Annotated in this window: 49 protein-coding genes and 2 pseudogenes (2 of these 51 running past the window's edge); 27 read left to right on the top strand and 24 right to left on the bottom strand. The window is 63.4% G+C overall.

All coding sequences use genetic code 11. The features are described from left to right. Positions 1-287: pseudogene (locus D1Y84_RS18330) on the bottom strand (NAD(P)/FAD-dependent oxidoreductase); it reaches 1,002 nt to the left of the window's first position. Continuing rightward, positions 284-526: a Rieske 2Fe-2S domain-containing protein gene (locus D1Y84_RS18855; protein WP_370245801.1), complete on the bottom strand. Its 243-nt coding sequence runs from the start codon at positions 524-526 to the stop codon at positions 284-286. Before D1Y84_RS18855 ends, D1Y84_RS18330 begins: the two are co-directional and overlap by 4 nt. 225 nt (positions 527-751) lie before the next feature. Here D1Y84_RS18855 and trpD point away from each other — a divergent pair, with 225 nt between their 5' ends. Beyond that, entirely contained in the window at positions 752-2,020 is a 1,269-nt protein-coding gene (gene trpD / locus D1Y84_RS03950) for an anthranilate phosphoribosyltransferase (RefSeq protein WP_124847366.1), read from the top strand. Positions 2,021-2,430: 410 nt separating this feature from the next. Here trpD and D1Y84_RS03945 read toward each other — a convergent pair whose 3' ends face one another. From D1Y84_RS03945 to D1Y84_RS03930, 4 genes and pseudogenes are all read right to left on the bottom strand, one after another. Then, positions 2,431-3,147 carry a PDZ domain-containing protein gene (locus D1Y84_RS03945; protein WP_124847365.1) on the bottom strand — a complete coding sequence of 239 codons (717 nt, stop codon included), beginning with the start codon at positions 3,145-3,147 and terminating at the stop codon, positions 2,431-2,433. A 59-nt stretch (positions 3,148-3,206) separates the two neighbouring features. Next, a pseudogene (locus D1Y84_RS18850) lies at positions 3,207-3,434 on the bottom strand (retropepsin-like aspartic protease); the annotation flags it as partial. Between the two features lie 372 nt (positions 3,435-3,806). Continuing rightward, entirely contained in the window at positions 3,807-4,391 is a 585-nt protein-coding gene (locus D1Y84_RS03935; protein WP_124847364.1) for a hypothetical protein, read from the bottom strand. Between the two features lie 151 nt (positions 4,392-4,542). Next, positions 4,543-5,037 carry a VOC family protein gene (locus D1Y84_RS03930; protein WP_124847363.1) on the bottom strand — a complete coding sequence of 165 codons (495 nt, stop codon included), beginning with the start codon at positions 5,035-5,037 and terminating at the stop codon, positions 4,543-4,545. 478 nt (positions 5,038-5,515) lie between these two features. Between D1Y84_RS03930 and D1Y84_RS03925 the strand changes: the two genes are divergently transcribed. After that, entirely contained in the window at positions 5,516-6,274 is a 759-nt protein-coding gene (locus D1Y84_RS03925; RefSeq protein WP_233581090.1) for an SIMPL domain-containing protein, read from the top strand. 200 nt (positions 6,275-6,474) lie between these two features. On the opposite strand, the gene D1Y84_RS03920 is transcribed toward D1Y84_RS03925, so the two are convergent. Continuing rightward, positions 6,475-6,873, bottom strand: a complete 399-nt coding sequence (locus tag D1Y84_RS03920) for a hypothetical protein (RefSeq protein WP_124847362.1) — start codon at positions 6,871-6,873, stop codon at positions 6,475-6,477. Between the two features lie 408 nt (positions 6,874-7,281). On the opposite strand from D1Y84_RS03920, the gene D1Y84_RS03915 reads away from it, so the two are divergent. Next, positions 7,282-7,749, top strand: a complete 468-nt coding sequence (locus D1Y84_RS03915) for an NIPSNAP family protein (RefSeq protein WP_158615306.1) — start codon at positions 7,282-7,284, stop codon at positions 7,747-7,749. Between the two features lie 141 nt (positions 7,750-7,890). Here the strand turns inward: D1Y84_RS03915 and D1Y84_RS03910 are convergent, their stop codons facing one another. Both D1Y84_RS03910 and D1Y84_RS03905 read right to left on the bottom strand, forming a co-directional pair. Beyond that, complete coding sequence (locus D1Y84_RS03910; RefSeq protein ID WP_124847360.1) at positions 7,891-8,367, bottom strand: VOC family protein; 477 nt, start codon at positions 8,365-8,367, stop codon at positions 7,891-7,893. Between the two features lie 128 nt (positions 8,368-8,495). Further along, positions 8,496-9,908, bottom strand: coding sequence for a DUF3863 domain-containing protein (locus tag D1Y84_RS03905; RefSeq protein ID WP_233581088.1), 1,413 nt, complete (start codon positions 9,906-9,908; stop codon positions 8,496-8,498). Between the two features lie 229 nt (positions 9,909-10,137). On the opposite strand from D1Y84_RS03905, the gene D1Y84_RS03900 reads away from it, so the two are divergent. The 4 genes from D1Y84_RS03900 (at position 10,138) to D1Y84_RS03885 (ending at position 14,098) form a co-directional block, all read left to right on the top strand. After that, positions 10,138-10,980, top strand: a complete 843-nt coding sequence (locus D1Y84_RS03900) for an acyltransferase (RefSeq protein ID WP_124847359.1) — start codon at positions 10,138-10,140, stop codon at positions 10,978-10,980. A gap of 143 nt (positions 10,981-11,123) precedes the next feature. Then, positions 11,124-11,831, top strand: a complete 708-nt coding sequence (locus tag D1Y84_RS03895) for a site-2 protease family protein (protein ID WP_124847358.1) — start codon at positions 11,124-11,126, stop codon at positions 11,829-11,831. Positions 11,832-11,954: 123 nt separating this feature from the next. Then, on the top strand, positions 11,955-13,037 hold the full coding sequence (gene trpS, locus D1Y84_RS03890) for a tryptophan--tRNA ligase (RefSeq protein WP_255424337.1): 1,083 nt from the start codon (positions 11,955-11,957) through the stop codon (positions 13,035-13,037). 56 nt (positions 13,038-13,093) lie between these two features. Then, on the top strand, positions 13,094-14,098 hold the full coding sequence (locus tag D1Y84_RS03885; RefSeq protein ID WP_233581086.1) for a ScpA family protein: 1,005 nt from the start codon (positions 13,094-13,096) through the stop codon (positions 14,096-14,098). A gap of 23 nt (positions 14,099-14,121) precedes the next feature. Here the strand turns inward: D1Y84_RS03885 and D1Y84_RS03880 are convergent, their stop codons facing one another. After that, entirely contained in the window at positions 14,122-15,405 is a 1,284-nt protein-coding gene (locus tag D1Y84_RS03880) for an SLC13 family permease (protein WP_124847357.1), read from the bottom strand. A 314-nt stretch (positions 15,406-15,719) separates the two neighbouring features. On the opposite strand from D1Y84_RS03880, the gene D1Y84_RS03875 reads away from it, so the two are divergent. From D1Y84_RS03875 to D1Y84_RS18105, 4 genes are all read left to right on the top strand, one after another. Continuing rightward, positions 15,720-17,423: an inorganic phosphate transporter gene (locus tag D1Y84_RS03875; RefSeq protein ID WP_199726355.1), complete on the top strand. Its 1,704-nt coding sequence runs from the start codon at positions 15,720-15,722 to the stop codon at positions 17,421-17,423. A 146-nt stretch (positions 17,424-17,569) separates the two neighbouring features. Then, positions 17,570-18,700: an SMC-Scp complex subunit ScpB gene (gene scpB, locus D1Y84_RS03870; RefSeq protein WP_124847356.1), complete on the top strand. Its 1,131-nt coding sequence runs from the start codon at positions 17,570-17,572 to the stop codon at positions 18,698-18,700. Continuing rightward, positions 18,701-19,621 (top strand): pseudouridine synthase, encoded by a 921-nt coding sequence (locus D1Y84_RS03865; protein WP_124847355.1) that lies wholly within the window; start codon positions 18,701-18,703, stop codon positions 19,619-19,621. It abuts the gene before it with no gap. 369 nt (positions 19,622-19,990) lie between these two features. Next, on the top strand, positions 19,991-20,497 hold the full coding sequence (locus D1Y84_RS18105) for a hypothetical protein (RefSeq protein ID WP_199726354.1): 507 nt from the start codon (positions 19,991-19,993) through the stop codon (positions 20,495-20,497). 482 nt (positions 20,498-20,979) lie between these two features. Here D1Y84_RS18105 and D1Y84_RS03855 read toward each other — a convergent pair whose 3' ends face one another. Beyond that, positions 20,980-21,141 (bottom strand): DUF3309 domain-containing protein, encoded by a 162-nt coding sequence (locus D1Y84_RS03855; protein WP_124847354.1) that lies wholly within the window; start codon positions 21,139-21,141, stop codon positions 20,980-20,982. A 473-nt stretch (positions 21,142-21,614) separates the two neighbouring features. On the opposite strand from D1Y84_RS03855, the gene D1Y84_RS03850 reads away from it, so the two are divergent. Beyond that, the gene (locus D1Y84_RS03850; RefSeq protein WP_124847353.1) at positions 21,615-21,827 is read left to right on the top strand and encodes a hypothetical protein; all 213 of its coding nucleotides are present in this window, start codon (positions 21,615-21,617) and stop codon (positions 21,825-21,827) included. A gap of 166 nt (positions 21,828-21,993) precedes the next feature. Here D1Y84_RS03850 and D1Y84_RS03845 read toward each other — a convergent pair whose 3' ends face one another. After that, entirely contained in the window at positions 21,994-22,839 is an 846-nt protein-coding gene (locus D1Y84_RS03845; RefSeq protein ID WP_158615305.1) for an energy transducer TonB, read from the bottom strand. Between the two features lie 643 nt (positions 22,840-23,482). Between D1Y84_RS03845 and D1Y84_RS03840 the strand changes: the two genes are divergently transcribed. Continuing rightward, positions 23,483-24,469 carry a hypothetical protein gene (locus D1Y84_RS03840; RefSeq protein ID WP_124847351.1) on the top strand — a complete coding sequence of 329 codons (987 nt, stop codon included), beginning with the start codon at positions 23,483-23,485 and terminating at the stop codon, positions 24,467-24,469. Between the two features lie 263 nt (positions 24,470-24,732). Beyond that, positions 24,733-25,791 carry an energy transducer TonB gene (locus tag D1Y84_RS18100; protein ID WP_199726353.1) on the top strand — a complete coding sequence of 353 codons (1,059 nt, stop codon included), beginning with the start codon at positions 24,733-24,735 and terminating at the stop codon, positions 25,789-25,791. Between the two features lie 63 nt (positions 25,792-25,854). Here D1Y84_RS18100 and D1Y84_RS03830 read toward each other — a convergent pair whose 3' ends face one another. From D1Y84_RS03830 to D1Y84_RS03815, 4 genes are all read right to left on the bottom strand, one after another. Then, positions 25,855-28,278, bottom strand: coding sequence for a glycoside hydrolase family 31 protein (locus tag D1Y84_RS03830; protein WP_124847350.1), 2,424 nt, complete (start codon positions 28,276-28,278; stop codon positions 25,855-25,857). A gap of 167 nt (positions 28,279-28,445) precedes the next feature. Next, complete coding sequence (locus D1Y84_RS03825) at positions 28,446-29,060, bottom strand: hypothetical protein (protein WP_124847349.1); 615 nt, start codon at positions 29,058-29,060, stop codon at positions 28,446-28,448. A 416-nt stretch (positions 29,061-29,476) separates the two neighbouring features. Then, positions 29,477-29,860, bottom strand: a complete 384-nt coding sequence (locus tag D1Y84_RS03820; RefSeq protein WP_124847348.1) for a VOC family protein — start codon at positions 29,858-29,860, stop codon at positions 29,477-29,479. A gap of 80 nt (positions 29,861-29,940) precedes the next feature. After that, positions 29,941-30,402, bottom strand: a complete 462-nt coding sequence (locus D1Y84_RS03815) for a hypothetical protein (protein WP_124847347.1) — start codon at positions 30,400-30,402, stop codon at positions 29,941-29,943. Between the two features lie 209 nt (positions 30,403-30,611). Here D1Y84_RS03815 and D1Y84_RS03810 point away from each other — a divergent pair, with 209 nt between their 5' ends. From D1Y84_RS03810 to D1Y84_RS03780, 7 genes are all read left to right on the top strand, one after another. Beyond that, positions 30,612-30,923, top strand: coding sequence for a hypothetical protein (locus D1Y84_RS03810; protein WP_124849911.1), 312 nt, complete (start codon positions 30,612-30,614; stop codon positions 30,921-30,923). A 239-nt stretch (positions 30,924-31,162) separates the two neighbouring features. After that, complete coding sequence (gene glgC / locus D1Y84_RS03805; RefSeq protein ID WP_124847346.1) at positions 31,163-32,416, top strand: glucose-1-phosphate adenylyltransferase; 1,254 nt, start codon at positions 31,163-31,165, stop codon at positions 32,414-32,416. A 179-nt stretch (positions 32,417-32,595) separates the two neighbouring features. Further along, positions 32,596-33,804: a beta-propeller fold lactonase family protein gene (locus tag D1Y84_RS03800; RefSeq protein WP_124847345.1), complete on the top strand. Its 1,209-nt coding sequence runs from the start codon at positions 32,596-32,598 to the stop codon at positions 33,802-33,804. 91 nt (positions 33,805-33,895) lie between these two features. After that, positions 33,896-35,347 carry an SH3 domain-containing protein gene (locus D1Y84_RS03795; RefSeq protein ID WP_124847344.1) on the top strand — a complete coding sequence of 484 codons (1,452 nt, stop codon included), beginning with the start codon at positions 33,896-33,898 and terminating at the stop codon, positions 35,345-35,347. Between the two features lie 454 nt (positions 35,348-35,801). Continuing rightward, positions 35,802-36,101: an RNA chaperone Hfq gene (gene hfq / locus D1Y84_RS03790; protein ID WP_124847343.1), complete on the top strand. Its 300-nt coding sequence runs from the start codon at positions 35,802-35,804 to the stop codon at positions 36,099-36,101. Positions 36,102-36,288: 187 nt separating this feature from the next. Further along, a complete protein-coding gene (hflX, locus tag D1Y84_RS03785) occupies positions 36,289-37,794 on the top strand; it encodes a GTPase HflX (protein WP_124849910.1) in 1,506 nt (501 codons plus the stop codon). A gap of 89 nt (positions 37,795-37,883) precedes the next feature. Further along, positions 37,884-38,819 (top strand): VOC family protein, encoded by a 936-nt coding sequence (locus tag D1Y84_RS03780; RefSeq protein WP_158615304.1) that lies wholly within the window; start codon positions 37,884-37,886, stop codon positions 38,817-38,819. Positions 38,820-39,095: 276 nt separating this feature from the next. Here D1Y84_RS03780 and D1Y84_RS17845 read toward each other — a convergent pair whose 3' ends face one another. Both D1Y84_RS17845 and D1Y84_RS03775 read right to left on the bottom strand, forming a co-directional pair. Further along, a complete protein-coding gene (locus D1Y84_RS17845) occupies positions 39,096-39,236 on the bottom strand; it encodes a hypothetical protein (protein ID WP_158615303.1) in 141 nt (46 codons plus the stop codon). Positions 39,237-39,326: 90 nt separating this feature from the next. Next, positions 39,327-39,905, bottom strand: a complete 579-nt coding sequence (locus tag D1Y84_RS03775; RefSeq protein ID WP_124847341.1) for a sigma-70 family RNA polymerase sigma factor — start codon at positions 39,903-39,905, stop codon at positions 39,327-39,329. A gap of 375 nt (positions 39,906-40,280) precedes the next feature. Between D1Y84_RS03775 and D1Y84_RS03770 the strand changes: the two genes are divergently transcribed. Both D1Y84_RS03770 and D1Y84_RS03765 read left to right on the top strand, forming a co-directional pair. Then, positions 40,281-43,085 carry a serine/threonine-protein kinase gene (locus tag D1Y84_RS03770; RefSeq protein ID WP_158615302.1) on the top strand — a complete coding sequence of 935 codons (2,805 nt, stop codon included), beginning with the start codon at positions 40,281-40,283 and terminating at the stop codon, positions 43,083-43,085. Positions 43,086-43,126: 41 nt separating this feature from the next. Continuing rightward, a complete protein-coding gene (locus tag D1Y84_RS03765) occupies positions 43,127-43,534 on the top strand; it encodes a hypothetical protein (RefSeq protein WP_124847339.1) in 408 nt (135 codons plus the stop codon). Positions 43,535-43,633: 99 nt separating this feature from the next. On the opposite strand, the gene D1Y84_RS03760 is transcribed toward D1Y84_RS03765, so the two are convergent. Continuing rightward, the gene (locus D1Y84_RS03760) at positions 43,634-44,095 is read right to left on the bottom strand and encodes a hypothetical protein (RefSeq protein ID WP_124847338.1); all 462 of its coding nucleotides are present in this window, start codon (positions 44,093-44,095) and stop codon (positions 43,634-43,636) included. Positions 44,096-44,322: 227 nt separating this feature from the next. On the opposite strand from D1Y84_RS03760, the gene poxB reads away from it, so the two are divergent. Further along, complete coding sequence (poxB, locus tag D1Y84_RS03755) at positions 44,323-46,032, top strand: ubiquinone-dependent pyruvate dehydrogenase (protein ID WP_233581084.1); 1,710 nt, start codon at positions 44,323-44,325, stop codon at positions 46,030-46,032. A gap of 206 nt (positions 46,033-46,238) precedes the next feature. After that, the gene (htpG, locus tag D1Y84_RS03750) at positions 46,239-48,104 is read left to right on the top strand and encodes a molecular chaperone HtpG (RefSeq protein WP_124847336.1); all 1,866 of its coding nucleotides are present in this window, start codon (positions 46,239-46,241) and stop codon (positions 48,102-48,104) included. 75 nt (positions 48,105-48,179) lie between these two features. On the opposite strand, the gene D1Y84_RS03745 is transcribed toward htpG, so the two are convergent. The 3 genes from D1Y84_RS03745 to D1Y84_RS03735 all read right to left on the bottom strand — a co-directional run bounded on the left by D1Y84_RS03745 (position 48,180) and on the right by D1Y84_RS03735 (position 51,114). Continuing rightward, positions 48,180-48,503 carry a hypothetical protein gene (locus D1Y84_RS03745; protein ID WP_124847335.1) on the bottom strand — a complete coding sequence of 108 codons (324 nt, stop codon included), beginning with the start codon at positions 48,501-48,503 and terminating at the stop codon, positions 48,180-48,182. 111 nt (positions 48,504-48,614) lie between these two features. Continuing rightward, entirely contained in the window at positions 48,615-50,078 is a 1,464-nt protein-coding gene (locus D1Y84_RS03740) for a hypothetical protein (RefSeq protein ID WP_124847334.1), read from the bottom strand. 412 nt (positions 50,079-50,490) lie between these two features. Continuing rightward, a complete protein-coding gene (locus D1Y84_RS03735) occupies positions 50,491-51,114 on the bottom strand; it encodes an outer membrane beta-barrel protein (protein ID WP_124847333.1) in 624 nt (207 codons plus the stop codon). Between the two features lie 443 nt (positions 51,115-51,557). Here D1Y84_RS03735 and D1Y84_RS18320 point away from each other — a divergent pair, with 443 nt between their 5' ends. Further along, positions 51,558-53,300 carry a TonB-dependent receptor gene (locus D1Y84_RS18320; RefSeq protein WP_233581082.1) on the top strand — a complete coding sequence of 581 codons (1,743 nt, stop codon included), beginning with the start codon at positions 51,558-51,560 and terminating at the stop codon, positions 53,298-53,300. Next, entirely contained in the window at positions 53,261-55,207 is a 1,947-nt protein-coding gene (locus D1Y84_RS18315; protein WP_233581080.1) for a hypothetical protein, read from the top strand. The genes D1Y84_RS18320 and D1Y84_RS18315 overlap by 40 nt, the downstream gene beginning before the upstream one ends. A gap of 75 nt (positions 55,208-55,282) precedes the next feature. On the opposite strand, the gene D1Y84_RS03725 is transcribed toward D1Y84_RS18315, so the two are convergent. Both D1Y84_RS03725 and D1Y84_RS03720 read right to left on the bottom strand, forming a co-directional pair. Then, positions 55,283-56,602, bottom strand: a complete 1,320-nt coding sequence (locus D1Y84_RS03725; protein ID WP_158615301.1) for an amidohydrolase family protein — start codon at positions 56,600-56,602, stop codon at positions 55,283-55,285. 384 nt (positions 56,603-56,986) lie between these two features. Beyond that, a protein-coding gene (locus D1Y84_RS03720; protein WP_124847331.1) for a glycerophosphodiester phosphodiesterase family protein crosses the window boundary here: on the bottom strand, positions 56,987-57,671 show its 3' portion. It continues 560 nt past the right edge of the window; the window shows 685 of its 1,245 coding nt (coding positions 561-1,245); the start codon falls outside the window, past its right edge; its stop codon occupies positions 56,987-56,989.

Here is a 57,671-nt window from a genome sequence, read left to right as displayed (position 1 = left end):
TCGAGACGGTCGACGCGGAGGTTGGCGCGCTCTTCGGGGGACCAGAGAGGCAGGGTGTCGGCGGGCTTCTTGCCGGCGAGCGTCATCTTGGAAAGGTTGGTGCGGTCTACCGGTTCGTTGAGGATGGGATCGATGACGGTGAGGCGGCCGGCGAAACCGCCCTGGCGGAGCGCGGTAACGGCGGCGGCAGCAGCGGCGCCTCCGCCGATGGTGACGATGTGGCGCTCGGGGTGGAGGGCCGGGGCGGGTGCTTCGCTGTTGTAGGCGGCGAGGGTGGGGTGGTTCATGGGGGCGGGGTCGACCAGGATGGAGTCGCCTTCGATCTCGACGCTGTAGTGGCGGAGCGAGCGCAGGGCGGGCGGCTCGAGCAGGGTGCCTTCGGGAGGGCGTCGCCGGCAAGGGCGTAGGTTGCGGTGTGCCAGGGGCAGATCAGGCGGCCGTTGCAGACGGCGCCGTCGACGAGGGGCGCTCCGGCGTGGGGGCACTTGGCTTCAACGGCGTGGAGGGTCTGCTCCGCGGTGTGGATCAGCAGGATCTCGGTGTCACCGATTTGGACGGCCTTTTTGGTGCCGGGGGCAGGTCGGCGACGGGCAGGGCTTTCTGGAACGGCATGGGGATCCTTTCGGGTGCGGCGTGCCTGGGGCAGCGCGGGCGGAGCTCTTCGGTTTGGGATGCGGGAAGCAGGGGCGTGTGCCGCCGGCGAAGGCCGGGATTTGAGGCCGGGATGGGGAACGGACGCTAGGATGTGTGTGTGCAGACTGAAGAGTTTCGTTCGCTGGTGAAGGCAGTTGTGGAGCAGGGGGCAACGCTGGGGCGTGCCGAGGCGCGTGGCTTGCTGGAGACGCTGCTGGCGGAGCCCGAAGGCCAGGCTGGCGTGGTGGTTGGCGGTCTGGCGCGGACGTTGCCGGTCGCGGTGGAGATGGGGCTGGCGACGATGCTGGCGGTGATGACGCGGCGGGGTGAGACGGCGGAGGAGCTGTGCGGGTTTGCCGAGGCCATGCGCGCGGCCGCGACGCGGGTGCCGCTGGAAGAGGCGGAGCGCGCGTTGCTGGTGGATACCTGCGGGACGGGCGGCGACGGGCTGGACACGCTGAACATTTCGACGGCAGCGGGGCTGGTGGCGGCGGGCGCAGGAGCGTGGATCGCCAAGCATGGAAACCGGGCGGTGACTTCGCGGTGCGGCTCGGCCGACGTGCTGGAGGCGCTGGGGGTGCCGATCGCGCTGGCACCGGCGGAGGCGGCGGAGTGCCTGCGGGCGACGCGCTTCATGTTTCTGCTGGCGCCGATGCTGCACCCGGCGATGGCGCGGGTGGCGCCGGTGCGGCGCGCGCTCCCGTTTCGCACGATCTTTAACCTGGCGGGGCCGCTCACCAATCCAGCGGGCGCGGCGGCACAGGTGGTGGGGGTGTATGCGGCGGAACGGATCGCGGTGGTGGCCGAAGCGCTGCGGCTGCTGGGCACGCGGCATAGCTGGGTGGTGCACGGGGAGGTCCGGGTGGACGCAGGGTCAAGCGGGGGCGGCGGCACGCTCCGCGGGCTGGACGAACTGACGGTGACCGGGGCATCGGTGTGGGCGACGGTGCGCGGGGGCGTGGTGGCGCGGGAGCGGATCGAGCCGGAATCCTTGGGGCTGCGCGTGGCCGAGGTAGCCGAGCTGCGCGGCGGAGCCACGGCGCGGGCAAGCGCGGCGTTGATCGAAGCGGTGATCACCGGGCAGGATCGCGGAGCGCGGCGGGAGATCGTGTTGCTGAATGCCGGTGCTGCCCTGGTGGTGGGCGGGGTGGCGGCAACGCTTGCCGAAGCGGCTGGAGCGTGCTGCCGAGGCGGTGGAAAGTGGTGCGGCGGTGCGTGTGCTGGCTGGGTTGCGAGGGAGATCGTGTTGCTGAATGCCGGTGCTGCCCTGGTGGTGGGCGGGGTGGCGGCAACGCTTGCCGAAGGGCTGGAGCGTGCTGCCGAGGCGGTGGAAAGTGGTGCGGCCGTGCGTGTGCTGGCTGGGTTGCGAGCGTTCGGTGGGCGGTGAGGCGTAGCTGAACGAGCAGAGAGCCAAGCCTGAGCGCGTCGGTGGTGCGGCAGGTGGTAGGAGCGAGGCGACACGGTGGCGGAAGGTGCGTCTGCGCGCTGTGATCCCGCCGCAGCTCGACTAAGGTGCTCGACTAAGGTTCTCGACTAAGGTGCTCGGCTGGGTGTCGGCCACATTTTCTTTGGAGTGAACGTTGGAGTTCTGGTCACGAGAGGATTCAAGCGTGCGTTGGTGAAGCGTTGGTATCTCCTCCTGGTTGAGTGAAGGCCGCGGGTTCCACGTTTTAGGCGCGAGAGATGAGACACCCGCAACTTTTCGAAAATGCTGTTTTCCGAGAGTAGCGGAGGTGCTAACGATAAGTGGACGTGTCGCTTCCGACAGCCATTGGCATCAGAGCACATCCCGCAGTTTTACGGCATAGGTGCGCTCGACGCCGTCTCGGCGGATAGACAGGTGCAACACAGTTCCAGCAGGTCGCGTGAAGACTGGATCCTGCCTTCCTCCAGCGGCTTGTTCCCGTTGATAGCCGTAATCAGATCGCCTGGGCGAAGGCCTGCGAGTTGAGCGGGACCGCCGGGTAAGACGGTCTTTATCTCGTCTCCACCGGCTTGCTCGTCATAGATCAGACCTGCTCTGTTGAAGACCTCAGGGGCATCCCACCCTGGAACCTGTTCCAGATACATAAGTCGGTGGGGGCAATCCACGATTACCGTGAAGTGCTTCAAGATGCTCTGGCCGATATTGCCCGCGAGCTTCTGCACGTCATGATCGTCGCCTGTTTGCAGCCTGACCACAGGATCGCGCAGAATGACGCTTCCCAGCTCAAGCCTATGAAGGCGTGTGAACCACGCGTCGGGTGAGTCACCGCCCAAGCCTTTGCCGTTCCAGCCGCGAAGCGTGGCGTGAAGCCTGGTGGGCAAGTGGTACTGGTCGACAAAAGCCGCATTGAGGAAGAAGCCAATTTCGTTTCCGGAGTCGAGTTGAAATCGCCCGGGAATACCGTCCACCTTCGCTTCAAGATAAACGCCGTTGCCGTGTTCATTGAGTATGAGCGGAACAGCAGCGCCTCGGGCATTCCTGAAATGCGAGGGGTCGATGAAGGTGAGCTCGTCGCGTTGAAAATCCATGCGCACAACGAAGGCCAGCAGAAACTCCCAGCCAACAAGAAGCTGGGGGTCCCTTGGTCTGCTGGGATATCGATCACAAAGAAGCTCTGATTATGGACAGTCAGATTGCCGATTGCGAGCTCATCTATATGGGCGGTTCTTGCCTTCACCGATCCTCCGATCGCGCCCATGTCAATCGACTTCTCCTCGACGTTCAAGCCGAGTTGTGTTGCGAGTCTGGCGCTGATGATATTGACTGCGCCTGTATCGAACACGGTCTTATAAGGGCCTTGGCCATTCACCTTCATCTGGAAGGTGAGACCTCCTTCCGCGGGAACTGTGACTTGGCCGGACGGTGGCATTTCGTAGCTCTTCACAGGGGCGAGCGTCTGAGTCTGCGCGATCCCGGACGATCCTATGGCGAAAAGGGCGAGAAGAAGAGCGACAGGTCGCGAAGGAAAAATCATGGGAAGACAGTCCTGGGAAAGGGATGCCATTAAGCATGTGTCCAGCGTAGCTGGCAGGTACGCTGATCTGCGTCATCGCGCTCTCGATCTTCACAACACCCCCGGACTCCGCACGCCGATACAGCACGTCGCTTCTCACACACTGTTTTCAAGGCTAACGCTGTTGAAGCGAGTATGACGGGAGTGCCTTGCTGCTCAGGTCGATTCCGCTTGTCATCGCAGATGCAGTTCGGTGAGATTGCTGGCGGCAGGGGTATCCATGAAGCGTCGCGAAATGCGCATGCAGCCCCACAACCATGCGAAGTAGCCGATTTGAAGCAGAAATCGGTACCAGCCGTGAACGGCCTCCGACAAGGTGATGAAGGCGGACAGCATCAGCAATGCGAGAAGCCATTGCCAGGAACTCTGCTTCGGAGCCATGTCCTGCGGTCTTGCTGGGAATAAACGAAGGCCCACCCGGTAATGCCTGAACGCTTCCTCCTGCTGTGCGGGTGAGGATGCCTCAAAAGGAAGCCCGTATTGATATACGGTCCATTCGTCCAGGCTGCGGACCTGAACGTACTTCCTGCCGTAGCCCAGAAGCCGGCCTGGCTGATGACGGATGTTCAAGGCGTACGCAGATCCTGAGAGGAACGTCGTGATGACGGCGAGCGACAGAGACATCCATGTCGGCTTACCGGAGAGCAGCATGTACCAAACGGTCGCCAGGAGGACCGCTCCAACTCCAGCAAAGAGCAGTGTGATGTTGCGAATCCATCCCGGCCTACGTTGCGTAGAAGTTCCATCAACTTTCGCCATGGCAAATCCCACAAGAGAGACGTTGGAGGGTCTTAGAGGGACTCGATACGACGGGGGCATTTGTACTTTGGCTTAGGTGCAGCATTCCTCCAGGAAAGGTCGATTCTTGGAGATGATTGTGATGAAGTTCCGGAGGGCCGTCTTCCGGCGATCACGCCGGTTTTGTCGAAGTCCCAGGCTGCCACAACTCAATCGCATTGCCTTCCGGGTCATGCGTGTGCGCAAAGCGACCATAGGGGTATGCCGTGGGGTCCAGCTTCACCGTGATGCCCGCTGATTCCAGTTGCGCGACCATCTTGTCGAGGTCGGACACACGAAAGTTGATCATCCACTGTTTCGTCGGATCACTGATGTACTTGGTCTTCTCGGGAAAGGGTGTAAAGCTGGTCGGTCCCGCTTGTTGATTCCAGACAGGCTCGTCGCTCTTCTGCGGCGTCACAAAGACGCCGAGGTGATCCTGATACCACTGCGCCAGGGATTTCGGATCCTGCGCGCGAAAAAACAGGCCACCGATACCGGTCACCTTCTCCTTGGGCAAAGTGTTCGCGATCGATACTGACTCAGCGCCCAGAGGCGATGTAGGCAGGAGTGCTGCCCCTGCCGAGGCAGCAAGTACCCCAAGCACTTCACGGCGTCGCATCTTCATGAGCCTCCCGTCCGGCATCCTTTCTTCCAATCAACCTATTTCCAGGACTGTTCCGATGCAGGCTAATTGAGAATCCGGGTTCTCGGCAATTACAAGGGTTTGAGCCGCACCAACACTGCTCAAGTTGTAGTGCTGGCGCCACAGCTCGTCCCACAATCCTGAAACAGTAAGTCCCTCCGATGCTCGATGGTGCGGGGACCGTCCGATATGTCTTATGGCTGAAGTACAAGTAAGCGTAATGCGCGATCCGAAGAAGACTCGCTGCGCCAGCCCTGGTGTCTGACAACCTCGTCACCCGATGGATGCAGAAGGGTTTGTCGCGCTCCTGCTTGCCGGCGGCCGCGCACAGGTGTGCTTGGCAGATGGGCCGGACCGGGGATGACCGGATAGAAACCAAAGCAGGGTGCGAGGTGTCTGTGTAAAGTGTGCCTGGCGCGTGCGCCGGGCAACGCACATACGAAGCACTCTGGGGCGGGGAATGGCGAAGATCGGGTTGGCGGCGAAGGTGTGTGTGCTTGTTGCGATGGTGTGCGGGGGTGCGGCGCGGTTTGCGGGGGCGCAGCAGATCCAGGTAAGTGGGGCGAACCGGACGATCGCAGTGACGGCGACCGAGGATGCCGGGCGCCGGGCGGATACGGCGGTGGTGCACGTGGGCTACCAGTTGTATGGGGGGACGTCCGAGCAGGTGTCGGTAGCGGCGGGCAGTGCGTCGACGGCGATCGTGAAGGCGCTGCTGGCGCAGGGTGTGGCCAAAGATGCGATTGAAAGTGAGTCGCAGGGCACGGGGCCGGTGCAGGATTTTCAGCCGACCCCACTGAGCGCAGAAGAGAAGATGCAGCACCGCTTCCAGGCGCAGCAGAGCTGGGCGGTGCGGTGCTCGGCGGATGAGGCGGCTAGGGTGCTGGCGGCAGCGGTGGATGCAGGGGCGAACCAGAGCGGGGCGATCGAGTGGTCTGTGGCGGATGAGGCTTCGCTGAGCGCGGAGGCAGCGGGCAAGGCGCTGAAGCATGCGCAGTCGATCGCGACGCAGATGGCGAGTGGGCTGGGGGCAAAGCTGGGGCCGCTGGTGTATGCGAGCAACGAGGCGCCGCAGTTGCGGGTGCTGCCGATGAATGGGCGTGGCGTGGGATTGGCCGCGATGATGGATGGTCCACCGACGATGCGCAAAACGCTGAGCCTTGGGGCACCGATGGTGCACCGCTCGGCGACGGTGGCGGCGGTGTTTTCGCTGGAGTAGGTGCGTGTGTTTTGAGGGTGCCCGGAGGGATGGGCCGGTGTTGGCGCTTGATGTGGGTCGGTAGAGCCGGTGTGAGGAGGCTGCGCGTGGAGCTTGGCGGTGCCCACGTCTCAGAAGCGAGACGTGGGGCGGCGAGGCCGCGTGTGTGGGGGCGGGGCTAGCACCTCGGTAGGTTGAAGGAGCCTCGCCTGGTTACAAGCTCAGCGGTATTCTCGCTGGAGTGGGTGGCGGGCGTCCTGGTGTGCGTGGACGGGGTCAGGAATCGGGCCTGCCATCGAAACTGGAGCTGGAGCGGCATTGGGACTGGGGCTAGGATTCAGTCTGACGTCGAGGCCCGGGTCGCCGGATGCGGCACGGCCTTTGATCCCGGCCTCTGCTTGTGTGGGGTGCTGCAGGGTGGGGTGCGCTGCTCGCGCGTCGGCTGCCTGGGCACGCGGCGTTCGTAGCAGCAACGCCGACAGGGGAACACACACCAGAAACGCCACGAACAGGCATGCGGCGCTTCGCTTCAGGGACTGCGTGAGCAGCGTCTCGTAGCAAGCGAGCGAAGCGATCACCACGAACGACAATGCCAGGGCGGGGACGCGGACGAACTTCATGGCGAGAGATCCTCCAGATGGGGGCGCACCGCGCGAGCCGTTGTGTGCGGCGGCCGCGTGGCCCGTTCTCGTGCTGCTCGTTCGGGTACTCCGGCCGCGGACGGGATAGGTGAATCGGCCTGCGGGGGCCTGCACCATCTCGTCGCGCGCGTCGGGGGCTACCCGTTCTCGTCGCAGGGGAATACCCGTTTGTGATGCTGGGATCTTTGCGGATAGCATACCGCTTTTTTGCGTCCTGCCAAATACGCAGCCCCTGTGCGTCACTCGGTGTGGCTCCTGGCGTGGACTGTCGGGCTTGTTTGCATGCGCCACTACCGCGATGGCAGGTTCAACTGATGCGCGATGCGCAGCCGCGTGGGCTGCTCTAGAATCGTGCGCAGACAGGACGGGCGGGAAAAGGTGCAGCTAATGAAACGAAACGATCGACGCACGGTGATCAAGAGAATGGGCGCGGCGGCGGGACTGCTGCCGCTGGTGGCTGGCGGCGCGGCCAGGGCGCAGGGAGAAGCAGCGGACGGCGGCATTGGTCCGGACACGGTGTACGAGCTGCGCACCTACCATCTGAACCCGGGCACGGAGCCCAAGATCCTGGATCGCTTTCGCACGCGCGAGACGGCGATCTTTAAGCGGTGCGGCATGCAACCGGTGGCGTACTGGACGGCGGTGGACGGGGCGGCGTTGTTGCCGGGCGGCGGCGGGACGCTGATCTACATCCTGCGGCATCGCAGCCGGGAGGCGGCGACGGCGAGCTGGGCGAAGTTCGGGGCGGACCCGGAGTGGGTGGCGCTGCAGGCGGAGACCGAGAAGGATGGAAAGTTTGTGGTGACGCTGGAGCACACGTTTATGAAGCTCACGGACTTTTCGCCGCAGGTATAGCGGCCCGTGCTCTGGATCCGCTCGAGCGACTGTAGCGGATGCGCCTGCCTGAGAGGCTCATGCATGCGCGGCGTTGCCGGTGCCGCGCATGCAGAAGGACTGCCGTGTGGCCGAGCGATGGCCGTTGGATCGAGGTGCGCGTCAGCCTTGTTGCGATGCCACGATGGCGGCGATGTCGATCTTGCGCATGGTCATCATGGTTTCGAACGCGCGCTTTGCCTTGTCGCCACCCGCTCCAATCGCGTCGGAGAGCGCACGGGGCGTGATCTGCCAGGAGATACCCCAGCGGTCGCGGCACCAGCCGCACTGGCTTTCGGCGCCGCCGTTGCCGACGATCGCGTTCCAGTAGCAGTCGGTTTCCGCCTGGTCATCGGTGGCGATCTGGAAGGAAAAGGCTTCTGAGTGCCGGATGTAGCTGCCGCCGTTCAGGGCGAGGCAGGGTATACCGACCACAGTGCAATCCACGGTGAGCACGTCGCCCTCGCGGCCACCCGGGTAGTCGCCGGGAGCCTTGTAGACCGAGTGAACAGCACTGTCGGGAAAGGTCGCTGCGTAGAAGCGGGCGGCCTGCTCGGCTTCCTTGTCGAACCAGAGACAGATGGTGTTTTTAGGTTTCATCTCCATGCTCCAGGTATGAGGCGTCGGGGAGTGAACGAGGCCGGGGGCGCGCGTGCGAGCAAGGATACGCGGCGGAGCGCCGCCCGGCAAAGGGCTGGGCGCAGCCAAGCGACAGGCGCGCGGCGGAGTTACACGTACGGCCGGAGCTGCGGCAGGGTGGCGAGGACAAAGGCGAGGTCGTTGGGGTCGAGTGCGCGGAGGGGGCGTGGGGTGTCCTGCGGGCGGAGCTGTTTCTGGTTGATGCGATTCATGAGGTCCCAGTTCTTGTGGGGGTGCTCGGGCGACGGGTCGGCCGGCTCCTGCGCGGCGAGGTCGTAGCGGGTGAGATCGATGACCTGGCGTGGAGTGTCGGACTGCCAGTCGCGGAGCAGGGCGAGGCGGAAGTTGCGGTTCATGAACCACTCGATCTCGAGATTGTTGTAGGAGTCGCCCAGGCCGGAGCCGCGCTCGAGGAAGGAGTAGTTCCAGTCGTGATTGGAGGGGTAAGCCTCGCGCCAGAGTGTGCCGTACTCGCCAAAGGTGACGAAGCGGGTGTCGGGCCAGCGCTTCTTGGTGTCGGTGACCCACATGCGCATGGCGGAGCAGACGAGGTCGAGGCCGAACTCGTAGACGAGCTGCGCCTCCCAGATGTTGGTGACCCAGCCGTAGCCGTTGCGGGCAAAGCCTTCGTCGAAGTGGAGCGCCTGGGTGTGCATGACTTCGCGGTGGCCGAGATCGAGACCCCAGCCGAGGTAGGTTTCGATGGGGCCGACGCCACGGCGGCTGTTGTAGCCGGTGAGCTTGTGGTCGAGCGCGCCGGAGCGGCGGGCGCAGATGAAGTCCATGGTCCAGCCGTCGAGATTGGCGCAGTCGATGAAGTCGGAGGGGCCCTGCGCGGGCTTACAGAAGTGCTCGGTGGAGGGGTAGAAGGGGTAGGAGGGTGAGCCGTCGGCGCCGCCGCCGTCGATGGCGTGCTGGCTCCAGATGACCGCGTGGGCGACGTGGATGTTTTCCTTCTCGGCGAGGTACTGGAGGTTGTTGGCGGAGAGGAAGCCGCCCATGATGGCCTGCGGGCGATAGCCGTTGCCGACGAAGGCGGTGATGATCTGGAGGGCCTCGGTCATTTCGCGGTTGATGCGTTCGCGCGGCAGGTACATGGCGGGGAAGTAGCCAGGGAAGTACGAGATCTCGTCGCCGAAGCGGTGGTGGCACTCCACGGCATAGGCGCGGATCTGCTGGTAGTTGGTGCGCTTGTCGTCGAGGGAGTTGAGGGTGAAGCCCCAGGTGAGTTTGCCGTCTGGGTTGTCGGTGGCGAAGGCTTCGCGGAGGGCGCGGACGCCTTCGAGGGTGTGCCACGCGGACTCGTCGCGGTCGAGCAGCTTGACGTCGCGTGAAACCTCCCACGGGGTGGTGCGGATCATGATGCAGAGGGTGACGAATCGCTGGCCGCGGACCTTGTTGACGCGTGCGCCGATCTGCGGCAGGGCGGCAAGTGGGTTGCCCATCATGGTGGCTGCTGCTCCTGCGATGAGCGAGCCTTTGACCATTTCTCTTCTGTTCACGCGTTCTCCTCTGGGCGAGTGTAAGCGGAGGGTGTGGCGGGATGCACCTCGGGGTCGTGCTGCGCCTGGGTCGAACGGGTAAGTAGCACCCGCCACGAAGTGGCTGCAAGCCGCGCAGGCGGTTCTGGCCTCAGAGTCTTTCGAGTGTGGCGCGCGTCTTGATCTCAAGGCTTCTGCGACCTTGCGGGGCGCCGTGCATCTGAGCAGAAGACAGAGGAGACCGACCGAAATGCCCCGTTATGGATACCGCGAGCTGGAGCCGACGCGCGAAGCGAAGGAAGTGTACGAGCGCTGGATCGACTTTCTGGATCGTGAGATTGGCAAGAACAAGAAGGCAGCGCTGCGCGAAGAGCTGGTGCTCGACAACCTGCACCAGTTGCTGCTGGGTGCGCCCAAGGGTGGGCGGCTGAACTTCAACCTCAACAGCGAACTGCCCTATAACGTGCTGCAGCTATCGCTGGACCCCAAGAACATTACGCTCGAGGCCGAGTACTACGGGGACGTGGACGAAGAGAAGTACGCGCTGGTGAAGCCGCTGATTTATTTCTGGCAGATGTTTGACCGGTCGCCGATCGCGATCAACCAATGGCTTGGGCTGCGGTTCCGCGCGATGCTGGGGAAACATATTTTCAAACACCTGGGCAAGAACGTGAAGCTGTTTCACGGGATTGAGTTCTCGTTCGGCTACAACCTGACGATTGAAGACGACTGCGTGATTCACCGGTACGTGATCCTCGATGACCGAGGGGAGATTGTGATCAAGAAGGGCACCTCGATCTCGGATTTTGCGGCGATTTACTCGCATGCGCATGACCCGGTGGACGGCTCGATCGTGGAGAATCGCAAGACCGAGATTGGCCCGGGCGCACGCCTGACGTACCACACGGCGGTGATGGCCGGGGTGAGCGTGGGCAAGGATGCGACGATCGGCGCGATGGGCGTGGCGACCAAAGCGGTCGAGGACGAGAGCATCGTGGGCGGGATCCCGGCGAAGGAGATCAAGAAGAAGGGCGACGCGAAGCGGTTTGACGGGGCCGAGGAAGGTGGCGAGGGTAGGGCGCACGGGGCGTAGGGGTTAGCGGCTGACCGAAAACCATTCGCAACACACTGCGAAAGACCAAACCGCCTGCGCGGCTGGCGGTCCCTTCGGGACGTGTGATCGGAAGAGCGAGACGGCTGGACGGGGGTCGCGTGCTACGATCAGCCTGCCGCATTATGTCTCAGCAAGAAATTGTCCTCAAGATTTTCGAGTTTGTGCTGCTGCTGTTTTCGCTGTCGCTGCACGAGGCGGCGCATGCGTGGACGGCCTCGCGGCTGGGGGACCAGACGGCGCGGATGCTGGGGCGGGTGACGCTGAACCCCGTGAAGCATATCGACCCGGTGGGGACGGTGCTGCTGCCGCTGGCGATGCTGTTCCTGGGGCCGTACGGTGGGCGGTTTTTGATTGGCTGGGCGCGGCCGACGCCGGTGAATACGCGTAACTTCAAGCACTACAAGCGGGATGACGTGCTGACGACGCTGGCTGGGCCGGTGAGCAATTTGCTGATCTCGCTGGTGTGCGTGGTGGCGCTGATTGTGCTGGCGAAAACGTCGCCCGTGGCGCAGGAGCTGGTGCGGGGACTTGCGTTTGGAGGGTTTGACCCGAGCCAGATGGAGGCGGCACCGGCCCTGTTTCCGAGCGTGCTGCTGCTGTACATGGCGCTGACGCTGAACCTGTTCTTGGCGTTCTTTAACCTGCTGCCGCTGCCGCCGCTGGATGGCTCACACCTGATCCGGCACCTGTTGCCGACCAACCTGCTGCAGATTTACGACCGGTTGGGGATCATCAGTCTCCTGCTGATGTTTGTGTTTGGCGGCCGTCTGGTGAACCTGTTCGTGGGGCCGGCGCTGGCGTTGGTGAATCGCATCCTGGTTTCTGTTTAAGGCGAACAGGCCAGCCGCCTGCGCGGCTGGCGGTCCCTTCGGGACGTGTGCTCGTTCAAGGCCAAGGCCAGGGAAGCGCTGTTTCGTACAATGGGGCTTCTGATCCCCGCCGTATGAGGTCCTGTGTCCGATTCTGCTTTGCAAGTCAATAATGATCGTCGCGTGCTGAGCGGTATGCGCCCCACGGGCAAGCTGCACCTGGGCAACTACATGGGTGCGCTGCATAACTGGGTGCGTTTGCAGCATGCGTATGCATGTTTCTTCTTCGTGGCGGACGTGCATGCGCTGACGACGGATTATGCCGATCCCTCGAAGGTTCCGAGCTATACGCACGAGGTTGCGCTGGACTGGTTGAGTGCGGGGCTGGACCCGGAGCGGTGCACGATCTTTGTGCAGAGCCACGTCAAGCAGCATTATGAACTGCATACGCTGCTGTCGATGATGACGCCGCTGAGCTGGCTGGAGCGGGTGCCGACGTACAAGGACCAGATCGAAAACCTGCAGGAGAAGGACCTGGCGATGTATGGGTTCCTGGGGTATCCCCTGCTGCAGTCCGCAGATATTTTGCTGTACGGGGTGCCGGGTGGGTCGCTGCATGTGCCGGTGGGCGCGGACCAGGTGGCGCACGTGGAACTGACGCGCGAGGTGGCGCGGAGGTTTAACCACATGTATGCGCCCAAGGCCGATGGGAAAGCCAGGGGTGGGACGGAGCAGAACGCAGAAAACTTACAGCGAGAACTGCTGAACGAGCCGCAGGTGCTGCTGACGCCAACGCCGAAGCTGCCGGGCACGGATGGGCGCAAGATGTCGAAGAGCTACGGCAACTTCATCCTGCTGTCGGACCCGGAAGCGGAGATTCGCAAGAAGCTGAAGCCGATGGTGACGGACCCGGCGCGGGTGCGCAGGACCGACCCAGGGAACCCGGACCGGTGCCCGGTGGGCGACCTGCACAAGGTGTTCTCAACCGCGCAGACGCTGGCGGATGTGTATGCGGGGTGTACGACCGCGGGCATCGGCTGCATTGAGTGCAAGGGCTGGCTGGCGGATGCGGTCGTGCGGGAACTGGCACCCATGCAGGAGCGGCGGGCGAAATACGAGGCGCAGCCGGGGCTGGTGCGCGAAATTCTGGCTGCGGGAAGCCACAGGGCAGGGCTGGTGGCCGAAGCGACCATGCAGCAGGTGCGCGCGGCGATGGGTCTGGCTTGAGCGCGGAGGATCCGCGGGTGGCGACGGGGGATGAGCCTGCCGATATGGAGGCCCGCGTGGCTGCTGCACCCACCGCTGTACACGAAGCAGAAGCGGCGGCTGAGGCGAACGCGAAGGCGGAAGCAGAGGTACCTGGCAGCAGCGGAGCTGCGGCACAGGGCAGCCCTGCGCCAGAGCGCCGCACAGCGGTGAAGGCTTCAACCGAGCCGGCGGCAGCCGCGCGCGCAGACTCTGCACCTGCGGCGACCAGGCGCGGCGCACGCGGCAACGCCAAGGAAGCGGAGAACCTGTTTCCGTTTTCGGTGATGGTAGGCCGGGTGTATGACGGGCCGCTGGATCTGTTGCTGGACCTGATTCGCAAGCAGGATATTGATATCTGGGACATACCGATTGCGCGGATCACGGCGCAGTTCCTGGCCTATGTGGAGCGGTTGAAAGAAACCGATGTGGACAATGCCGGCGAGTTTATCTACACGGCGTCGCTGCTGATCCATATCAAGAGCAGGATGCTGCTGCCGCGTGCGCCGGCCGAAACGCTGGAGGACGCGGAAGATCCGCGCATGGAGCTGGTGGAACGGCTGCTGGAGCATGAGCGGTTCAAGAACGCGGCACAGATGCTGTTACAGAAGCAGCAGATTGAAGCGGCGACGTGGACCAGGCCGCAGCTGCGATCGTTCTTGAACACCGAGGCCATGGACGGCGAGATTGCCGCGGACGTACCGGACCTGGTGCGCGTGATGCGGGATGTGCTGGAGCGGATTCGCACGAAGCCGGTGCTGGATGTGCAGGAAGACTCGGTCACCGTGGGGCAGATGATCGACTATGTGCGCCGGCGGCTGCTGATGGAGGACGGCCCTGTGGCGCTGAGCCGGATGTTGAGCAACACACGCTCGGAGCGGGCGTTGATCTGCATGTTCCTGGCGCTGCTGGAGATGGTGCGGCTGCAGGCGGTGCTGTTGCGGCAGGACCGGAACTTTGCCGAGGTGCTGGTGAAGAAGCAGGATGGCTTTGAGCAGTTGATGGAAGAGCGCATGAAGCACCTGCGGGACGACTGGCAGTAGGCGGACGTTGCAGGGTGTCGCGCCTACCTGCTGCTGGTGAGTGCCTCGACCAGCATGGAGCCGCCGAGCGCGCAGAGCAGGGCGACGGGCATGGCGAGGACGCCGACTTTGAGGAAGTTCCAGAAGCTGACATCGAGCTTCTCTTTGCGCAGGGCGAGCAGCCACAGGATGGTGGCGAGTGAACCGGTCACCGAGAGGTTGGGGCCGAGGTCGACGCCGATCAGCACTGCGTGTGCAAGCAGCCCGTGCACCTGTGCGGACTGCAAAGTGGCCCCGGCGATGAGGCCGAGCGGCAGGTTATTGAGCAGGTTGTTGCCGACGGCCACGGCGAACCCGACGACCAGTGCGGCGATGGGCGCGCCGAGCGTTTGCGCAGACCGGAGCCAGTGCTCCGTCAGGGCAAGTGCGCCGACGCTGCGCACGGCATCGACCAGGATGAACAGGGCGGCAACCAGGATGAGCGTATCCCAGCTAATAGCGCGTGCGAGCCGGAGCGGGTTGCTCCGGGCCCGGATCGAGACCGCTGCGGTGACAACCAGGGCAGCCAGGCAGGTGGGAAGCCCGAGATCCTTGTGCAGGGCGGAAGCCGCGAGCAGCACGGCCACCATGGCGGCGAGGCCAAACAGCACCAGCTTGCCCGCAGGGCGGAGCGAGATGGTGTCGGGCTGCTCCTCGATGGATGTGGCGAGATCGCGGCGGAAACGCAGGCGCAGCACGACGTAGGTAGCGGCGATCGAAAGCAGCGAAGGCACGCCGAACCAGAGCAGCCAGGGGCCAAGGGACGGCATGTCGCCGCCGTGGAAGACCACGAGGTTGGCAGGGTTGGAGATGGGCAGCACGAAGGAAGCGGCGTTGGCGACCAGGGCGCAGGCGAACAGGCAGGGAAGCGGCTGGACCCTGGCCTTGCGCACGGCCGCGAGGATGGCCGGGGTGAGCACCACGGCGGTGGCGTCGTTGGACATGAAGATGGTGACCAGGGTGCCGATGCCGTAGATCAGGGTAAAGAGCCGGGTACTCGAACCGTGCGCGCCGCGGACCGCCGCGGAGGCGACCCATTCGAAGACACCGTGCTCGCGTGCCAGCTCCGACAGCAGCATCATGCCGACCAGGAACAGGTACACGTCACCGCCTTCGAGAACGGCCCTGCCGGCAAGGCTGAGCGGGACGAGCCGCAGGAGCACGAGCAGCGCCGCGCCGGTCCCGACCCAGTACACCTCGGCGATGTTGCGGGGACGCACAAGCATCAGCAGGATGCTGATCGCGGCAATTACGGGGATCAGCGTGTGAGCCAGTGCTGGGGAGATCATGCACCACTTTCCTGGAGCGTTGGCCGGGTGGCCCGTATGAGGGCGGCCATGGTTGGGGCAGGGTTCCATCGTAGAGGAAGCGCCGGGCGCGGTGGGTGAAGGCGTTTGGAGCCGGGTGGCGGCTGGCGCATCCGACGGGTTCAGCCGACTACAGGGATGCGCGGGGTGGCGGCGGGCGAGGCGATGCCGCGGATATGGTGCAGTGGAGCCGGGCGCAAGAGCAATTCACGCGAAATTAACATCCTTGGTACCGTGATTTAGGGCGATTACACAGGCGGTCTTGATAAGTTCGCTGCAACACTGTGAGGATTTCGATGGCCCAGACGTCTGTTTCACTTCCCACCAAGCCCACTGCGTACGATGCTTCCGATCCGCGTGCCCTGCTGAACAGCAAGATGGACAAAGGCCCTGGCAAGGCGGGGATGATCGTGTTCGCGATTGCCCTGATCGGGGGCCTGGGGTATGCGGCAGGACAGATCATCCATGACCTGGCCGGCAACCCGCAAACGACGATCTGGCCCTACCTGCTGCTGGGCCTGGCGCTGCTGATCGCGCTGGGGTTCGAGTTTGTGAACGGATTCCACGACACGGCCAATGCGGTTGCGACCGTGATCTACACGCACACGCTTGAGCCGCATGTGGCGGTGGTGTATTCGGGCATGTGGAACCTGATCGGGGTGCTGACCTCGTCGGGCGGGGTGGCGTACACGATCGTGTCGCTGCTGCCGGTGGAGCTGATTCTGCAGGTGGGTTCAGGCGCGGGCTTCGCGATGATCTTCTCGCTGCTGATCGCGGCGATGATCTGGAACCTGAGCACATGGCTGCTGGGGCTGCCGGTCTCGAGCTCGCACACGCTGATCGGTTCGATCATTGGCGTGGGTGTGTCGAACCAGTTGATCCAGGGCAAAAACGGGCTGAGCGGCGTGGACTGGTCGACAGCGATGGGCGTGTTCAAGGCGCTGATCATTTCGCCGCTGGTGGGTTTTGGATTTGCCGCGCTGATGCTGCTGATCCTCAAGGCCGTGATCAAGAAGCCGGAGCTGTACAAGGCGCCGGAGGGTGACGCGCCGCCACCATTCTGGATCCGCTGCCTGCTGATCCTGACGTGCACGGGCGTGTCGTTCGGACACGGATCGAACGACGGGCAGAAGGGCATGGGCCTGATCATGCTGATCCTGATCGGCACGGTGCCGACGGCGTACGCGTTGAACCACGCTATGGGCTATAGCCAGGTGCAGACCTTCTCGGCAGTGAGCGAACAAGCACAGAGGGTGTTTACGGCGCACGTGGGCAACACGTCGCAGGCGCTGCCGGCCACCTCGGGCGACCCAGCGCCGGCGAGCGCAGGCTCGACGGCGCCGACGCCGATGCAGGAAGCAGACCGCACCGCGCTACTGGACTATGTGCGCGTCAAGCACTTTGTGCCGGCGACCATGGTGGGCATGCAGCAGATGGCGGGGCAGATCGAAAGCGAACTGCTGGCGTACAAGTCACTGGCCAAGGTGCCGACCTCGCAGCAGCGCAACGTGCGCAACGATATGTACCTGGAGAGCGAGGCGCTGCGTATTGCCGCGAAGGACAAGGACGTGCAGTTCTCCGCACAGGAGCAGGCGGTGCTGGTCAATTACAAGAGCCAGCTCGACAAGAGCACCAAGTTCATCCCGACCTGGGTGAAGGTCGCGGTGGCGCTTGCGCTTGGCCTGGGCACGATGGTGGGCTGGAAGCGGATCGTGGTGACGGTGGGCGAGAAGATCGGCAAGACGCACCTGACGTATGCGCAGGGTGCTTCGGCCGAGCTGGTGGCGGCCTGCACGATCATCGCGGCTGACCAGTTCAAGCTGCCGGTGTCGACGACGCACGTGCTTTCGTCGGCGGTGGCAGGCACCATGATGGCGAATGGCAGCGGGCTGCAGATGTCGACGGTGCGGAACATTGCACTGGCGTGGGTGATCACGCTGCCGGCCGCGGCACTGCTGGCGGGCACGCTGTTCTGGGCGATGCGGCTGTTTATCCACTAGAACCCGCGTTGACCCGCGGCAGGCAAAACAGGCACAAGGGAGGGCTGGATCGCTCAGCTTCTCCCGCACAGCAAGGGGCGCTTCGGTACCATACACCGAGGCGCCTCTTGTTTTTTTGTGTGCGCAAGGCCGAGGAACAGGGACTGATGGGAGTACGCGGAAAGCTCGAAGCGGTGATCTACGCAGCCGAGGAGCCGGTGACGCTGCAGCAACTGGCTGTGCTGTTTGGAGCCGAGGCGCTCGAGGAGCGGCCACAGGCAAACGAGCCCGGTGCGGAGCAGTTGCTGCTGGACGCCGTGCTGGAGGAGCCGACGACCACGCCTGAGCCGGGCGACACGCCGGCCGAGGACGCGGCAGAGCCCGAGGCTGCCGCAGAGCCTGGTGCGCTGCCGGAGGGTCCGGCCGTGACGCCGGTTGTGGGCGAGTCGCCTGTTTCAGGCGACCAGGATGCGGACCGGCGGGCAGCGCGGCTGCGAGACCGGGCGGCGCGCGCGGTGATCCGGCAGATGCTGGTGGAGCTGATGGCGGAGTACGACGCGAGCGAGCGCGGCATGGAAATTCGCGAGATTGCCGGTGGCTACCGGGTGGCAACCAAGCCCGAGTACCACGATGCGGTGCGCTCATTCGCCAAGAGCCTGAAGCCGCCGATGAAGCTGACGCTGCAGGCTTTGGAAACGCTGGCGGTGATTGCGTACAAGCAGCCGGTGACGGCACCCGAGGTTTCGGAGATTCGCGGGGTGGACTCGGGCGGCGTGCTGGGCTCGCTGATCAGCCGCAAGCTGGTGACGACGGCGGGCCGCAAGCAGGTGGTGGGCCGGCCGATTCTGTACAAGACCACCAAGGAGTTTTTGCTGCGCTTCGGGTTGAAGGACCTGGCGGAGCTGCCCTCGATGGAAGAGTTTGAAAAGATGGCGGGCGAGCTGCATGCGCTGGATAGTGAGCCGGCCGGCGAGGCAATGGCGGAGCCGGCGGCCCAGACGGAGCAGCAGGCCCTGGAGGAGCGGCAGATGGAGAGTGCCGGGGAAGGGCAGGACGCGCGGGAAGCCCTGGCAGGCAGCGACGGGGGGTTGAACGCGCCTGCGGAGGGTCAGGAGGTCGCGCAGGTTGCGGGAGAACGGCCGCTGCTTGCGCCCTCGGAGATTGTGATTGCAGAGGAAGAGCTGGAGCTGCCAGGGCTCTCGGTGGATGTGGCGGGTGCAGTGCGCACGGATGTGCCTTCGGCAGCAGTGAAGCCGGATGAGAACAGTGGTATGGCGGCAGAGAGAGCAGGCGAGTAAATGGCAGAAGAACGGTTACAGAAAATCATTGCGGCGGCAGGTGTGACCTCGCGTCGCAAGGCAGAAGAGCTGATTACGAGTGGCATGGTGCAGGTAAACGGGCAGATGGTCACGGAGCTTGGCACCAAGGCCGACCTGGAGCGCGACCACATTCGCGTGAATGGCAAGTTGCTGCAGGGTGCGGAAAAGCACCGCTACTACATGTTGAACAAGCCGCGCGGCTATGTCACCACGGTGTCGGATCCGGAGAAGCGGCCGACGGTGATGGAGTTTTTTGCCAAGGTGCGGAATGCCGGGCGCGTGTACCCGGTGGGGCGGCTGGATTACTTGTCGGAAGGGCTGATCCTGATGACGAACGACGGAGCCCTCGCAAACCTGCTGACCAAGGCGGCGACGCAGGTGGAGAAGACCTACCTGGTAAAGGTAAGCGGCAAGCCGCCCGAGGCAGCGCTGGACCAGTTGCGCGCCGGCGTGATGATCGAGAAGGGCCGGTATGGTTCGCGCGAAGGCCGCGTGCGCACCGCGCCGGTGCAGCTGAAGCTGCTGCGTGATGCGGAAAACCCCTGGTACGAGATGGTGCTGATCGAGGGGCGCAACCGCGAGTTGCGCAAGATGTTTGAAGAGGTGGGCCACCACGTGGAGAAGATTCGCCGGGTGGGATTTGGGCCGTTGATCCTGGATGTGCCGCCGGGCGAGATGCGCGAGCTGGACGAGCAGGAGATTGCGGCGCTGGAGCGCGTGACGCGGCGCAAGCCGGTGAAGCGGGTGCCGGAGACGGATGCGGCGGTGGGGGGGAAGCCTGCGGCTGCGCAGGGTGCAACTGCGGGGAAGAGTGCTGGTGGGACGAAGCCTGCGGCCAAGGCGCCCGGCAAGCGTGTGCGGCCGCCGGCCAAGCGGTCGGTGAAGAAGCTGGCGCGGTAGCTGGCAGCTTCTTCGCTGTGGAGTTTGTGACTGTACTAGTTGCAAATTGCCCACGGTACGAACGGCCAACAGGGTGAGCGGCGTAGGCCTCCCGACTTGGAAGCCGCCGGTGCTGTCGCTTTTGTGGCTGACGGGCGAGCGGCGCGGGCTTTCTGGTCGCTCCGCTGCCGGGTGACGCAGGCTCGGCGCCGGACTGAGTGCCGCGCTTGTTTTCTCTCCAAGTTGTGCCACCCCCCGGTGTCAAAAGCCGGGGTTTGGTGCGTCTGAACTGCAGAGCGTTGATGCGGTGGAGCCCTGCGCAGGCGGTGCGTACAACGGTTCGGTGCGTGTGCGAGTCCTAGTGGCATTGCGTGGCACGCACCATACACCGTGCGCGCGTTGAGGGGGAGCAGAATGGCAGGGAAGGCAAATGCAAAAACATCACGCTGCTGGCCGGGGTTTGAGCCGGTTCCAGGCAAGGGTGAGCACGAGCAGGGAAGCTGCAAACCCAAGGCGAAGTCAAAGAACGGCGGCAAGGAAGTAAACCGGGAGACCTCGCGCAAGAAGCAGGTGGCGGCGGGTGGGGAGCGCGGCAAGCAGGCCAAGGCGAAGAGCCCGAGCGCGAGTGAGCGGGCGAGTGTGAGTAAGACGGCGGCGAAACGAACGGCTACGAAAAAGAGCGCGGCGAAGAAGGCTTCGAGTAAGAAGACGGCTGCGAAGAGCTCGGCGGGCACAAAGACCGCGGCGAAGAAGACTGCCGCGAAAAAGGTCCCCGCGAAGAAGACTGCCGCAAAGAAGACTGCAGCGAAAAAGGTGTCGGCGAAGAGGACAGCCGCAAAGAAGGCACCTGCCAGAAAGACTTCGGCACGGAAGAGCAGCGCCGCCGCGTCCCGGTAGTCCAGGCTGTCTGGATCGAGAGGCGCAGATGGAGGCAGGCATAGCCGCTGCGCCTTGCTGATAAGTGGGTCTGTCTCCCTGGCTCAAAGAGCGTCTGCAACCGACTCGAGCGGCGGTGCGAAGGCTGACTTGCATGCAGCGAGCGGCTGTGGTCTTGGTTCAGATACGAGACGTACCCTGCGAAGTGGAAGAAGCCGCCCCCGGGACCGGTGGCGCTGCTGCCGGAATTAGGCGGGAGCAAGCCGCTCAACGTGCGATCTGAAGTCGCTTACGCGGCAGGGATGGTGCGCTCGGGGCCGTTGACGCAATCCGCGGATTAGACGGTTGGGCACCGCTACGACCTGGGCCATGGCAAGCCGCGACCATAGCGGCGTGCAACGCAGGCACGCGGCATCGTCAGTAGAGGGCGTGCTTGGTGCCCGACATAAACGCGAGGGCGGCGGTGTCCTGTTGCAGGCGCGCCGCCCTTGGTGCGTGCGCGGCTAGAGGCTTGAGCGACCGCGGCCGAAGACCAGGTAAAGGATGACGATGAGCAGGACCAGCGAGAGTCCGCCGCCGCCGTAGTAGCCGACTCCGGGGCCCATGTAGTAACCGCCGCCGCCGAAGAGAAGCAAGAGAATAACGAGAATCAGGATAAGTGGCATGGGCGGGAGTGTAGCACGCGGTTTGTTCCTTTTGGCGTGTATGTTGCGTGGGCAGGTGACTGCGGAGAGGATGCGATGCCACGCGGGCTTTGCGGATGCCGGGGTGGGTGGTTGGGTGCGTGGTGCTGGCCGGGTCGTGGGCCGGGTAGGCGCGGCGCAGTTTGCCGAGCAGCCGAAGGTCCCCGCGAGCCAGTGGCATGCCGTGGCGTTGCAGCCGCCGTCGGCCGGGGCGAAGGTTGCGGGCTTAGATCTCTGACGAGTTTGATGATCTGCAGTGGCCGCTGTGCGGGGCGTGGACCCCGGCGCTGATGGCGGCGGCTGCCAAGTATCACGTGGCTTGGGTGCAGTGTGACTTTTTGATCTCCGGGCATAAGTGACGCCGGCAGGCGGAAGTGCATGCACGGTGGTTCGATAGGGGGTCGCCGAAGCTTGGGAGCGACTTTCGCAACGCGGTGTTTGCGCAGCAGAGGGCGTTGTCGACCGAGGGAGATTTGCAGGATTGTACGGCGCGGTTTGCCAAGGAGCATGGGGTGGCGCTGCCGGTCGTGCTGGATCCGCAGCGTAAGCTGATGGATCGGTGGATGCGGCAGCCGGCTGGGGTGGGCGCTGAGGTGCATGAGCCGCCGATAGTGTTTGTGGTGACGGCAGGGGTGCGGGCCGGGGTATGGGTTTGTGCGGGTGCGTGATGTGAATTTGTTGTCGGCGTATCTAAATCAGGCGGGTGGGGCTTTTGGTGGTGCGAAGAGTGGGGTGAGGGTGCGGTAAGGCTGTGGTAATACCCGCATCTCAGAGGCGAGATGTAGGGCACACGACGCGCTTGCTTCGCAGCGACGCGAAGCGGCTGTTCTCGCCTTAGTGGGATGGCTCGTTGAAGTGGTAATCAAGGTTGAGGTTGTAGGGCACGGCCTCGCCGTCCCGCGTCGCGGGCTTGTAGCGGGTCTGTGCGAGCGCTTGCATGAGGGATTCATCGATGCCGGCACCGACGGCGCGGACGACCTGCAAGCCCACTGGCGTGCCATCTTCGCGTATGCGTAGGTGGATGGTTGCGGTGCCGTGCGCAATGGCCTGCTGCGAGGAAAGCTCAAGGTGTAACGGAGCACTGTCGAGAGATTGCGGCGCTTCGCTGCCGACCTCCGATGCTGCAGCGGCATCCTTGGTGTTGGTCGCTGTAACGGCGTCCGTGACAACGCACTGTTTCACCTTGTCTTCGGCATCGGGAGCAATGGTTGCCGGCTTGAAGTAGCTTTCCGCATAGCACTGCCAGTAGACGGGGACGACCGCTGCTAGATCTGTGAGGCCGTTGACAAAGATGTGCGCGATGGCCTGGTCGAAGGTGCCTGCTGCGTCCGGCTGGATCGTCAGTGCGATCACTTCGGGTGCAGAATAGTTGCGATTGTTGCTGCGCCGCATTGAAAACATGATCTGCGTCACGGTGGAGAGCGCCTGTCGATGGAGGCCGGGTTGAGCGTCGCTGTTTTGCACGAGCCCGACGCGGTTGCCGTGGATGACGAGCTTGCCGCTTTTCAACTCGGTGCCGGTGACGTCGATGCCGCTGAGGGTGACGGGGCCGAGGGTTGGTTTGTTGAGAGCGTTGCCGGCGCTGTCGAACTGGAGTTGGTCTGTGAGCCAAAAGCCGCGCAGGTACAGGGGCTGGCCAACCAGTTGCCTGTTCCAGTCATGCGGGGGAGCCTGCGCCAAAGATGGCGATGCGAGGAGACCTGCCAGCAGGGCCGCCTGGAGCAAGGCTCGATACGGGCGAGGAGACGCAATTTTATGAAGGGCAGACATTGCTGTGCGCATTGTCACAGGAACTGCGACTCTGCGCGAGATGACTTCAGCGTTGCCATGCGGGATGGTGGGTACAGTTCATCGGGGTACGCCCTGGGTTGAGCGATGCTTCGATGCGTGGTCGCCAAAGCTGGGGAGTGACTATCGCAACGCGGTGTTTGCGCAGCAGCGGTCGTTGTCGACAGGAGGGGATTTGCAGGATTGCACGACGCGGTTTGCAGGGAGCACGGAGTGGCGCTGCCGTTTGTGCTGGATCCGTAGGGGCAAGCTGATGGGCGCGGTGGATGCGGACTGCCGGTTGGGGTTGGCGCTGGGGGTGCATGAGACGCCAACGGTGTTTGTGGTTTCTTTATCTGGATCAGGCGAGTGGTGATGTTGGTGGCGGGAAGGGGAGCTAAGGTCCTCTAGGGTGGCTGCCCGGCTGTAGTGGGACCCACATCGCGGATGCAAGAGTGGGGCACCCTGGCTTCCTCGTAACCCCACCTGTTACTTGGGTAAGCTTAGTGACTGAAGACCAAAGCTAACTCACTAGTGACCGAGTTAGCTTTTCTCTATGCGGATATGCGAACTGTATGGGCACGAGGGGATTCAGTGTACGGTTGCGTTCGATGGGCAAGAAGTTTCCTTCCTGCCTGCGCCTGGTGAAGACTGCAGCAACCTGATTCGCAATTTACGAGAGACTCCGAATACCCGTGGTGATAACAGCATCGCTTTGTCTGTAGACCCGAAGGGATGGTTTTACGCGCTTCCAGCTCAATACCATGGGAGCGATTTGTGGGCAGCGATGGTGGAGGATGAGGCGGATTGGGTAGATGTCTACTACGAGGGGCTGGAATTCTTTTATCTCGAGCCACAGCACTTGCGAAGCCTGCAGAAGCTTGGACGATGGAAGCACGTAGAAGAGAAGATTCACAGATTAGAGGTCACGCTCAACCACCAGATCAAGCACTACTTCGCCCTGGCGCCTTCTCGCTTTCGCAACCACTTGTTCGAAAGTATCTTCAATCGCGAGTTTGAAGGCCAATTCGGCATGGCTGGTCGGAATTACGATCGAGAATACGATTTGCGGAACGCCACGCAGCCAGACTTCCTGTTTACCACGGCTCACGAGAACGTTGCCGTTGAGATGAAGGTGAAAGCAAAAAGCAGCGTCAGCCAAGTTCTTAAATATGCACTCCTTGCACTGGCAGTAGAGAAGCTATATGGCTACCAGCGCAGGCACTCGTTGATCATACTAGCGCCTTCCACTTTCTCTGAGTTGTGGATAGAAAGGTTCGGCGACGTTGAGTCGCTACGCATTGCCATGCAGGGACAGGCCGTTGAGTTCTTCGATAGAGTGCGGGAACGTTTTTCAGGTCAGGAGGAGCGTTTTCAGGACCTGGTCAACACGATGGAAGTTTCTTTTCTTAACTATCAGCAGTTCGAAGAGTTCACACGAGCACAGACGACCGAGTTTGCGGATGAAGCCGGTCGCGAGATGTATAGCAACATGGTGGATGGGATGACCCAGGAACTAAGGCGGCGTCAACTGATCCCATAGTTGACAGGGATCTTCTCTCAGAGGTCCAGGTAGCATGACAAAGTGACTATGAGCATTGGCAACCTCATACATTGCATGTGAATTGCCGCCTTTCCCGGGTCTTATCATGTAGCCCACGGCATGCAGCCTTGTGAGGCGAATTATTTCGAGGAGCTTTCCTTGGTACTGCGCACGTTGCAAATTCCTGTTTGCAATGTGCGTCTCTGCTGCCAGACTATGCCGGTATGCGCGTATTCTCCCTCCTGTTCCCGGCTGCGGTTTGCATGGGCCTGTCTGCAACAGCGCAAGGCCCGGCGAGCCCCACCAACATGCAGATCGCTCCGGCACCCGCCGCCGGGCCTGTCGTGGCATATGAGTCGGCGGTGCTGCCGAAAGACCGGGAGGCTGCGTGGGCAATGCTGCGAGCGGCGAACGGGCTACATAGTGATGCAGATATGGCTCCCTGGTATCTCCATGTCAAATACCAGACCTACGACGCATCGGGGCAGAAGGGAGTCGCGGGCACCCTGGAGTATGTGTGGGCAGGGAAGGACGCCTGGCACGTGACTTACTCGGAACCGGGCAGGACGTGGACCCGGTGGAGGACTGTGCAGGGGCTCTATGCTCCTGCCGGACAGGAAGATCTCGGCTATCCGGAGCGTCTGCTGATGGAGACCATTCGCGATCCGTTCGCGGCAGTGCAGGCGCCTGCGAATCCACCAGCCTTCTTTGGCAACGAGACGCTTGAGTCGGTAAAGCTTGCATGTTTTACGAGTAGGCCAGCCAGCGCGCCCAGCGGTTTTGTTGCTCCTCCGGCGGCGCGTTTCTGCGCGGAACAAAACCGACCAATTCTGCGATTGGCACAGGCTGAGTACGACCTGTACCTGAACAAAATGATGGCTTTTCAACACCGGATCATTGCACAACAAGACAGGCTGGTGGATGGAGGTTCCCCGGTACTGGACATCGATGTGGATACTCTCCGTTCGCTAACAGGGGAGGAGCTGAAGGCGCTTACGCCGCCAGCAAATGCAGTGCAGGTCGGCGGTGTTGCAGAGGCACCCCGGGTCGGAACGATCATGCTTCATTCCTTGAAGCGGCCGGAGCCAGAGTATCCAAGAGAGTTAAAGATGAGGCGCGTGCAAGGCTCGGTGCGGCTGGCCGTGCAGGTCGAGGTGGATGGAACAACCACTGTGCTCCGCGTGCTGCATTCGCCGGACCCTGGGCTGACTCGCGCCGCCGAGGACGCGGTCAAAAAGTGGGTGTATGCACCTTACCTGAAGGATGGAAAGCCAACCGCCGTGTCTACAACGGTTACGGTCCACTTTTCGTTGGGGGGCTAAGTACTTGAAGAGCGGCGCGGATGAGTATCGGCGCCGCTCTTCAAGCGGGTACCCGCTTGTGTCTCAGTGCCCGATGATCTCGATGAAGTCTCTGTCGCTGCCGGTCCAGGCTTTTGTCCCATCCTGCGTGAGCTTGCCGGTGGCGTTGTTCCACTTCAGCGTCGTGATCTTGGTTTCGCCTTTTTCGTAGTTGTAGGTGGTGCCGTCGTCGTTGTAGAGGGTGAAGGTGGCGTCGGCGCCGGGGTAGATTTTGATCTTCTCCAAAGGCTGCTTGTCGTGGGTGCTTTCAACCGGGGCGCCGAGGGGCAGGATCGAGCCGGCTTTGACGAAGAGGGGGATCTGGTCGATGGGAGCTGCCACGGTTACAGATTTGCCGCCGGCGAGTTTTTCGTTGGTCCAGTAGTTGTACCAGTCGGTGCCTGCCGGTAAGTAGACTTCGCGGCTGGTGGCGCCCTGTTCGGTGACGGGGGCGACGAGCAGGGCGGGGCCGAACATGTACTCCGTCGTGGAGATGGCGTCCTTCTGGATGTTGGGGTCGTGGGGGAAGTCCATGAAGAGGGCGCGCATGAAGGGTGCGCCGGTCTGGTGGGTGAACCAGCCGAGCGAGTAGATGTAGGGCATCAGCGTGTAGCGGAGCTTGAGGAACTTTTCAAGGATGGGCTCGGCCTGCGGACCGTAGCTCCAGACCTCGTTGTAGTTGCGGGTGCCATGGGTGCGCATGGTGGGCAGGAAGGTGCCGTACTCAAACCAGCGGACGTATAGCTCGGGATAGTCCTCGTTGTGGCCGACGTTGGCGCGGGCGCCCTCGGCGGAGATGAGCGCGGGGTGCATGGGGGTGTGCTGCTGCGGCAGGTACTGCCAGCCGCCGATGTCGTTGCCGGTGTAGGCGATGCCGGAGGCGGCGACGTTGAGGCCGGTGGGGACCTGGCGGCGCAGCGTGTCCCAGGTGGGCGAAACGTCGGAGGACCAGAAGATGGTGCCGTTGTGCTGCGCGCCGAGATAGGCGTCGCGGGACAGGGTCAGCGAGCGCTGCTGGGGCTTGTCGGCACGGATGCCGTTGTAGATGGCCTGCGTGTGGAAGTAGGGGTAGACGTTGAGGAACTCGGCGCCGGGGCCGATGGACAGGTAGGCGCCATCCGGCGGGAGGTCGGGCTCGGTCTCGTCGGCCCAGAAGAAGTCAAAACCCTTGGAGGCGATGTTGTCGCGGATGAGCGACCACCACCATTTCGCGGCCTCGGGGTTGGTGGTGTCGATGTCGGAGCCGGCCTTGTCGTAGGGCATCCCGTCGACGGGAGTGCCGGGTTGCGGAATGTCGGCGGTGGCAGGGATGCCGGAGGCGAAGTGCTCGAACCAGCCTTTGCCGAGCAGCTCGTCGTAGTAGCGGGAGCCGGGGGCGAAGCGCGGCCAGACGGAGATCATGGTCTCGATGTTCTCCGCGTGCAGTTCCTTGTTCATGGCCGCGGGGTCAGGCCAGGCCGCGGGGTCGAAGTCGTACTGGCCCATCTTGGTGTAGTAGAACCAGTCGACCACGAGGATATCGAGGGGGAGATGGCGGTCGCGGTAGCCCTTGGCGACCGAGAGCAGCTCGGGCTGGGTGCTGTAGCGCTGCTTGCACTGGATGAAGCCGTAGGCGGCCTTGGGCAGCATGGGGGTGGAGCCGGTGAGCTGGCGATAGCCCCCGTAGATCTCGTCAGTGGTGTTGCCGGCGATGACGAAGAAGGAGACGCGCTTGCCGAGGGTGGAGGTCCACTTGGTTTCGCCGTCAAAGGCCGGGGCGATGCGGGTGGAAGACGCGTTGTCCCACAGGATGCCGTAGCCCTTGTTGGTGACGACGAAGGGCACGCAGTAGGAGGGCGACGCGGGGGCGAGGTAGTCGGCCTGGCAGATGATGGAGCGGGCTCGGTGGTCGAGGTAGCCTTCCTGGTTTTCGCCCAGGCCGTAGTAGTGCTCCTCGCCATTGGCGTCGTCCATGGTGCGGAAGTTGGCGCCCACGGTATAGAGCGGCAGGTCGGCAGGCTTGATGCCGCGGAGGTTCTTAAGGGTGTCGTCTTTCTGGTTGGGCGCGGCCATCTGCCAGCCATCCATGGCGGCGAGCGGGGTGCCGTCGGGGAGGTTGAAGGCGATGTTGACGCCGGCGACCGAGCCTGAGAAGAACTTTGCGGTGTCAGGCGCCTTGCTGTTGGGATCGCGATGATGCTCGGGGGAGACGGTCACGCTCATGCGGTCGCTCGAGTACACGTCAGCACCCTGGTCGCTGGTGGAGTGATGCCAGCCCTCGGTGTGTTCGGGCTTGCCGGTGATGCCGAAGCCCGGGGCGGCGGAAGCTTCCTTTTCGATGGTGGAAAGCGTCACGCGCACGATGTTGGGGGCGTAGGGCTCAATCACGACTGTCTGGCCGTTGCGCTGCAGGGGAGTTTGAGCCGGCGTCTGGGCGAGGGTGGCGGTGGCAAAAACGAGCAGCAGGGCGGCGGGCGTAAGGCGTTTCATTTGAGCCTCGAACAATCGGGTGAAATGCGACCTGATCACCATACAGCAGGGCACTCACCCCGGGCGAGGGTACCTCCGAGTGAGGGCAGGGCGGCGCCGCGGGAACGCAGAAAAGGCCTCCTGCGCATGCCTATGCAGGAGGCCTTTTCTGTATTTGCGGGTGAAGCTTAGCCGCGCGGAACGAAGTTCAGCGTGATGCCGGCACGTGCGGAGAAGCTGTGGTTCCAGTTGTGATCGTCCTGCTGCTGCCCGAGGTACTCACCGGGGATCAGCTGAAATGCCCAGGCATGGCTCAGGCGGTAGTTCACACCGAAGCCGCCCTTGACGACTGGGTTCCAGTCACTGCCGGTCATGCCCTGTCCAGTAAGGCGCATCTCGCCGCCCTCGGCGAACACGAACGGGGTGACCTTGGAGCGCGGGGCGAGGTAATAGACGGGACCGGCTGCCATGATGAAGCGGCTCTGGCTCGGGTAAACAGACTTCATGTACAGGCTTTCAAAGTCGCCCTGCAGGCCGATGTGCTTGAACAGATTGAGCTCGGGCACGACGGCCCAGCCCATGAGCTGGCGGTTGGGACCCTGGTACGCGTCGTTGTAGACGTAGGCGAAGCTGGCGGTAAGCGATCCACGCGGAGCCTCCGGCAGGGGATGCGCGGGAGCCATGGTGTTTGCAGAGTGGGAAGCCATGGGTGCCGGAGCCGAGAGGGTGGTTGCGTCGGGGGTGCTTTGCGCCAAAAGTCCGAGCGGAGTCGCGAATAACAGTGCGAGTGCAGCCTTAAACATGGATCCTCCAAAAGTAAGTAAATCAAGATATCGATCGGGAGTGCGGATGGGGACTTCGCAGCGTCAATCGAGGGGTCTGGTGCTTTTAACTTTTAACTATCGTTAAGTTAATGGGAGGTATGAGTAAGTTACCCGCAAGTAAGTTGCCTGATGGGTGGTTACTTGTTCCCTGAGGTATCGAAATAGTTAATGCGGGGCGCCAGCGGATACCTGCGGAGCCAACACTGCTGCATTCGGCGGGAACGCTTCCCCACCTGTAAACGCGGCAGGTCTAGGCCACCGGGCTGGAGCAGGGCGGCGGGCGTGATCGACAAGGGTGCTGCGGACGGGAAACAAGGCGCGCGCGAAGGGGCTGCGCGCGCGTCGGCTGCGGAGCCGGTGATTCTGGACCGGAGCGGGGCTCGGTAGGGCCGGGCCTAGATGAAGTTGGAGATCTCGACCAGGTTGCGATCGGGATCGCGGATGTAGAGCGAGCGAAGCTGGCTTTGCGCCCCGGTCCGCTCGACGGGCCCCATTTCGACGTGGATGCGGAGCTGGTCGAGGTATTCGATGACTTCTTCGAGCGGGGTGGAGGTGATGAAGCACAGGTCGCCTGAGCCCGGGGTGGGGTGCGCGGCAAAGGGGGCGAACTCGTGCCCGTGCTGGTGGAGGTTGATGCGCTGTTCGCCAAAGGCGAGGGCCTTGCGGCCGTTGAAGGTGACCACATCCATCCCGAGGACCTCCGAGTAGAAGTCGGTGGTGGCGGAGATGCTGTGGACGGTCAGAACGAGGTGGTCGAGCGATTCAATTGCAAAGGCCATGGTGCTCATTATGTGCCTTTTACCCAAGACTTGGCAGAGTGCCCCCGTGCAGAATGCGGAGGCGCGAAGCTGCCGAGGCGCTAGCGGCGTGGCCGCGCGCGGCGCCGGGCCCGGGCGAACGAGGTCGCGGCGAAGTACAGGAACAGGGTGGCAAAGCCGGCGTAGACAAGGAAGTGCGCGTGTTCGGGGCCGGAGCGATAGGAGCGACGGAGTGTCCAGAGATGATCCAGGAAAAGCAGGGCGAAGACGGCAAAGAAGGAGCCGGTGATCTCAAGCCAGAGGACGGAGCTGGCGTGAGCGAGCGGGTTCCACACGGCGCGGCCGAAACCGCGCGAGCCGCGGGCCAGGGTGCGGGTGGACTGCGCGGCGGACTGGGAAGCGCTGCGGGCCTGCCGGCCCAGGCGTTCGCCCTGCTGCACGCGTTGCGCGGCGAGGCGCTGCTGCTCGGACGGGGAGCGTGGGGCTGCGGGTGGGGGAAGGATGCGATCTGAGGCGAGCCGGACGCCGATGCCAAGGGCGCGGCCCCATCGAACTGGGCGCATACGCCCAGTGTAGACGGCTTGCCGGAGAGGCGGTTGCGAGGGGCAGGTGGGACCGAAAGCGGCGCGGGGCCCGAAGTGGGAGAAATGGAAAGCGCAGGCAAGGGGGAGCGTCTTGCTGCCTCAGGTCATCCAACGTAGGGTGGTTGATAAAGATGAGTGGCCGACGAGCGCACATGACGGTGTGGCCAGCCGAGGAAGAGGAACTGAATTTGAATCAAAATTTGCGCAAACTGGTGCAGCAATTAGGCGAGGCCATTCACGAAAGCGTATCCGAATCGGAGCAGATTGCCGGAGTGGTCCGGGATATCCGGGAGCAGGGCTTTGATGTGCTGCTGATGCTGGAGGCGACGATCGGGCTAAACGAGGTGGTGGAGCAGCCCACGGGCGAGGGCTCCGACGAAGAAGCGACGGGCTCGGAGTTTACGGCGCAGGATGTGAACTTTCTTCGCTCGCTGCGCATTGCCATTGAAGGGGATGCGGGCGAGGCCGGGGACACGGATCATCCGCCGGCACATGAATAGGTTCAGAATTTCGGCGTCTTTCCGCATCGTGGTGGCGGCCTGAATGGTGTCACAGCCTGTCGCTGCGGGAATCCCGCAAATGCGGGTATACGGCTGAGTGTGGTTTGAGGTACATAGTGCGTGTAAGCTGCTGCTTTCCGCAAGACACAGAGTAATTCCGGACCGGACGGGATCCGGGGAACAGCAATGCCGTGCTTGGCTCAGGCCGCGGCGCCACGGCAGCAGAAGGGACGAACCACATGAAGGACACACTGGGGGTTTTGCTCGCAGGCGGTGCAGGAGAACGACTCTCTCCACTGACACGCGATCGTGCGAAGCCGGCCGTGCCGTTTGGCGGGCATTACCGCATTATTGATATCACGCTTTCAAACTGCATCAACTCGGATCTGCGCAAGGTCTACATCCTGACGCAGTACAAGGCTTTGAGCCTGAATCGCCATATCCGCGAAGGCTGGTCGGGGGCCGTGGCGCAGGAGTTGGGCGAGTTTATCGAAATCCTGCCGCCGATGCAGCGGGTGGGCAAGAACTGGTACCAGGGCACAGCGGACGCGGTGTACCAGAACATCTATTCGATTGGCGCCGAGCGGCCCAAGTACATCATCATTCTGTCGGGCGACCACATTTACAAGATGGACTACGGCAAGATGATGCAGCAGCACCAGGACTCGGGGTCCGATGTGACGCTGGCAACGCTGCCGATTCGACCGGACGAGGTGTCGCGGTTCGGCGTGGTCGAGGTGGACAAGAAGGGCGAGGTTACGGGCTTTCTCGAGAAGCCAAAGTCGACCCACCTACGCTCGCCGTGGAACCCCGACATGGTCGACGCCTCGATGGGCATTTACATCTTCAACACGGACGTGCTGCTGCCAGCGTTGATGCGGGATGCCGAGGATGAGAGCTCGCAGCATGATTTCGGGCACAACATCCTGCCGGAGATCCTGGGCAAGTACAAGCTGTCTGCCTACAACTTCGTGGATGAGAACCGCAAGGAGCTGTACTGGCGCGACGTGGGCACGCTGGACGCGTATTACGACGCCAATATGGATGTGGCCTCGGTGAACCCGGTGTTCAACCTGTATGACGAGCACTGGCCGATGCGCACACGGGTGCGACAGTATGCGCCGGCAAAGTTTGTGTATGGGCAGGCGGGCCATGACGGCTCGGCGGTGAACTCGGTGATCTCGGGTGGGTGCATCATCTCGGGCGCGTGCGTGTCGAGCTCGCTGTTCTCGCAGGACGTGCGGGTGAACTCGTACTCGACGGTGGACCAGAGCATCGTGTTCTCGCATGTGAATATCGGCCGCAACTGCCGGATTCGCCGGGCCATTATCGATCGCGATGTGAACCTGCCGGAGGGTACGGTGATTGGCTACAACCCGGAAGAGGACCGCAGGAACTACCTGGTGACCGAGTCGGGCATCACGGTGGTGGCGCGTGATCACTCGCTGTACGAGAGCGCGATCCACGATATCCAGCTTGGCGAGCAGGGCTAAGGCGCGCCTGGCGTTCCCTATGCCCCGCGCCGGAGTTGTGGCGTTGGGGCGCCCCCCGGGGCGGACGCGATGTGCCGGGATGGGAATGGCGGGAGAAAGTGGCGACTTTCCCGGCCGGAGAGCGTCTCACAGGGTGGACCGGCGCAGTGGATCCCCGGCAGGGAAGGCAGACCCGAGGTATGGCAAGGAAACAACAGCGAGCCCGGTGGACGCGGAGATCGGCATGGATTGCATGCCTGGCTGTGCTGCTGATGGTGGGCATCTCGGGTTGCGGCAGCGGATTCTTTTCGCCGAGCAGCAGCGGCACCGGCTCAAGCACTGGTACAGGTTCGGGCTCATCAACGCGCAACGCGGTGTATGTCGCCAACAGCAACCCCAACCTCGATACGGTGGCGTCATTCTCCCTGTCGGCCGGGGTGCTGACGGCGCTGACGGGGTCGCCGGCACAGGTGCCGACGGTGCCGAGTGCGCTGGCCATCAACCCGGCGGGCGACCTGCTGTGGGTCGGCGGAGAACTGGGCGAGATCTACGTGTACACCACCGATGCGGTGGGTGCGCTGACACTGGGCGCCAGCAGCGACCCGGTCGGCGAGGTCGATGGCACGGTCGGCTCGATGGTGGTGGACCCCACAGGGCAGTGGCTCCTGGTGGAAGTCAATACGGGGACGACCCCGGTGATTTACGTGTTTCAAATCGACAGCTCCACCGGCACGCTGACCCAGACGACGGGCAGCCCGGTTGTGCTGGATACCGGCTCGGCGACACAGCTTGCGTTTACGCCGGGTGGTACGGAGCTGTTTGCCGCGCTGGGCACGGGCGGGGTGGACGTGCTGACGTTTACGCCGAGCTCCGGGGCCCTGGGCAAGCTGAACGTGCTGCTGAACCCGCTGGGCAGCAGCTACTCCGACCAGGGGCTGGCTGTGGATACCACCGGAACGTACCTGTTTGTTGCGGAAACAGGGACGAATGGCCTGCGCGTGTTGACGATCAACAGCGGCGGCAGCCTCAGCGAGGTGGCCGGGTCGCCCTTTGCGGCGGGACTCGGCCCGAAGTCAGTGGTGGTGGATGCGACCAACGCCTACGTGTACGTGAGCAATGCGGCCACCAACACAATCAGTGGCTATGCACTGGCCAGCGCGACGGGTGCGCTGACGCCCTTGGCGGGTTCGCCGTTTACCACGGGGTCCGGGCCCTACTCCCTCACAGAAGACGGTACCGGCACCTACCTGCTGGCAGCGTCCGAGGGCGGCAATCCGGACCTGCAGGTGTTTACGATCACGGCCTCTACGGGAACAGTCCCGGGGGCGCTGGTCTCGGCAACAACCGCATCGACCGGCAGCACCTCGAGCGTGGCGGCCGCGGCGATCGCAGTGGCCGCAACGCCCTAGCGAGGGGGCGCCGGGCAACTGAGCCCGGCGCGTCCCGATGCTATGCTTTGCTACTGTGCGTACATCGTCCCTCACTGTAGTTACTGCCGTAATGCTTGGCTCTCTTGCGCTGGTGGGCACCGGGTGCGGCCGGGTGCGTCATCTGCGCGCGCAAAACCAGGTCTACGTGGTGTCCAAAGGCACCTTTTTGCGCGACCGGCTCGCCGCTGTTTCGAACCATGTGGCCGATATCCATAACGGCGAAAAGCTGACCGTGCTGCAGCACGACCGGCGCTTTTACCAGGTGCGCACGCCAGACGGCAAGGTGGGCTGGCTGGAAGAGCACGCCGTGATCGACCAGGGCGAGTACGACAAGTTTGAAGCACTCAAGACCGCTCACGCCAAGGATCCGGTGGTGGCCTCGGCCATTCTGCGGGACGATATTTTTCTGCATTTGACGCCCGGGCGGAAGACCGAGCACCTGTACCTGCTGCCGGCCAACGACAAGCTCGAGGTACTGCGCAGGGCATCGGTGGAGAAGCCGCTGCCGCCGCAGCAGATGCTGGCGCCGAAGTCGCTGAAGCCGCGGGCTGCGCGGCCAGCGCGCCCGGTGCGTCCGGCTGCGGAGAAGAAGAAGGAACAGGGCGGCTCCACGGTCTGGGCCATGGCGCCGCCCCACCCCGACAAGTACACAGCGCCGGACCTGGACCCGGAGGCGCCATGGATGGCCGCGCCGATGGAGGACTGGTCGCTGGTGCGGGACAACCAGGGTCGGGTGGGCTGGATCCTGTCACGCGCGATGGACGTGGATATACCGGACGAAGTGGTGCAGTACTCGGAGGGGCGCAAGATTGTGGGCGCGTACCTGCTGAACACGGTGATGGACAATGGCGAGCCGCCGGAGCGGCACATCGGTCCGGAGGAGGCGAAGCGCAATGCAGAGCGCGCGGCCAAGCATGCGGCCCTGCTACGCCGGCACCCGGACGCGGATGCGGACAAGCCGGCAGCGCCCGAGAAGCCTGCGCCGGTGCCGCACCCCGTAGGGCAGTACGTGACGGTCACAACCGAGTACAAGGACGGGCTGCCTTTCGATTGGGACCAGGTGCGGGTGTTTATCTGGAACCGCGCACGCCACCGATACGAGACGGCCTACCGGTTGCGAGAGCAGCAGGGATACCTGCCGGTGATCGTGGGCAAGGAGCAGGTTGACAAGGTGGGTGAGGAGCCCACGTTTACGATACGGACCAGTTCGGACGGCGCGGTGACGCAGGACGATGGGGGCAGTTTCCATCCGAAGAATGTGACCGTGACCCAGTACCGGCTGGAGGGCAATATCGTGCGCCGGGATACGCCGCTGCCGGTGCGGCCGGGCGATGCCGCTGCCGTGGGCGGAGCGGTCGCAGGAGCGGCGGCGGCCGGAGCACACAGTGCTCCTGCTGGTGCGGTTGTCCCGGGTACCGGGAATCGTGCAGGCGCGGGTGGCGCACATAAGGGTCGCGCGGTGCGGGCCAGGCATTCGGCAGCGCATCCGCTAGTGCGCGGGCACCATCCGAAGCATCGTTAGTTCTGGTGGACCAAAGCGCCCACCGCGCCTGCGCCTGGGCCGCAGGGGGGCAGGTGGGTTTCGAAAACCTACCTGCTGAGGTGTTCCCATTTGGGACTCTCTTGAGGGCGCAGGCGGTAAATCGGCGGACCATATCAATTTTCAAAGCTATGCAAGCAGTTTTTTTACATTGCAGTACGAAAGTTTGGCATGCTACGGATGTAGGAGTTTGTCGAGCGGCTCTCGCTTTAAAGATCAGGTGTTCGGCGGAGTGACACTGCCGCCATGTCTGTATGGCCTCGGGAACAACGTTGGACCGGCCAAGACCGGAGTGTAAACGTCCACTCTCGAAGCTACGAGGGTCGATGCGGTAGCCCCAGCAGATCTGCTCTTCCGCTGCGATCGCGCCGGAAGACAAGGATGTATCACCCAAGAGAAGCGGGCCCAGGTGGTTGGCGCGCAAGGAGATCGGCACATGGATAACAAGCCGGCACAGAACATCCAGGACACGTTTCTGAATACTGTCCGTAAGGATAAGACCCCCATCACGATCTACCTGGTAAGCGGTGTAAAGCTTACCGGTAAGATTCGATCGTTCGACAAGTACTCGGTGCTGCTTGAGAACAACAGCCAGGAGCAATTGATCTTCAAGCACGCGATATCGACGGTGGTGAGTACACGGTCGGTACTGCACACCGAGCATCGCACCACGCCGGGAGTGGGTGTAGCCACCAGTGGCGTGCTGACACCGACGGAGCACGCGCAGGGCGCGTAGGAGAAACCAAACGGAGCGAAAGTCTGGAGTGGTACTCTCCTTCGACCGCAAGGGCGACAGGCCCGTCGAGGAGATGGAAGCACTATCCCGGTTGGAGACTGCGGGTGAATCCGGCAGCGGGAATCCCGTGTCCGACGTGTCGCCGACCTGGCGCGCTGCCGGGGACACCAGCCGTACACGTGCCGGGATGCAGCCGGCCGCCGGCTCCGACAGGAGCGACGGTGGCGAGCGTGCCTTCCTGGTGTTTCCGCGGTTTACCGGGCTGAAGCCCCAGGTGGGGCGGACTGCTTCGCAGGCCAGGGAAGCCCGGCTGCTGCGCGGTGCGCGCGATCAGGCTGGGCTGCTGGAACCCCGGCAATCTTTGGATGCGCAGGCTGCCGGCGCTGAGGATCGTTTCGACATGGGAACGACCCGGCTTGAGGCCGAAGACGAAAGCGCCGAGTTTCGCGAACTGGCTGAAAGCGCCGGTGCACAGATCGTGGGTGAGATGGAGCAGCGCCGCTCGCGGCCTGACCCGGCGACGCTGCTTGGTTCGGGCAAGGTTGAAGAGCTGGCCGGCGCGGCCGCGGCTGCCGATGCGGGCATCATCCTGGTGGATTACGACCTTTCCCCTACCCAACTCAGAAACCTGGAAGACGCGCTGCCATGCCCGATCGTAGACCGAACGCAGCTGATCCTGGACATCTTTGCGCGGCATGCGCGGACGCGCGAAGGGCAGTTGCAGGTGGAGCTGGCGCAGCTGGACTACATGCTGCCGCGTTTGACCGGGCGGGGTTCGGCGATGTCGCAGACCGGCGGCGGAATCGGTACGCGCGGCCCGGGCGAAACGCAGCTTGAGACGGACCGTCGGCGCATCGGCCGGCGACTGGTGATTTTGCGGCGGGAGCTCGAGCGGGTGCGCCGGGTGCGGCACCAGCAGCGATCGCGGCGCGAGAGCGCGCCGGTGCCGACGGTGGCGCTGGTGGGCTATACCAACGCCGGCAAGAGTACGCTGTTCAACCTGCTGACCGGCGCCGGGGTGCTGGAGTCATCGCGGATGTTTGCGACGCTGGACCCGAAGCTGCGCGCGATTGTGCTGCCCTCGCGGCGGAAGACGCTGCTGTCGGACACGGTGGGGTTTATTCGCAACCTGCCGCACTCGCTGGTGACCTCGTTCCGCGCGACGCTGGAAGAGGTAGAGAAGGCCGAGGTGCTGCTGCATGTGCGCGATGCGGCCGACCCGCTGAGCGAAGAGCACAAGCACGAGGTGGAAAAGGTGCTGGGCGAGCTGGATGTGCTGGGCAAGCCGCGGATCGAGGTTTTCAACAAGATGGACCTCCTGCCGGCGAGCGAGCAGGCGGCACTGCTAGACGGCGACACGGTGGGAGTGTCCGCATTGCGCGGGGTTGGCGTGGAGCGCCTGCTTGCGGCGATCGATGCGGCGCTGGTGGGGGATCCGCTGGAAGAAGCCGAGTTGTGGGTGCCGCAGAGCGCGGGCGAGGTGCTGGCTTCGCTGGAGCGGGGCGGTACGGTGTCGGAGCGAAGCTTCGAGGCACGCGACGGAGCGGATGGCGTGCTGGTGCGTGCCACGGCGCCGCGGTCGCTGCTGGGGCGATGGCAACAGTACCGCGTGGATGGCAAGGGGCCGGTGGCGCGTGATCGAAGCGGCAAGCGGACGCGAAAGCCGGAACCGGAACCTGAGCGGGCGGAATAAACGCGGCGGTTCACGGAGGAGGTCCGGTTTGTGGAGCGCCCTGCGAACCGACAGGGAGCGGTTGGCAGGCCCGAGCCGCGAAGAACGGGGTGGTTGATTTGGGTGTTACGCATGCTGGTTCCACGGGGTACCTGGCAGCGCTGAGCGCGGGGGAGGTTGGAGTGCACCCGCCGGCTTACCGGCTGCCTGCCAAGGCGCGAGTCGGGCGGGTGCGGCTGGCTGTCTCAAACCTGGAGCGTTCACTGGATTTCTACACGCGGGTGATTGGACTTACGGTGGTGCAGCGTGAACACAGCGTGGCGCGGCTTGGCTTGCACGGCGAGGTGCTGCTGGAACTGGAAGAGGTGCCGGGCGTACAGCCGCTGGCGGGCGGCAAGCGGCTGGGGCTTTACCACACGGCGTTTCTGCTGCCGAGTCGCGAAGCACTGAGCGCTTTTGTGCAGCACCTGCTCCGGCAGAACATTGCTTTTGGCGCGGGCGACCACTTATACAGCGAAGCACTGTACCTGGAGGATCCGGACGGGCTGAACGTAGAGGTGTATGCGGACCGCGATCGCTCGACGTGGACGGTGGAGCAGCGGGAGATTGTGAGCGCCACCAACCAGGTGCGATTTGAGCAGCTGCCGCGCGTGGAGCCGGGCAGTTGGACGGGCGCGCCGGCCGGCACGACCATTGGGCACCTGCACTTTTACGTGGGCGACCTGCGCGAGGCGGCGCGGTTCTACCATGCTGGGCTTGGGCTCGATATTGTGACGTGGCGCTACCCGGGAGCCTTGTTCGCCTCGGCCGGTGGGTACCACCACCACGTGGGGCTGAATGTATGGGCGGCGGGGTCGCCGCAGGCCGGGGCGCAAGATGCGCGCCTGCTGTGGTGGGAGCTGGTGCTGCCCGGTGCGCTGGATGTGGAGCAGGCGGGTGCAAGCCTGGCGGCCGCGGGGTACGCGGCGGTTGGCGAGACGCACGGCCGCTTTGTGGACCCCTGGGGCATTTGTGTGTCACTGCGTGCCGAGGATTCAGCGGGGTAGCGAAGCGGCGGGCTCGCTGGCGGTGCCTGGGTCGCTTACGGGCGGCCCCGTCCTGATGCAGGGGCTCGTTGCGTATCCACGGCTTGAACGCGCGCAGACAATGTGGTCAGCGCTGTGACTGGGCCAGTGCCTGGCCGGACTCACCGGCAGGCCTGATTGCCATTCTTCTTCTCGCTATTTGCTCAATTGCCACGCACCGCTCGCCGCTTTCATAAGCAGGCAACAGGCTCCCGCCTGCACTGCGTCGCGGCGAACAATGGGAACTGCTTCGCTCGATCAGGAGTCGTTGCGCTCGGGTTCCCATGCGTCCACTTCATCCAGTGGATTACGGTCGAGCCAGTCCTCGCGCTTGGCGAGCTTCTCTGCTTCTTCGCGGCGCATCTCCTGCTCTGCGCGTTCTTCGCGACCATCGCTCATCGGGGCTGCTCCTTTCCCTCGCACTTGCCTTCTTATTGTAAGAGGGAGCAGTGGTGAAGCTGCAGGCAGGGCGATGGCGATGTGGCACGCTTAGCTCAGAGACGACGGCGGGCCGCCCATTTCGCGCAGGAGCCAGATGCGCGCCAGCGCCCAGTCGCGCTTGACCGTGCGTTCCGCGATGCCGAGCAGAACGGCAACTTCCTCCAAGGTGAGCCCGGCGAAGTAGCGCAGCTCGATGATCCTTGCCTGGCGCGGGTTCTGTTCCTGCAGGCGGGTCAGTGCCTGGTCGACTGCCAGCACTTCAAAGGTGCGGTCCTCGATCGCGACCTGTGCGTCTTCCAGTTCGACCCGCTGCAGGTTTCCGCCTCGTTGCTGCGCGTGGTGGGCGCGCGCATGGTCGACCAAAACGCGCCGCATGGTGGTGGCTGCGATCGCGATGAAGTGCTGGCGGTCCTGCCAGTCGATGGCTTCGGGCGCAAGGCGCAGAAACGCTTCGTTGATCAGGGCGGTGGGCTGCAGGGTGTGGTCGCGGCGTTCGCGGCGCATGTAGTGCTGCGCGAGCCGGTGCAGCTCGGCATAGACGAGTGGAAATAACTGCTGCGCGGCGGCGGAATCGCCGTCACGCATGGCGTGGAGAATACGAGTTACTTGACCATCGGATACTTCCATCGGCCAGCCTCGTTGCACGGTAAGTCGCGAGATCGCAGCAAGTATAGCGTGTACGCCCGAAAACTTAGTGGAAAGATGGCACAAAACTGGGCGCGAATGCGCTGTTCAAGATAGTGGGTCAACTGGTCAGCGGAAGATCGCCGGCCTGGCACAAAGAAGAGGTGTCAATGGCGGTGCCGGTGTGTCATTCTTGGGGCCTCCACGAGTCACTGCAGTTGCCCGACGTGTCTATGTCAGCCGTGCCCGAGGCGCCATCGGCGCAGCGTGCCTTGCTGCCGGTAATGGATCGAAGCGGACGGCGACGCTGCCCCCTGCGTCAAGGCAGACGCGCTGGCGGATCGCGAGAAAGAGGGCGAAGCGGGATGGGTGATGCCCATGCGTGAGGATGCACAGGAGCAGGTTCTTCGCCTGTTTGAGCGAGCGCTGGAGATGCCGGAGAGTGGGTGGCCCTCGCTGCTGGCCGAGGCGAAGCTCGCTTCGCCGGGGGTTGGCGATGAGCTCAAAGCGCTCCTGAAGGCGCATGCGGCGGCGGGAGAATTCCTAGAGAATTCGCTGGTGCGTCCAAGTGACGCGCGGCTGCTGGAGGCACGGGCAACGCTGCTTCCGGCAGTGGACGGGTCGGGCAGGTTCTGCCCCGGAGACATACTCGGCGGCCGCTTCCGCGTGGTGCGACTGATTGCACGCGGCGGTATGGGCGAGGTGTACGAGGTGAAAGACGCGGACCTGCAGGGCGTGCACCTCGCGTTGAAAGTAATCAAGCCGCAGGTCGCGGGCGACGCGCACATGCGTCATCGTTTTGAGCAGGAAGTGCTGCTGGCCCGGCAGATAACGCACCCTAATCTGTGCCCGATCTACGACATCTTCCACTGCAAGGAACCGGCGCCGCCGTTTTCTTTTTTCACGATGAAGCTGCTGGCCGGCGAACCCTTGTCTGCGCGGCTTGCAGCGCATACACCGCTGGTCCGCGAAGAGGCCCTGCGCATCGAGGCGCAGATGATTGCCGCGATTGGCGCGGTGCATGCGGCGGGGATCGTGCACCGGGACATCAAGCCCAACAACGTGATGGTGCAGGGACAGGGCGCGGCCGCGGAGGCGTGCCTCACCGACTTTGGACTGGCGCGCCTGTTTAAAACGGAAGCGACGATGTGGACGCAGGGGTTGCTGGCGGGAACGCCCGGGTACATGGCCCCAGAGCTGATGATGGGTGAGCCTCCGTCGGAAGCAAGCGATGTGTTTGCGCTGGGCGTGGTGCTGCACCAGGTGTGGACGGGCGAGAGGCCGAAGCCGAAGAAGGGAAGCTTCTCAATGGTGGTGCATCCGCGGCTGCGCGAGGCGCGGGTGGCGCCTGCCTCGGCATGGCTGATTGGCGAGCTGCTGGCGGATGACACGCAGCGCCGCTGCCGGGCGTTTGCGGAGGCACAGCAGGCGGTGGCGGGTGCTCGTGGGGCGAGCCGCGTATGGTCGCGGAGAACATTTGTAACCTCTGCGGTGGCAGCAAGCATTGCGCTGGTTGCTGCATCGGTGGCGGAGCGGACCGAGGTTGTGCCGGAAGGCTGGGCTGGGCTTGAAGACCTGCTGCACCCGTTGCCGACGAAGCGGTTTGTGGCGCTGCTGCCGTGGCCCCCGGAGGAGAATGGTCCGCTGCACTCGATGGTGGCGGGCGTGGTGGATGCGATCGAGGAGCAGTTGTCGCGCGTGGAGGCGCTTGATCACGACTTCTTCATCGCGGCCGCGCCCGGGGCGCATGCCAGGGGCGGCGGGGACCTGCTTGCGGAAGCGCGGGACGCGGTGGGTGCGAACCTGGTGTTGACGGCAGCGGGCGAGGTGCACAAGGACGGCGTGCGCGTGGCGCTGGCGGTGATGGACCCCGGAACGCGGCAGACGCTACGGCGTGCGGAGGTGCGCAGCGTAGAGGGCGAAGAGACGCTGCTGCCGCAGCGCGCGGTGCGGGCGGCGGCGAAGCTGTTGCAGGTGCAGCAGCACCTTGCGCCGAACCGTCCGGAGGAACCGGTGACGAATTCGCCTGAGGCATACAGGGCGTTCCAGGCGGCAGAGGCGTTGCGCAAGCAGGAGAATGATGCGGGTCTGGACGCGGCGATTGAGAAGTACAAGGAGGCGCTGGAGGCGGATCCGAAGTATGCGATGGCGTATGCGCGGCTGGCGTTTGCGTATGGTCGCGTGTACGAGACGACGCACGATGATGCGGCGCTTACCTTGGCGCAACGAAATTACGAAGCCGCTCTTGTGATCGCGCCGAACCTCGTGGAGGCGCATCGGTCGAAAGCTTACGGCGAGTGGCAGAATGGCCACCCTGAAGCAGCGATCGGGGAACTAGCGCGCACGATTCAGTTGGATAAGGACAACGCGCGTTTACTGCTGTTACAGTCGCGGATTTTTGCCTCTGTAGACCGCTGGCGAGATGCGGAGCGGGCAGTGGAAGGTGTGCTCACACAGCGACCGAACTATTGGCCCGCGTACAACGCCCTTGGCCTTCTGCTCTGTTCAGAGGGAAGGCTTAAAGATGCTTTGAATGCTTTCCAGAGTGCGAGCTTGGGCGCACCCAGGAGTGCGTTGCCATACAACAATGTCGCTATGCTCCAAGTGGCACTAGGTGATGCGGGCGGGGGCGTAACCAATGCAACGAGAAGCATGAAGATAAAGCCCACTTCGCTGGCGGCTGGAACGATGGCCACCGCATTACGCCTGCAGCAAAAGTACGAGGAGGCGCTGGTGTTTGCGAAGCAGGCTGTGAGCATGGATCCCGAGGATGGTGCCGCCTGGGTCGAGCTTGGCGATTGTTATCGCATGTTGGCGAACCGTGCAAAAGAATCTGTAAACGCGTATGCACAGGGTGCACGCGTGCTGGAACACCAACTCGCGACGAATGCCACAGATGGCCCAAGCTGGGTTTTGCTCGCACTGTGCAGGGCCGAAGCGCATGTAATGGATGCGGCAATGGCACTGCGCAAAGCTGAGACGCTCCCGATTGACGACTTAGACTCGCAGCTCGCGCGCGCACGCGCTCTGCAAGCGATGGGGCGGCGGCAGGAAGCGCGTGCAGCGTTGAAGCGTTGCCTGCAGCGAGGCGCCACTGAGTTTCAGGTCCGTCTGATGCCGGACCTCAGCGTACTGCAAGCCGATCCCCGGTATGGCCAGGTCGACGCGCAGCGGGGTACTTAATACAAATGACCAAATAGAGGAGACGCGAAATGGAAGGTAGTGTGAATGAATCCCCAGCGCAGTATGAAGAAGTAGCTATTCAGACAACGCATACAGGAGCCCACCATAAAACAACGGTGAACCGCTATGTCGCGGATTGCGACGATATGCATCTGTTGCGAGCCGGAGATACAGTGCATTGGCGAGCTTTCCCGGAGGGGAGTTCCGCTCACTCGCACAAATTCTCAGTCCATTTCAAAGACGGCGGTCCGTTCGAGGGCGACAGTTGTCTCAATGGTGACCCTCATGATGATGGCCATGGGGGCTATATCGGAGTTGTGAGGCGAGATGCTGATCCTGGTTTAGGCAAGGTAAAGGCCTTCACATACACGATTACCTGCGAAGGTAAACAGTCTAAGCCGCCGCAAGAGTTCCAGATGCACACGGGTGGCTGTACAAACTGCCCGTAAGCGGTAAGCCAACTTGTTTCCAGATGAGCGAAAACGTACAACACAACAAAGGCGCTCGCGATGCGAGCGCCTTTGTTGCGCCTGCGATGGGTTAACGGCTTAATCGTCATTGGCGACCAGGGCCACGTCGGAGGAGGAGCCGGCGTGGTTGGGAGCGCGTGCGATGGCGATGCGGACGTCGCGCTCTTTGCGGCTGGGTAGGATGCGCTGTCCCATGGGGTTGCCGGGAGCCCAGATCTCGCTCAGGAAGTACTGGTTGCCGTAGCGATGGAAGAGCAGTCTGCCACGCTTGTCCGCAGCCGAGCGGGCTTCGGGATCGCCCATGACGTAGCCAAACTCCTTGCTGTTTTCGGAGGTGACGGCGGTGAACGGGGTGCTGCGCATATTGATGCGGTAGGTACCGGCGTGGAAGTGCGAGCAGGCCGTGTCGAAGTCGAAGGGGATGACGACGTGGATGGCTTGCGGTTGCTGCGCAAGAGCGGGCACCGCGCAGCCAAGGTTGGAGATCATGGCGGCGGTGGCGACGACCTGGTAAGCCAAGGCAGAGTTGAAAGGTTTCATTGGGATTCTCCTGTGTTGGAGGCGGTTCGGGGCGCCTTCAACCTATAGGGCGCGTTTTGCAGCAGAAAGGGGACATGGCTGCCTGGCGACCAGGCGAGCGGCTTCGCCGACCCTTGTCGCGGCGCGCGAAGCTGCGGGCATTTGTGTGCCAGGGCGAGGAACAGAGTTGCGCGAGGTGAGCGGATGCCATCTAACGGTGCATGTTCAAAAAGGCGCAGCTCTCAAACGTGGCAGACGTATTTGTGGAAACGCTGCTCAAGGCAGGCGTGCAGCGCGTGTACGGGGTGGCCGGGGACTCGCTGAATGGATTGACGGAAGCGATCCGGGCGCATGCGGGGATCAGCTGGAGCATGGTGCGGCACGAGGAAGTGGCCGCGTATGCCGCGGGCGGCGAGGCGCAGGTGACGGGCAAGCTGGCGGTCTGTGCGGGCTCGTGCGGACCGGGCAACCTCCATCTGCTTGCGGGGCTGCATGATTGCCAGCGGAGCCGGGTGCCGGTGCTGGCGATTGCCACGCAGATCCCGAGCCAGGAGCTGGGCACGAACTACTTCCAGGAAACCCGGCCGGAGCACCTGTTCATGACGTGCTCCGACTTCTGCGAGGTGATCTCGACGCCGGAGCAGATTCCGCGGGTGCTGGCGATTGCGATGCGCACGGCGATCGCGAAGCGTTGCGTGGCGGTGGTGATTATCCCGGGCGACGTTTTGACCAAGCCGGCGAGCCACCCTGCGATCGAGCTGGGCATCGATGGGCCTGCCGCGGCGGTGTTGCCGCCGGCCGATGCGCTGCGGCGCGCGGCTTCGTTGCTGAACAGGACCAGGAAGGTGACGATCCTGGCGGGCGCGGGTTGTGCGCTGGCGCGCGAAGAAGTATTAAGGACCGCGGCGGTGCTGCAGGCGCCGGTGATCAGTGCGCTACGCGGCAAGGAGTACCTGGAGCATGACAACCCGTTCTTTGTGGGGCTGAACGGACTGCTCGGCATGACCTCGGCGTACCGGGCGATGGAGGATTGCGACACGCTGCTGATGCTGGGAACGGATTTCCCGTACTCGCAGTTCTACCCGGAGGGGATCCAGGTGGTGCAGGTGGATGTGCGCGGGGAGCAGATTGGCCGGCGCACGCGCGTGGACGTCGGGCTGATTGGCGATGTAGCGCACACTCTGCAGGCCTTGTTGCCGATGCTGAAAAAACATGGCGGCGGGCACCTTGCGGAGGCTCGCAAGCGCTACGTGAAGGCGCGGGAGGGGCTTGATGCGCGAGCCGTGGGCACGCCGGGCGAAGCGCCGATTCATCCGCAGTACCTGACCCAGTGCATCAGCGAACTGGCTGCCGAGGACGCGGTGTTTCTGTGTGACGTGGGGACGCCGACGACGTGGTCGGCGCGCTACCTGAAGATGAACGGCAAGCGGCGCCTGCTGGGCTCGTTTAACTACGGAAGCATGGCGAATGCGATGCCGCAGGCCATTGGTGTGCAGAGTGCGCAGTCGCAGCGGCAGGTGGTGACGCTGTCGGGCGATGGCGGCATTTCAATGTTGCTGGGCGACCTGTTGTCGCTGCGGCAGCTTGAACTGCCGGTCAAGGTGGTGGTGTTCAACAATGGGGCGCTGGGCTTTGTGGAGCAGGAGATGAAGGCCGCCGGGATTGAGATGTACGGCACGGCCTTTCGCGACCAGAATTATGCGGCCATTGCAGAGGCAGCGGGGTTGCGCGGGTGGAGAGTGGAGCTGCCGGAGCAGGTGCGGCCGGCGCTTGCGGCTGCGTTTGCGCACCCCGGGCCGGCGCTGGTGGATGTAGTAGTGGCTCGGCAGGAGCTGTCGCTGCCGCCGACGATTTCGGTCGCGCAGGCCGCGGGTTTTAACCTGTATATGATGAAGGCGATGCTTCACGGGGATGGGCATGAGGTGCTGGATATGGCCAAGACCAACCTTCGTCGCTGAGGCCTGCGCGGGACGGAGACGCAGGCGACCGCTGCCTGTTCCTTGAGCAAAGCTGCGCTCCAAGGCTGCGCTCATGGCTGGGCCGAGTGGGCTCGTCGGAAGCGCGGTGCCTGGTGCTGCGGGGCCGGATCGCGTTTGATCGCACGGCATTGATGTTTGCGGCGACTCGCAGCTTTTATACTGAGAAGTATTGGTGATCAATTTCTATGTCTAAACGCGAATTTCAAACAGAAGTCAGTCAGCTTTTACAGCTCATCGTTCACTCTCTTTACTCGCATCCCGAGATTTTTCTGCGCGAGCTCGTGTCGAACTCGTCGGACGCGCTGGACAAGTTGCGCCACTTGACGCTTACCGATGACGCGTACAAGTCGGTGCCGTTCGAGCCGCGGATCGACCTGACGCTCGACGAAGAAAGCAAGACGCTGGTGATTGCCGACACGGGCATCGGCATGAACGAAGAAGATCTTGTAGCGCATCTTGGTACGATCGCGCGCTCGGGAACCAAGAACTTCCTGTCGCAGCTTACGGGCGAAGCCAAGCGCGACTCCAACCTGATTGGCCAGTTCGGCGTTGGTTTTTACAGTGCGTTCATGGTGGCCGACACGGTCGAGGTGGTCTCACGCAAGGCCGGTGAAGATAAGGCCTGGCGCTGGACCAGCGATGGCCGCACGGGCTTCGAGATCGAGCCCGCGGAGCGCGAGGAGCCGGGCACGACGGTGCTGCTGCACCTGAACGAAGAAGGCGCGCAGTATGCCAACAGCCATCGTTTGCAGCAGATTGTGAAGAAGTACTCCAATCACATCGCGTTCCCGATCTTTTTGACTTTCGACAAGAGCGAGTGGAATGAAGAGAAGAAGGAATCGGAAAAGCAGCGTGTGACCGAGCAGGTTAACGCGGCGAGCGCGCTGTGGCGGCGACCCAAGAGCGAGTTGACCGACGAGGACTACAAGGAGCTGTACAAGTCCGTTTCAGGCGACTGGGAAGATCCGCTGTTCTGGTTCCACACCAAGGCGGAAGGCAGCCTGGAGTACACGACGCTTTTCTTTGTGCCGGCGAAGGCTCCGCTTGACCTGTACCAGGCCGAGTACAAGGTGGGCGTGAAGCTGTATGTGAAGCGCGTGTTCATCCTGGACGATGCCAAGGAGTTGCTGCCGCAGTACCTGCGCTTTGTGCGCGGCATCATCGACAGTGAAGATTTGCCGCTCAATGTTTCGCGCGAGATCCTGCAGCAGAACCGTGTGCTGACCAGCATCCGCACGGCGAGCGTGAAGAAGATTCTTGCCGAGCTGAAGAACATCGCGACGAACCAGCCGGAACTGTACCTGCGCTTTATCACCGAGTACAACCGGCCGATGAAGGAAGGCCTGCACAACGACTACGCCAATCGCGAAGCCTTGCTGGACCTGGTGCGGTTCAAGTCGACCAAGGTCGAGGGGCTGACCAGCCTTGCGGATGTGAAGTCGCGGATGCCCGAAGGACAGAAGAGCATTTACTACATCACGGGTGGCGCGGAGTCGCTGCTGCGCACGTCGCCCCTGCTGGAGATTTACAAGCGCAAGGATTACGAAGTGCTGATTCTTGACGACGATATCGACGAGATCGTGTTCTCGGGTGTGGACACGTACGGCGAGATCGAGTTGAAGTCGGTGAACAAGGCTTCGACGAGCGAGGACCTGACGGATGAGAACGAGCCGGACCAGAGCGAGGCATTGAAGCCTTTGTTGGACAAGCTGAAGGCGAAGCTTGGCGACAGGGTCAAGGATGTTCGCGCGTCGGTGCGATTGGCCGATAGTCCTTCGTGCATTGTGTCGAACGAGGAGGAACCATCGTTGAAGATGCAGCAGATGCTGCGGGCGATGGGGCAGAGCGAGCTGCCGGCGTCGAAGCCGACGCTGGAGATCAATCCGGATCACGAGATTGTGAAGAAGCTGCTGCTGCGCTCGGACGATGAGGTGATGGATGATGCGGCGTGGTTGCTGTTTGACCAGGCCCTGTTGATGGAAGGCGTGGCGCTGCAGGATCCGGCTACCTTTGTGAAGAGGGTGAACCGGATTCTTAGTCTCTCGGTGTAGCCGCCTGCGAGAATGGAAGCAAAAAGGAGTGCCGCGAGGCACTCCTTTTTGCAACTGTGCGCGGGTTAGCGACAGTTAGTAGCGACGGTCCCAGCCGTGATTCGAAGGGGCACCGTGCCAGTCCTGGTGGCGCCACTGTTGCGAGCGCAGCCACTGATCATGCCGCCACTGGGCCGCCTGCGCAGCTTCCCAACGCTGGCGCTCCCATGCGCGGTGCTGGAAGGCGAAGTTCGGATCGCCGTAGTAGCCGGCGGCGATGGGCGCTCCGTAGCCGACGTGAACGCCGAAGCCTACCTGGGCCTGTGCGGGCCGGGGTGCGATGAAACAGAGTGCGGCCGCCATCACCGCACCCGCAAACCACCTGGATACCTTTGTTGCCGTCGCCGTTTTGCTCTGCATGGTGCCACCTCTGTACGTGCTTGTAGTAACCCAGAGGCTGCGGGAGTGTTGTGCGGCATTGCGCGGAATTATGCAGCGGGAGCCGAACAGCTAGAACCTTCTCAGACCTTCTCAGACCTTGCACACCAGGATGGCCTGGTTGCGAAAGGGGCACTGCATGCCGGCGACCGGGTGCTCGAGCACGACCCAGGAGACGCCGAACTGCTGTTGCAGGCGGGTGAAGTCCTGCGGGCCGAAGTGTTGCCAGCCAGCCTGCGCGGCCTGTTCCTGTTTCCACTCGGGCAGGAGCTGCGGGAACATGGTGACGGCGCCGCTGTCCTTGAAGTAGTCGGAAAGAACACTGCGCTCGGCGATGGCGCGAAAGCCGTGCTGGTCATTGCCGGGGCGCTCGAGATACCTGGGATCGATGGCGAAGATGGCGTCAGTGGGGGTGTTGTCTCGGATCCAGAGGAAGCCCTGCACCCAGGCGTTGCGAGGCGTGAGCCCGGGTAGCTCAAGGTGCGGGCTGTTGGGGTATTGCGACAGGTTGAGCCAGAGCATGCCGCCGGCAAGGGGCACAAAGCACAACAGCCAGCGCACCGGGCGCAGGCGCAGCACGTGCTCGCCGAGCAGGCCGCCCAGCATCAGGAACATGCAGATATAGACGAGGTGGAACGAACGCATGGGCTGTAGGCGGGTAAGGCTGTCAAAGCGCGTGCTCGAGGACAGAAGCAGGGCGACTGCAGTCGAGAACAGCCCGAACCCTACCAATGCGCTGCAGAGCCGGAGCATGGTGGCACGCGTGCCGGCGACGGGCTGGCGGCTGAGCCAGAACAACAGTGCAAGCGGGAGCACGACGCCTGACCACTCCCACCAGGCCCACTGGCCCATAAAGAAGAAGGTACGGGTGTAGAGGACCTGGCGGTAGTCGCCGGTAGCGGGCTGCAGCGAGAACGTGCCCAGCAGCGGGGAGGCGAGCGCAACGGCTGCGCGGACGGGTACGGCGCGGGCTGCGGCACGCGAGAAGGCCGGCTCAAGCAGCAGAAAGGCCATCAGGCCGGCGACGTAGACGACCATCTGCGGGTGCACAAAGCCGGCCAGCAACAGCCAGGCCACGGCGGGCAGGTAGCGCCGGTTGAGAAAGCTGGCCAGCGCGAAGAGCGTGAGCGGGGTGGAGAGCGAGCGGGCGGTCAGGAACGGATCGGCGATACACAGCGCGGTCCCGGCGACCGGCACGGAGACCACGCAGGCCAGAACGGCAACAGCCGACCAGAGTGCGCGCTTGTGCACGAACAGGCAGGCAGCCAGTTGCCAGGCGCTGGCCATAAGCAGGGCAAAGCTCAGCACGTGGAAGAGCAGGATGGTGACGTCAGGCGTGAGGTGCAGAAGCCGGCAGGCGTTGCCCACCACGAAGGCCAGGTGAGACAGGTGAGCATGCGCGAGGAAAAAGGCGGAGCCGAAAGGGTAGAGGCCGGGGTGCACGACCTGCTTGATCGCGGGAAGGTAGATCTCCGCATCGTCGGTGCCGAGGTGATAGCCCTGCACAAGCACGCCAAAAAGACACAGCAGTGCCACGGCAAGCAGGGGGCTTTGCATGAGCAGGGTGACTCGCTGCTGGATGCTTCGGGTCGTTTGCCGGGAGCGGTGCGCTACGCCGTTCAAGCGAGGTGACGGCCGAGGCACATGCGGCGGATGGTGCCTGCCTCAATTTCACGAACAACACGCATCTGGTTCGTCCGGCCTTCTTTCGCCAAGGTAGAGCGCCGCCCGGCGTGTGCGATGCTGCTGATCGAGGCGCCGAAGACACTGCTGTTTCCAATGTACCTGCAGTGCCGGGTTCTGGCTGCGCAAGAGCACTATGCCCGGCGTTCCTGGTTGATGAGCCTCAAACGAGGTTTGCGGAAGGAGGTGGACCTACGCCTGCGGGCGGGAAAGCCCGGACGGCCTGCCGCCTGGCAGCAGAGCCCGGTGTGGGGCTCCGGCCGGCAGTCGAGGCGCGTGGGGCTGATTAGTCGTGATAGTACTTGTGCGATCCGAAGGTATAGACCACGCCCACGGAAAGGACGCGGGGATGGATCACGGCGTACGCGGGGATGGGCGTATCCCAGTGCTGGTACTGGAAGTCAGCTTTGACGCCCCAGCCGTGTCGCACGTCGTAGTCAACACCAACGCCCGGAGAGTAGACCGTGGACGTGGAAGACAGGTAGATGAAGTCGTCGTAGGGGTATCCCCCGTTTTTGTAGCCGATGGAGCCACCGCCCACGAGGAAGTTGACGTAGGGGTGCAGCCGGCGATATTCGTGTTCAACGCGGACACCCAGCAGGAAGTCCTCCTGGCCGTCGCGCCCGCCTGCGTGGAACGGATAGGTGCCACGGATTTCAAGCGCGGGACGGAAGCCCCAGTAGTTGTGCAGGATCAGGTCAGCACCCGCGGTGATGCCGAGGTTGCGCCCAGCCGCGAAGTTGGTCCAGGTGCCGGTGCCGGTGGCAAATACCGCGAGTTGCAACGGCTTGGTGACCGGAGGCGCCACCTGTGCCTGGGCCGAGTGAGCGAACAGGTAGCCGAAGAAAAGCAGGCTGGTCTGCAGGGAAGGCAGAACCCGAGTGCTAAGAACCCTTTGAAACCACTTCATTGAACCCTCTGTCCTCGTATGCTGAGACGCGCCGATGGCTGCATCGGTGGAGCCCAGATGCTCGCGGTGTACCACCAAAGTTACCGGCAGATAGGGCCGCTTGTCTGCGGAGTTAGTTACTTTTTATCCGCACGTTCGGTACCGCCGGATGATCCGCTCCGCCGATTGCGCCGATGTGGTCGTCCATGGAAGCCATATCGGCCTCTGTGCCTGTTGGAATCAGAAGGCGAGCAGAATTTTCTTTGAGGGCCGGGGCGACCCGTGTCAGGATGGCTTTTCCTTCCTTCTTTGGGAACGGCCATCCCGGACGAGCCCTGAGACAGATTGAAATTGGGATGCCCCGGCATCACCCTTCTTCCTCCCGAGGTCAGATGTCCTACTCCGCACGTCGTAGATCCCTGAGCCTTGTCTCCGCCGGTACACTTTTCTGTATCCCGGCTTGTATGTTGCTGGCACAGGTAAGCACCACCTCACTACGCGGTACGGTCACCGATGGCACGGGCGCGATTGTGCCCGGGGCATCGGTGGTGCTGCTGAACCCGGGCTCCGGCGCGTCCACAACCGCGACGACGGACGGCCAGGGTCGCTACCAGTTTGCGCAGCTTGCGCCGGGCACCTACATGGTGAAGATCACGGCGCAGGGGTTTGCCGAGAGCGATCGCAAGGCGGAGCTTCTGGTATCGCAGCCGGCAACGATTGACGTGGCGCTGGGCGTGACGGCCTCGCAGGAGAACGTGAACGTCAGCGCGGAAGCGCAGACCCTGAACGCGACGGACGCCAGCATCGGCAACGCCATGAACAACCAGTTCATCCAGGCGGTACCGACTGAAGGCCGCAATGTGCCGGACCTGTTGAGCGTACAGCCAGGCGTGCTGTACCTGGGGCGCAACGTGAGCCAGGACACGGACAGCCGGAGTGGCGCGGTGGCCGGCGCGCGGTCGGACCAGGGCAACGTGACGCTGGACGGCATTGATGACAACGACCAGGTGAACGGTTACGCGTTTACGGGAGTGTTGCGCTCGACGCAGGACTCAACCGAGGAGTTTCGCGTGACCACAGCGAACAGCACGGCGGACCAGGGCCGGTCGTCGGGCGCGCAGGTGAGCCTGGTGACGAAGTCGGGCACGAACGTGTTCCATGGTTCTGCGTACGAGTACTACCGGCCGCCGCTGACGGCAGCCAACGACTGGTTTTACAAGCAGGCCGAGATTGAAAACGGGCAGCCCAACGTAGCCAGCAAGCTGCTGCGCAACACGTTTGGCGGCACCGTGGGCGGACCGATCAAGAAGGACCGCCTGTTCTTCTTCTTCAACTACGAGGGCCAGCGCACGGCCGAGAACCTGGTGACCACGCAGACGGTGCCGACCGCGAGCTACCGCGCGGGCAACCTGGTGTATGCCGATGCAAACGGCGGCACCACCACGTTGACGCCGAATCAGCTGGCAGCGCTGGACGCGGGCTGTACCGCGAACGCCGTATGCCCGTGGGGGCCGGGAGCCGACCCGAACGTGCTGTCGTACTTCAGCCAGTTTCCGCTGAACACGAGCTTCAATACGGGCGATGGGTACAACACGGGTGCGTACACGTTTTCGTCGCCCGCGCCGGCGACGCTGAACACGACGATCCTGAAGGTTGACTACGCGATGAACGACCGGTCGCGCTTCTTTGTGCGCGGCAACCTGCAGAAGGACCTGACCGCGGGCGCAGAGCAGTTCCCGGGTCAACCGGCTTCGTACAACATCGACGACAACACCAAGGGCATTGCCGCAGGCTACTCGTGGACACCGACCGCGAACGTGGTGAACGACCTGCGGTATGGATATGTCCGGCAGGGGTATGGGCACAGCGGTGTTGGCGACGGCAACTATGTGGACTTCCGCTTCCTGACGTCGCTTACCGCAGAAACACGCACCACGATCGTGAACGTGCCGGTGCACAACATCGTGGACAACCTGAGCTGGAGCAAGGGCAGCCACACGCTGCAGTTCGGCGGCAACTGGCGCAGGATCACGAACAACAGTTCGACCGATGCGAACTCGTTCGATAATGCGAGCTCGAACCCGTACTGGCTCAACAACGAGCCGGACCCGAGCACGCTGGGGGCGGGGTACCGGCTGTTTCCGACGGCTTCTCGAACTCGTTCCTGGTGGCGTATGCCAACCTGGTGGGCACGGTGCCGCAGCTGACCAGTGTGTACAACTACAACGTGACCGGCGGCGGTACCGGTGGAGCGCTGCTGGGACAGGGAGCGTTTATCGACCGCTCGTACCGCACCAACGAGTTTGAGTACTACCTCGAAGATACTTGGCGGGCGACGCCGAAGCTGACACTGACGTACGGGATTCGCCACACGATTCTGCAGACGCCGTACGAGGTAAACGGGCAGCAGGTCGCGCCGACGATCGACACGGATGCCTGGTACAAGCAGCGCGAGATTGCAGCGCAGTCAGGCCAGGTGTACGAGCCGCTGCTCTCGTTTGTGCCGAATGGCAAGGCGAACCACCAGCCCGGCTACTGGCCGAAGCAGAAGCTGAACTTTGCGCCGCGACTCTCCGTGGCGTATGCGCCGGATGCGAAGACGACGATGCGTGCAGGCTTTGGCTTGTACTTCGACCACTATGGGCAGAGTGTGGTGAATACCTTCAGCCAGGAGGGTTCGTTCGGTTTGAGCAACTCCTTTACGAACCCAGCGGGCACATACGGTACAGAGAGCGCACCGCGCTTCACGGGTAGAGGTGCGCTGCCTGCAATCAATACCGGTCCTTCGCCGGGCAATCCCATCAGCTTCCCGTTCACGCCTTCCAATCAGGCGTTCCTGATCACGGAGGGTATCGACAACCGGCTGAAAACGCCGTACTCCGAGGTGATGGATGCTTCGGTGCAGCGGCAGGTGCCGGGCGGCATGACGGTTGAGCTGGACTACATCGGACGGCTGGGACGGCACCTGCTGCAGCAGTTGGACCTGACGCAGCCAGTCGACCTTGTGGATCCGCAGGGTGGTGGCGACTACTTCGGCGCGGGCACCGCATTGTCCAAGGCGGTGGATGCGAACGGGGGCGATCCGAACGCGCAGGTTGCGGCGATCCCGTACTTCGAACACATGTTCAACTACCTGGCGACGCCGGGCCAAAGCGCGACACAGTTTATCTATACGAACGAGTGGGCTCCGTACCGCTACACGTACGGAGAAACCACGTCGCTGGCCGACCTTGATTTTTACTGCTACTACGGCTGTCCGAATGGCACGCGCTACTTCCAGTCGCAGTTCTCGACGTTGAACGCGGTGGCGAGCATCGGCATGAGCTACTACAACGCAGCGCAAGTGATTGTGCGCCACCCGATGGCGCATGGGCTGCAGTACGACTTCAACTACACGTTTTCGAAGTCGATTGACATGGGTTCGGACGCGGAGCGCGGCGGGGCGCTGTCGAGCAATGGTTCGTTCAGCGTGATTGAGAGCACGTGGAGGCAGTCGCTGAACCGTGCAGACTCGGACTTCGATACGCGCCACCTGATCTCGTACGACACGGTGTACCTGCTGCCGTTTGGGCGCGGCCAGAAGTATGGCAGCGGCATGAACCGGCTGGAGGATGCGGTGCTGGGCGGGTACCAGTTTGCGAGCCTGGGCCGCTGGTCGAGTGGTCTGCCTTTCTCGGTGAACGAGCCTGGGTATACGACGGACTGGGAGTTCCCGGCGTTTGGTGTGCGCAACGGCAAGGTGCCGCTGCATAAGCACCTTGACTCGAACGGAACGCCGCAGGTGTTTGCGGATCCGGACGCGATCAATGCCGGAGTGCGCTCGTCCAACGGGCCCATGCGGCTGCCTTACCCGGGCGAAGCGGGCGACCGCAACGTGTTTCGTGGAGACGGCTTCTTCGAGATCGATGCGAGCCTGTCGAAGACCTGGCATCTTTACCGTGAGTCGCACCTGCGCGGCTCTTGGGAGACCTTTAACTCGACCAACTCGGTGCGCTTCGACACGAACCCGAACACTTCGCTTGGGACGCAGTTGACGTCGGGGAGCCTTGGCAAGTACAGCGCGGTGCTGAACCGGCCGCGTGTGCAGCAGTTCTCGCTGCGCGTGGATTTTTAAGACAAGAGCGTTGGCGTAGCAAGGTAAAAGCCCCGCGACTTAGTCGCGGGGCTTTTTGTTGCACGCGGCGAAGCGCTACGGGTTGGGGGTAAGGGGCTTGAGCACGGTGCCGGCCTGCATGACCCAGGCGACGTGTTCCATGGCGGTGATGTCGTCGAGCGGGTTGCCGGGGACGGCGACGAGGTCGGCGTACTTGCCGGGCTCGATGGCGCCGAGGTCGTGGTCGAGCGAGAGCAGGAGTGCGCCGTTGATGGTGGCTGCCTGCAGGGCCTGCAGGGGCGTCATGCCGCCGCGCACGAGGGCACCAAACTCCTTCGAAACGGACTCGTCGATGTCGGCATCGTCGACGCCGTAGGCGATCTTGAGGTGGTACTTGAGCGCGCGCTGAAAGGCCGGGCCCTGCTCCTTGACGATGGCGATGCCCTTGGCCATGCTGGCGGGCTCGCGTCCCTTGGAGAGGCCGGTTTCGATGTCGTGCTGGAAGCAGTAAAGGGTGGGCACGAGCCAGGTGCCGCGCTGCGCCATCATCATGGCGCCTTCGTCGTCGAGCAGGGTGCCGTGTTCGATCGAGTCGACGCCCGCCATGACCGCGGCCTTGATGCCGAGCGTGCCCTCGGCATGCGCCATGACCTTGCGGCCGGCGCGGTGCGCTTCTTGGACGGCGCGGGCCATCTGCTCGTCGCTGAGCTCCTGCACGCGGTAGTCGCTGATGGGATCCATGACGCCGCCGGTAGCCATGAGCTTGATCCAGTCGGCGCCGTACTTGATGTCGCGGCGCACGATGCGACTCACGTCGTCGACGGTGTCGACCTGGTTCGGCTGGTCGAGGCTGGGCTTATCGGGCGAGAGGCGGTCGGAGTCGCCATGGCCGCCGGTGAGCGAGACGCAGGAGCCGGCGGCGAGGATGCGCGGGCCGGAGATGAGTTTCTTCTGCACGCCTTCGCGCAGCGCGAACTGCGGATAGGACGGGTAAGACTCGCAGGCATCGCGCACCACGGTGAAGCCGTGCTTGCTCCATAGCTGCAGGTTGGCGACACCGCGTATGGTGGCCTGCGGTGCGGAGGTGAGCAGGTAGGACGCGGAGGACTGCGTGGTGGGGTCGGAGAGAATGTGCGCGTGCGCGTCGATGAGCCCGGGGACGAGCGTGTAGCGGCTCAGGTCGGTGATGGGCACGCCGGCGGCGGGCGCGTTGGTGGAGACGGAAACAATGCGCTCGTCGTTGAGAACGATGTACGCGCGGGTGGTGATCTGGCCGGTGCGGACGTCAATGAGCCTGCCCGCGAGTACGGCCTGCGTGTGCGGCGGCGCGGCGGGGGCGGACTGTGCGTGAAGCGTGGAGCCGGCGAGCAGAAGCAGGGCGGAAGCAACAAGGGCTTGAGCAAAGCGGATGGGCAAGGTGGCGGTCCTTACGAGGAGAGAGAAACTTTGGGCCATGGTAGCAGGGAAGAGCACTGAACCAAGGAGGTGAGACGATGCGGACTTGTGGCTGTGACTTGCACGCGGCGCTCGCCGTGGAGGCGGGTGCGTTCGGCGTCGGAGGTATGCATGGAGTGCGTGCGCGGGCGGGAGGGAGTGCTGGCTACTGCGGGTATGTAACCCATGCTGTGACATACGCAACAACAGCAGGATGCGGTGCAGAGAAAACAAAGTTGCGCTTGGGGGCAGCAGGATGGCGGTGACTGCGGGGTGCCATCCTGCTGCTTTTGTTTTCGCTGCGTGTGTTTTGCTTTTGCTGCGGGGATCTCGTCCGCGCGGCACCTGCAGTTTGTGATTTGGTGCTTACTGCGTTGCGCGCAGCGTGGGCGGCAGCAGGTCGCTGCCCAGAGTTGCGGGTGGACCGGTCAGGTAGTAGGTGCGGATTGCGGGGTACTGCTCCTGGATCAGCAACAGCGTGCGGAAGTCGAAGCTCTGCACGTCGGCACGCGCCTCCATGTGGTTGGCCTGGATGGCGCCGGCGAGCGTGCTGACAAAGAGTTCGGGAGCGACGGTGTGGTTCTCGTCGAACGCGCCGGCGGGCATCTTGCCGGAGGCGCGGACCGCATCGAGCGATTGCCCGGTGGCGAGCGCGGCGAGGCCGGCCTCGGTCACACCGGCGGGTACGATCTTGGTCTCGAGATTGAAGTGCACGTGCTCGCCGGTGTGGGCGCGGGCGGCGGCATCGGGCGTGTTGCGACCCGCGCCGGTGCGGTAATACTCCGCATAGAAGCGCGCGAAGCGGAAGAGCTGCGCAGCATTGGTGGGCGCGTAGGGACTCGGCAGCTTCTCGTGCGCGGCGAAAGCGACGGCGACTGGCGAGAGGGCAAGGTCGTTTTTCTGGTCCGCGCCGAAGTGGAGCTTGTCGCAGATGAATGTCTGCTGTGCGTCCGGCATGGAGATGTCGCGGATGTACTGACGATTCTCGAGCGTGTAGGGCTGGCCGTCGGCGCGGCGGCAGCTCTGCGGATTCAGGAACTGGTCGTGCCAG

This window comes from Acidipila sp. EB88 (genome assembly GCF_003858395.1).
Lineage (GTDB): Bacteria > Acidobacteriota > Terriglobia > Terriglobales > Acidobacteriaceae > EB88.
The sequence above is the reverse complement of the archived record's forward strand: the minus strand, read 5'-3'. Positions and strand labels throughout refer to the sequence as shown.

Excerpts from the sequence above, each read along its gene's own strand:
- D1Y84_RS03945 (WP_124847365.1), bottom strand. The coding sequence starts at position 3,147 with ATGGATTTTCAACGCGACGAGCTCACCTTCATCGACCCCTCGCATTTC.
- D1Y84_RS03935 (WP_124847364.1), bottom strand. The coding sequence starts at position 4,391 with ATGGCGAAAGTTGATGGAACTTCTACGCAACGTAGGCCGGGATGGATT.
- D1Y84_RS03930 (WP_124847363.1), bottom strand. The coding sequence starts at position 5,037 with ATGAAGATGCGACGCCGTGAAGTGCTTGGGGTACTTGCTGCCTCGGCA.
- D1Y84_RS03925 (WP_233581090.1), top strand. The coding sequence starts at position 5,516 with ATGGCGAAGATCGGGTTGGCGGCGAAGGTGTGTGTGCTTGTTGCGATG.
- D1Y84_RS03920 (WP_124847362.1), bottom strand. The coding sequence starts at position 6,873 with ATGAAGTTCGTCCGCGTCCCCGCCCTGGCATTGTCGTTCGTGGTGATC.
- D1Y84_RS03915 (WP_158615306.1), top strand. The coding sequence starts at position 7,282 with ATGAAACGAAACGATCGACGCACGGTGATCAAGAGAATGGGCGCGGCG.
- D1Y84_RS03910 (WP_124847360.1), bottom strand. The coding sequence starts at position 8,367 with ATGAAACCTAAAAACACCATCTGTCTCTGGTTCGACAAGGAAGCCGAG.
- D1Y84_RS03900 (WP_124847359.1), top strand. The coding sequence starts at position 10,138 with ATGCCCCGTTATGGATACCGCGAGCTGGAGCCGACGCGCGAAGCGAAG.
- D1Y84_RS03895 (WP_124847358.1), top strand. The coding sequence starts at position 11,124 with ATGTCTCAGCAAGAAATTGTCCTCAAGATTTTCGAGTTTGTGCTGCTG.
- D1Y84_RS03880 (WP_124847357.1), bottom strand. The coding sequence starts at position 15,405 with ATGATCTCCCCAGCACTGGCTCACACGCTGATCCCCGTAATTGCCGCG.
- D1Y84_RS03875 (WP_199726355.1), top strand. The coding sequence starts at position 15,720 with ATGGCCCAGACGTCTGTTTCACTTCCCACCAAGCCCACTGCGTACGAT.
- scpB (WP_124847356.1), top strand. The coding sequence starts at position 17,570 with ATGGGAGTACGCGGAAAGCTCGAAGCGGTGATCTACGCAGCCGAGGAG.
- D1Y84_RS03865 (WP_124847355.1), top strand. The coding sequence starts at position 18,701 with ATGGCAGAAGAACGGTTACAGAAAATCATTGCGGCGGCAGGTGTGACC.
- D1Y84_RS03855 (WP_124847354.1), bottom strand. The coding sequence starts at position 21,141 with ATGCCACTTATCCTGATTCTCGTTATTCTCTTGCTTCTCTTCGGCGGC.
- D1Y84_RS03840 (WP_124847351.1), top strand. The coding sequence starts at position 23,483 with ATGCGGATATGCGAACTGTATGGGCACGAGGGGATTCAGTGTACGGTT.
- D1Y84_RS18100 (WP_199726353.1), top strand. The coding sequence starts at position 24,733 with ATGGGCCTGTCTGCAACAGCGCAAGGCCCGGCGAGCCCCACCAACATG.
- D1Y84_RS03830 (WP_124847350.1), bottom strand. The coding sequence starts at position 28,278 with ATGAAACGCCTTACGCCCGCCGCCCTGCTGCTCGTTTTTGCCACCGCC.
- D1Y84_RS03825 (WP_124847349.1), bottom strand. The coding sequence starts at position 29,060 with ATGTTTAAGGCTGCACTCGCACTGTTATTCGCGACTCCGCTCGGACTT.
- D1Y84_RS03820 (WP_124847348.1), bottom strand. The coding sequence starts at position 29,860 with ATGGCCTTTGCAATTGAATCGCTCGACCACCTCGTTCTGACCGTCCAC.
- D1Y84_RS03815 (WP_124847347.1), bottom strand. The coding sequence starts at position 30,402 with ATGCGCCCAGTTCGATGGGGCCGCGCCCTTGGCATCGGCGTCCGGCTC.
- glgC (WP_124847346.1), top strand. The coding sequence starts at position 31,163 with ATGAAGGACACACTGGGGGTTTTGCTCGCAGGCGGTGCAGGAGAACGA.
- D1Y84_RS03800 (WP_124847345.1), top strand. The coding sequence starts at position 32,596 with ATGGCAAGGAAACAACAGCGAGCCCGGTGGACGCGGAGATCGGCATGG.
- D1Y84_RS03795 (WP_124847344.1), top strand. The coding sequence starts at position 33,896 with ATGCTTGGCTCTCTTGCGCTGGTGGGCACCGGGTGCGGCCGGGTGCGT.
- hfq (WP_124847343.1), top strand. The coding sequence starts at position 35,802 with ATGGATAACAAGCCGGCACAGAACATCCAGGACACGTTTCTGAATACT.
- hflX (WP_124849910.1), top strand. The coding sequence starts at position 36,289 with ATGCAGCCGGCCGCCGGCTCCGACAGGAGCGACGGTGGCGAGCGTGCC.
- D1Y84_RS17845 (WP_158615303.1), bottom strand. The coding sequence starts at position 39,236 with ATGAGCGATGGTCGCGAAGAACGCGCAGAGCAGGAGATGCGCCGCGAA.
- D1Y84_RS03775 (WP_124847341.1), bottom strand. The coding sequence starts at position 39,905 with ATGGAAGTATCCGATGGTCAAGTAACTCGTATTCTCCACGCCATGCGT.
- D1Y84_RS03770 (WP_158615302.1), top strand. The coding sequence starts at position 40,281 with ATGCGTGAGGATGCACAGGAGCAGGTTCTTCGCCTGTTTGAGCGAGCG.
- D1Y84_RS03760 (WP_124847338.1), bottom strand. The coding sequence starts at position 44,095 with ATGAAACCTTTCAACTCTGCCTTGGCTTACCAGGTCGTCGCCACCGCC.
- htpG (WP_124847336.1), top strand. The coding sequence starts at position 46,239 with ATGTCTAAACGCGAATTTCAAACAGAAGTCAGTCAGCTTTTACAGCTC.
- D1Y84_RS03745 (WP_124847335.1), bottom strand. The coding sequence starts at position 48,503 with ATGCAGAGCAAAACGGCGACGGCAACAAAGGTATCCAGGTGGTTTGCG.
- D1Y84_RS03740 (WP_124847334.1), bottom strand. The coding sequence starts at position 50,078 with ATGCAAAGCCCCCTGCTTGCCGTGGCACTGCTGTGTCTTTTTGGCGTG.
- D1Y84_RS03735 (WP_124847333.1), bottom strand. The coding sequence starts at position 51,114 with ATGAAGTGGTTTCAAAGGGTTCTTAGCACTCGGGTTCTGCCTTCCCTG.
- D1Y84_RS18320 (WP_233581082.1), top strand. The coding sequence starts at position 51,558 with ATGTTGCTGGCACAGGTAAGCACCACCTCACTACGCGGTACGGTCACC.